At 62.5% G+C, this 57,671-nt stretch carries 51 protein-coding genes, 2 tRNA genes and 1 pseudogene (1 of these 54 running past the window's edge); 23 read left to right on the plus strand and 31 right to left on the minus strand.

Translation table 11 applies throughout. The annotated features are described in order from the left end of the window. Positions 1–446: 446 nt before the first annotated feature. A complete protein-coding gene (gene tyrS, locus HF027_RS12900) occupies positions 447–1,646 on the minus strand; it encodes a tyrosine--tRNA ligase (protein WP_168016318.1) in 1,200 nt (399 codons plus the stop codon). A gap of 138 nt (positions 1,647–1,784) precedes the next feature. On the opposite strand from tyrS, the gene HF027_RS12905 reads away from it, so the two are divergent. Next, complete coding sequence (locus tag HF027_RS12905; protein ID WP_168016320.1) at positions 1,785–2,942, plus strand: anhydro-N-acetylmuramic acid kinase; 1,158 nt, start codon at positions 1,785–1,787, stop codon at positions 2,940–2,942. Between the two features lie 53 nt (positions 2,943–2,995). Here the strand turns inward: HF027_RS12905 and HF027_RS12910 are convergent, their stop codons facing one another. Further along, positions 2,996–4,135 (minus strand): PilT/PilU family type 4a pilus ATPase, encoded by a 1,140-nt coding sequence (locus HF027_RS12910; protein ID WP_168016322.1) that lies wholly within the window; start codon positions 4,133–4,135, stop codon positions 2,996–2,998. 45 nt (positions 4,136–4,180) lie between these two features. After that, entirely contained in the window at positions 4,181–5,215 is a 1,035-nt protein-coding gene (locus HF027_RS12915; RefSeq protein ID WP_168016324.1) for a type IV pilus twitching motility protein PilT, read from the minus strand. Between the two features lie 35 nt (positions 5,216–5,250). On the opposite strand from HF027_RS12915, the gene HF027_RS12920 reads away from it, so the two are divergent. The 7 genes from HF027_RS12920 (at position 5,251) to HF027_RS12950 (ending at position 10,478) form a co-directional block, all read left to right on the plus strand. Continuing rightward, on the plus strand, positions 5,251–5,973 hold the full coding sequence (locus tag HF027_RS12920) for a YggS family pyridoxal phosphate-dependent enzyme (RefSeq protein ID WP_168016326.1): 723 nt from the start codon (positions 5,251–5,253) through the stop codon (positions 5,971–5,973). Positions 5,974–6,132: 159 nt separating this feature from the next. Continuing rightward, entirely contained in the window at positions 6,133–6,957 is an 825-nt protein-coding gene (proC, locus tag HF027_RS12925) for a pyrroline-5-carboxylate reductase (RefSeq protein ID WP_168016328.1), read from the plus strand. A 124-nt stretch (positions 6,958–7,081) separates the two neighbouring features. Continuing rightward, positions 7,082–7,672 carry a YggT family protein gene (locus tag HF027_RS12930; RefSeq protein WP_168016330.1) on the plus strand — a complete coding sequence of 197 codons (591 nt, stop codon included), beginning with the start codon at positions 7,082–7,084 and terminating at the stop codon, positions 7,670–7,672. 87 nt (positions 7,673–7,759) lie between these two features. Then, positions 7,760–8,911, plus strand: a complete 1,152-nt coding sequence (metX, locus tag HF027_RS12935) for a homoserine O-succinyltransferase MetX (RefSeq protein WP_168016332.1) — start codon at positions 7,760–7,762, stop codon at positions 8,909–8,911. After that, positions 8,911–9,513 (plus strand): methionine biosynthesis protein MetW, encoded by a 603-nt coding sequence (metW, locus tag HF027_RS12940; RefSeq protein ID WP_168016334.1) that lies wholly within the window; start codon positions 8,911–8,913, stop codon positions 9,511–9,513. Before metX ends, metW begins: the two co-directional genes overlap by 1 nt. A 95-nt stretch (positions 9,514–9,608) precedes the next feature. Then, complete coding sequence (locus HF027_RS12945; protein ID WP_168016336.1) at positions 9,609–10,067, plus strand: DUF4426 domain-containing protein; 459 nt, start codon at positions 9,609–9,611, stop codon at positions 10,065–10,067. 42 nt (positions 10,068–10,109) lie between these two features. Further along, complete coding sequence (locus HF027_RS12950) at positions 10,110–10,478, plus strand: Rieske (2Fe-2S) protein (RefSeq protein ID WP_209316448.1); 369 nt, start codon at positions 10,110–10,112, stop codon at positions 10,476–10,478. On the opposite strand, the gene sfsA is transcribed toward HF027_RS12950, so the two are convergent. Both sfsA and HF027_RS12960 read right to left on the minus strand, forming a co-directional pair. Beyond that, on the minus strand, positions 10,428–11,210 hold the full coding sequence (gene sfsA, locus HF027_RS12955; RefSeq protein WP_168016340.1) for a DNA/RNA nuclease SfsA: 783 nt from the start codon (positions 11,208–11,210) through the stop codon (positions 10,428–10,430). The genes HF027_RS12950 and sfsA overlap by 51 nt on opposite strands. A gap of 12 nt (positions 11,211–11,222) precedes the next feature. Continuing rightward, positions 11,223–12,383: an aminotransferase class I/II-fold pyridoxal phosphate-dependent enzyme gene (locus HF027_RS12960; protein WP_168016342.1), complete on the minus strand. Its 1,161-nt coding sequence runs from the start codon at positions 12,381–12,383 to the stop codon at positions 11,223–11,225. A gap of 242 nt (positions 12,384–12,625) precedes the next feature. On the opposite strand from HF027_RS12960, the gene dksA reads away from it, so the two are divergent. The 9 genes from dksA to HF027_RS13005 all read left to right on the plus strand — a co-directional run bounded on the left by dksA (position 12,626) and on the right by HF027_RS13005 (position 22,418). Beyond that, positions 12,626–13,063 carry an RNA polymerase-binding protein DksA gene (dksA, locus tag HF027_RS12965; protein ID WP_168016344.1) on the plus strand — a complete coding sequence of 146 codons (438 nt, stop codon included), beginning with the start codon at positions 12,626–12,628 and terminating at the stop codon, positions 13,061–13,063. A gap of 147 nt (positions 13,064–13,210) precedes the next feature. Beyond that, the gene (gene gluQRS, locus HF027_RS12970; RefSeq protein ID WP_168016346.1) at positions 13,211–14,104 is read left to right on the plus strand and encodes a tRNA glutamyl-Q(34) synthetase GluQRS; all 894 of its coding nucleotides are present in this window, start codon (positions 13,211–13,213) and stop codon (positions 14,102–14,104) included. Between the two features lie 466 nt (positions 14,105–14,570). Further along, positions 14,571–15,953 (plus strand): sigma-54-dependent transcriptional regulator, encoded by a 1,383-nt coding sequence (locus HF027_RS12975; protein WP_168016348.1) that lies wholly within the window; start codon positions 14,571–14,573, stop codon positions 15,951–15,953. A 912-nt stretch (positions 15,954–16,865) separates the two neighbouring features. Further along, positions 16,866–18,281, plus strand: coding sequence for a polynucleotide adenylyltransferase PcnB (gene pcnB, locus HF027_RS12980; protein WP_168016350.1), 1,416 nt, complete (start codon positions 16,866–16,868; stop codon positions 18,279–18,281). Between the two features lie 4 nt (positions 18,282–18,285). Further along, positions 18,286–18,771, plus strand: coding sequence for a 2-amino-4-hydroxy-6-hydroxymethyldihydropteridine diphosphokinase (gene folK / locus HF027_RS12985; RefSeq protein WP_168016352.1), 486 nt, complete (start codon positions 18,286–18,288; stop codon positions 18,769–18,771). A 144-nt stretch (positions 18,772–18,915) separates the two neighbouring features. Further along, positions 18,916–19,707 (plus strand): 3-methyl-2-oxobutanoate hydroxymethyltransferase, encoded by a 792-nt coding sequence (panB, locus tag HF027_RS12990; RefSeq protein ID WP_168016354.1) that lies wholly within the window; start codon positions 18,916–18,918, stop codon positions 19,705–19,707. Next, a complete protein-coding gene (gene panC / locus HF027_RS12995) occupies positions 19,707–20,567 on the plus strand; it encodes a pantoate--beta-alanine ligase (RefSeq protein WP_168016356.1) in 861 nt (286 codons plus the stop codon). The genes panB and panC overlap by 1 nt, the downstream gene beginning before the upstream one ends. A gap of 13 nt (positions 20,568–20,580) precedes the next feature. After that, the gene (gene panD, locus HF027_RS13000; protein WP_136254894.1) at positions 20,581–20,961 is read left to right on the plus strand and encodes an aspartate 1-decarboxylase; all 381 of its coding nucleotides are present in this window, start codon (positions 20,581–20,583) and stop codon (positions 20,959–20,961) included. A gap of 278 nt (positions 20,962–21,239) precedes the next feature. Next, positions 21,240–22,418, plus strand: coding sequence for an acetyl-CoA C-acetyltransferase (locus HF027_RS13005; protein WP_168016358.1), 1,179 nt, complete (start codon positions 21,240–21,242; stop codon positions 22,416–22,418). A 228-nt stretch (positions 22,419–22,646) separates the two neighbouring features. Here the strand turns inward: HF027_RS13005 and pnp are convergent, their stop codons facing one another. From pnp to rlmE, 15 genes and pseudogenes are all read right to left on the minus strand, one after another. Beyond that, positions 22,647–24,776, minus strand: coding sequence for a polyribonucleotide nucleotidyltransferase (gene pnp / locus HF027_RS13010; protein ID WP_209316449.1), 2,130 nt, complete (start codon positions 24,774–24,776; stop codon positions 22,647–22,649). A gap of 201 nt (positions 24,777–24,977) precedes the next feature. Then, positions 24,978–25,247, minus strand: a complete 270-nt coding sequence (gene rpsO / locus HF027_RS13015) for a 30S ribosomal protein S15 (RefSeq protein ID WP_168016362.1) — start codon at positions 25,245–25,247, stop codon at positions 24,978–24,980. A gap of 107 nt (positions 25,248–25,354) precedes the next feature. Beyond that, the gene (gene truB / locus HF027_RS13020) at positions 25,355–26,290 is read right to left on the minus strand and encodes a tRNA pseudouridine(55) synthase TruB (protein ID WP_168016364.1); all 936 of its coding nucleotides are present in this window, start codon (positions 26,288–26,290) and stop codon (positions 25,355–25,357) included. Then, complete coding sequence (rbfA, locus tag HF027_RS13025; protein WP_168016366.1) at positions 26,290–26,748, minus strand: 30S ribosome-binding factor RbfA; 459 nt, start codon at positions 26,746–26,748, stop codon at positions 26,290–26,292. The genes truB and rbfA overlap by 1 nt, the downstream gene beginning before the upstream one ends. A gap of 20 nt (positions 26,749–26,768) precedes the next feature. Further along, complete coding sequence (gene infB / locus HF027_RS13030) at positions 26,769–29,327, minus strand: translation initiation factor IF-2 (RefSeq protein ID WP_168016368.1); 2,559 nt, start codon at positions 29,325–29,327, stop codon at positions 26,769–26,771. 28 nt (positions 29,328–29,355) lie between these two features. Continuing rightward, positions 29,356–30,849, minus strand: a complete 1,494-nt coding sequence (gene nusA, locus HF027_RS13035; protein ID WP_168016370.1) for a transcription termination factor NusA — start codon at positions 30,847–30,849, stop codon at positions 29,356–29,358. A 40-nt stretch (positions 30,850–30,889) separates the two neighbouring features. Continuing rightward, a complete protein-coding gene (gene rimP / locus HF027_RS13040) occupies positions 30,890–31,351 on the minus strand; it encodes a ribosome maturation factor RimP (RefSeq protein WP_168016372.1) in 462 nt (153 codons plus the stop codon). Between the two features lie 203 nt (positions 31,352–31,554). Then, positions 31,555–31,631 (minus strand) — tRNA-Met (locus HF027_RS13045). A gap of 125 nt (positions 31,632–31,756) precedes the next feature. Further along, positions 31,757–31,843: transfer RNA gene (locus HF027_RS13050), tRNA-Leu, on the minus strand. Between the two features lie 27 nt (positions 31,844–31,870). Further along, positions 31,871–32,230, minus strand: coding sequence for a preprotein translocase subunit SecG (secG, locus tag HF027_RS13055; RefSeq protein WP_136254885.1), 360 nt, complete (start codon positions 32,228–32,230; stop codon positions 31,871–31,873). A gap of 4 nt (positions 32,231–32,234) precedes the next feature. Then, a complete protein-coding gene (gene tpiA / locus HF027_RS13060) occupies positions 32,235–32,984 on the minus strand; it encodes a triose-phosphate isomerase (RefSeq protein ID WP_168016374.1) in 750 nt (249 codons plus the stop codon). Between the two features lie 99 nt (positions 32,985–33,083). After that, positions 33,084–34,430: a phosphoglucosamine mutase gene (glmM, locus tag HF027_RS13065; protein ID WP_168016376.1), complete on the minus strand. Its 1,347-nt coding sequence runs from the start codon at positions 34,428–34,430 to the stop codon at positions 33,084–33,086. Next, entirely contained in the window at positions 34,427–35,290 is an 864-nt protein-coding gene (folP, locus tag HF027_RS13070; protein ID WP_168016378.1) for a dihydropteroate synthase, read from the minus strand. Before folP ends, glmM begins: the two co-directional genes overlap by 4 nt. Positions 35,291–35,572: 282 nt before the next feature. Continuing rightward, positions 35,573–37,402 (minus strand): annotated as a pseudogene (gene ftsH / locus HF027_RS13075) (ATP-dependent zinc metalloprotease FtsH); the annotation flags it as partial. Positions 37,403–37,636: 234 nt separating this feature from the next. Further along, on the minus strand, positions 37,637–38,299 hold the full coding sequence (rlmE, locus tag HF027_RS13080; protein WP_168016382.1) for a 23S rRNA (uridine(2552)-2'-O)-methyltransferase RlmE: 663 nt from the start codon (positions 38,297–38,299) through the stop codon (positions 37,637–37,639). Positions 38,300–38,432: 133 nt separating this feature from the next. Here rlmE and yhbY point away from each other — a divergent pair, with 133 nt between their 5' ends. Further along, positions 38,433–38,759 (plus strand): ribosome assembly RNA-binding protein YhbY, encoded by a 327-nt coding sequence (yhbY, locus tag HF027_RS13085; protein ID WP_168016384.1) that lies wholly within the window; start codon positions 38,433–38,435, stop codon positions 38,757–38,759. A gap of 164 nt (positions 38,760–38,923) precedes the next feature. On the opposite strand, the gene greA is transcribed toward yhbY, so the two are convergent. The 6 genes from greA to HF027_RS13115 all read right to left on the minus strand — a co-directional run bounded on the left by greA (position 38,924) and on the right by HF027_RS13115 (position 46,297). After that, a complete protein-coding gene (greA, locus tag HF027_RS13090) occupies positions 38,924–39,400 on the minus strand; it encodes a transcription elongation factor GreA (RefSeq protein WP_168016386.1) in 477 nt (158 codons plus the stop codon). Next, complete coding sequence (carB, locus tag HF027_RS13095; protein ID WP_168016388.1) at positions 39,397–42,627, minus strand: carbamoyl-phosphate synthase large subunit; 3,231 nt, start codon at positions 42,625–42,627, stop codon at positions 39,397–39,399. The genes greA and carB overlap by 4 nt, the downstream gene beginning before the upstream one ends. Before the next feature lie 55 nt (positions 42,628–42,682). Then, complete coding sequence (gene carA, locus HF027_RS13100) at positions 42,683–43,828, minus strand: glutamine-hydrolyzing carbamoyl-phosphate synthase small subunit (protein ID WP_168016390.1); 1,146 nt, start codon at positions 43,826–43,828, stop codon at positions 42,683–42,685. A gap of 308 nt (positions 43,829–44,136) precedes the next feature. Continuing rightward, complete coding sequence (gene dapB / locus HF027_RS13105; protein ID WP_168016392.1) at positions 44,137–44,955, minus strand: 4-hydroxy-tetrahydrodipicolinate reductase; 819 nt, start codon at positions 44,953–44,955, stop codon at positions 44,137–44,139. Positions 44,956–45,069: 114 nt separating this feature from the next. After that, positions 45,070–46,005: a DMT family transporter gene (locus HF027_RS13110; RefSeq protein ID WP_245184797.1), complete on the minus strand. Its 936-nt coding sequence runs from the start codon at positions 46,003–46,005 to the stop codon at positions 45,070–45,072. A gap of 10 nt (positions 46,006–46,015) precedes the next feature. Continuing rightward, positions 46,016–46,297, minus strand: coding sequence for a DUF2218 domain-containing protein (locus tag HF027_RS13115; protein WP_168016394.1), 282 nt, complete (start codon positions 46,295–46,297; stop codon positions 46,016–46,018). Between the two features lie 227 nt (positions 46,298–46,524). Between HF027_RS13115 and HF027_RS13120 the strand changes: the two genes are divergently transcribed. The 3 genes from HF027_RS13120 to HF027_RS13130 are packed head-to-tail and all read left to right on the plus strand — an operon-like array spanning position 46,525 to position 49,455. After that, complete coding sequence (locus tag HF027_RS13120) at positions 46,525–47,652, plus strand: ABC transporter substrate-binding protein (RefSeq protein WP_168016396.1); 1,128 nt, start codon at positions 46,525–46,527, stop codon at positions 47,650–47,652. Beyond that, positions 47,642–48,712: a FecCD family ABC transporter permease gene (locus HF027_RS13125; protein WP_168016398.1), complete on the plus strand. Its 1,071-nt coding sequence runs from the start codon at positions 47,642–47,644 to the stop codon at positions 48,710–48,712. The genes HF027_RS13120 and HF027_RS13125 overlap by 11 nt, the downstream gene beginning before the upstream one ends. Then, positions 48,706–49,455 (plus strand): ABC transporter ATP-binding protein, encoded by a 750-nt coding sequence (locus HF027_RS13130; protein WP_168016400.1) that lies wholly within the window; start codon positions 48,706–48,708, stop codon positions 49,453–49,455. Before HF027_RS13125 ends, HF027_RS13130 begins: the two co-directional genes overlap by 7 nt. Here the strand turns inward: HF027_RS13130 and HF027_RS13135 are convergent. After that, positions 49,433–50,329, minus strand: a complete 897-nt coding sequence (locus HF027_RS13135; RefSeq protein WP_168016402.1) for a DMT family transporter — start codon at positions 50,327–50,329, stop codon at positions 49,433–49,435. The two genes, HF027_RS13130 and HF027_RS13135, sit on opposite strands and share 23 nt — an antisense overlap. Before the next feature lie 224 nt (positions 50,330–50,553). On the opposite strand from HF027_RS13135, the gene HF027_RS13140 reads away from it, so the two are divergent. After that, positions 50,554–51,483, plus strand: a complete 930-nt coding sequence (locus HF027_RS13140; RefSeq protein ID WP_168016404.1) for an HNH endonuclease — start codon at positions 50,554–50,556, stop codon at positions 51,481–51,483. Positions 51,484–51,551: 68 nt separating this feature from the next. Here HF027_RS13140 and dnaJ read toward each other — a convergent pair whose 3' ends face one another. The 3 genes from dnaJ to grpE form a co-directional block, all read right to left on the minus strand. Continuing rightward, complete coding sequence (gene dnaJ, locus HF027_RS13145) at positions 51,552–52,694, minus strand: molecular chaperone DnaJ (protein WP_168016406.1); 1,143 nt, start codon at positions 52,692–52,694, stop codon at positions 51,552–51,554. A gap of 92 nt (positions 52,695–52,786) precedes the next feature. Further along, positions 52,787–54,712: a molecular chaperone DnaK gene (dnaK, locus tag HF027_RS13150; RefSeq protein WP_168016408.1), complete on the minus strand. Its 1,926-nt coding sequence runs from the start codon at positions 54,710–54,712 to the stop codon at positions 52,787–52,789. A gap of 183 nt (positions 54,713–54,895) precedes the next feature. Continuing rightward, positions 54,896–55,486 carry a nucleotide exchange factor GrpE gene (gene grpE / locus HF027_RS13155; protein ID WP_168016410.1) on the minus strand — a complete coding sequence of 197 codons (591 nt, stop codon included), beginning with the start codon at positions 55,484–55,486 and terminating at the stop codon, positions 54,896–54,898. A gap of 222 nt (positions 55,487–55,708) precedes the next feature. Between grpE and recN the strand changes: the two genes are divergently transcribed. Further along, the gene (gene recN / locus HF027_RS13160) at positions 55,709–57,382 is read left to right on the plus strand and encodes a DNA repair protein RecN (RefSeq protein WP_168016412.1); all 1,674 of its coding nucleotides are present in this window, start codon (positions 55,709–55,711) and stop codon (positions 57,380–57,382) included. A 227-nt stretch (positions 57,383–57,609) separates the two neighbouring features. Here the strand turns inward: recN and fur are convergent, their stop codons facing one another. After that, positions 57,610–57,671 carry the 3' end of a ferric iron uptake transcriptional regulator gene (gene fur / locus HF027_RS13165; RefSeq protein WP_168016414.1) on the minus strand. Its footprint extends 385 nt past the window's final position, so only the last 62 of its 447 coding nucleotides appear in the window; its start codon lies beyond the right edge, outside the window; it ends in the stop codon at positions 57,610–57,612.

The following is a 57,671-nucleotide window of genomic DNA, read 5'->3' on the forward strand; positions in this document are numbered from 1 at the left end:
AGGAAGGCGTATTCTACTGAATCGGCAGTAAATGTCAACCCTTGCTGTTAGCGCTTGCCGTTGATGACCGGGCAAACCAGCGGCGAGTTGAACGCCGATCGAGTGGAGGAGCATTTTACCGTTTCCGGCTGCTTTGTCAATGCTGATCGATTCAAGCGAACCGAAAAACCTTAACGAAAACAAGTGCTTCCAACACCCTACACCGCTTCCGACGTTTGCTCGTCGGCGGCAGCGGATGCGTACTCTACGGACTATCGCGGAGCGACACAACCCCTTTCTTTCAAAAAGGTGAATGAGCGGTTGTGGATAGATGACAGGGGCGAGGGGCTGTGGATAACCAGGCCCCGCTCACGACAACGCCCGCACGAGGGCGGGCGTCTGTAGCGCGAGGACTACACAGGGTATTGGTAGCGCCTCGCAAAGGAAAAACATGAAGAGGCAGGCTGTCAGTCGAGAATGATGCGAGCGTAGCGCTTCTTGCCTGCCTGAATCACATAGCTCGCACCTGTCGAGAGCATGTGATCGCGCGCGACCACCTCGCCATCGACCTTGACGCGACCGTTGCCGAGCATGTCCTTGGCCTGGGCACTGTTATTGGCAAGACCCGAACGATTGAGCACCGCAGCGATCGGCGCTTTCTCGCTGCCTTCAAAGTCGAGATGCACGTCGGGCAGATCGTCAGGCAGCTCGCCATCGGCCAACTGGTTGCCCGCTGACTTGTGCGCATTGGCTGCCGCTTCCTCGCCGTGATAGCGCCCAACCAGCTCACGCGCCAGCACCATCTTGATATCGCGCGGGTTGGCGCCCTGCTCGGCATCACGCTTGAGTGCGCCGAGTTCCTCGTTGGACTTGAGCGACAGCAGCTCGAAGTAGCGCCACATCAGGCTATCCGGCATCGACACCAGCTTGTTGAACATGGTGCCTGGCGTGTCATCGACACCGACGTAGTTACCCAGCGACTTCGACATCTTCTGCACGCCATCCAACCCTTCGAGCAGCGGCATGGTGATCACCACCTGCGGCGACTGACCGAAATGCTTCTGCAATTCACGCCCCATCAGCAGGTTGAACTTCTGATCGGTGCCACCAAGCTCGACATCGGCTTCCAGCGCCACGGAGTCATAGCCCTGTACCAGCGGATAGAGGAATTCGTGAATGGAGATCGACTGACCGCCCTGGTAGCGCTTCTCGAAATCGTCGCGCTCCAGCATGCGAGCAACGGTGCTCTGGCCAGCAAGTTCGATCATGTCGGCGGCACTCATCGCCGAGAACCACTCGGCGTTGAAGCGTACCTCGGTCTTCTCGGGATCGAGGATCTTGAAGACCTGTGTCTTATAGGTCTCGGCGTTGACCTTCACTTCTTCTTCGGTAAGCGGCTTGCGGGTAACGTTCTTGCCCGTGGGGTCACCGATACGCCCGGTGAAATCGCCGATCAGGAAGATAACGGTATGACCGAGATCCTGGAACTGGCGCATCTTGGTCAGCAGTACGCTGTGGCCCAGATGCAGGTCCGGCGCGGTCGGATCAAAACCGGCCTTGATGCGCAGGGGACGGCCAGAGACAAGCTTCTCCTTGAGCTCATCGGCCAGCAGAATCTCATGGGTGCCGCGCTCAAGCAGCGCCAGCGCATCAGCGACGTCGGACATCGTTACCGTTCTCCCCTCAAAAGCAGTTGATCGCCAGGTTAAGGCCCTTTGTCATCAAGGGCAGGCCTGATAATGGGGCAGATGGTAGCATGACTTGCTCAATCGGTTGAGCGCCAGACACACCAGAGGGGGGCACACATGCCATTGCTGATCGGATTGATGTCGGGAACGAGCCTCGATGGCATCGACGCGGCCCTCGTCGAATGCGGGGTGCCTGGGGAAGGCGGCACTGTGGGTTCACCGCGCCTGCTGGCCACGCATGAGTTGGCCATGCCTGTCGACCTGCGTGCCACACTGCTTGATCTATGCCATGCCGACAGCGTGCGCTTCGCGGACCTGGCCCGCGCCGAGGACGCCTTCTGTCGTCTGCAGGCTCGCGCGGTGAATGAGCTGCTGGCGGCGAGCAACACGCCGGCAAGCGCGGTGGCCGCCATCGGCAGTCATGGCCAGACCATCGAGCATGCCCCCCTTGGGCACTCCGGCAGAGAGCCCAGCGCCCCCTATACCCTGCAGTTGGATAATCCGAGCCTTCTTGCCGAGCTGACCGACTGCCCGGTAGTGGCCGACTTCCGGCGTCGCGATCTGGCCGCGGGCGGCCAAGCGGCTCCGCTGGCACCGGCCTTTCATGCGGCGCTGTTTCGTCACCCAGATGACTGGCAACTGGTGCTCAACCTGGGCGGCTTCGCCAACCTGACCCTGCTGCCACCCGAGCACAGCACGGCCGAGGTGATTGGTTTCGATACCGGCCCGGCCAACGTCTTGCTGGACGGCTGGCACCAACGCCACCAAGGCGCCCCTTTCGATGCAAACGGCGTATGGGCGTCAGGTGGTCGCGTCATCGAGCCCCTGCTCAGCCGCCTGCTCGCGGAGCCCTTCTTCGCCGCCCCACCGCCCAAGAGCACCGGCCGCGAGGCCTTCCACCTGCCCTGGCTGGATGCCCAACTGAACGGAGACGAGGCGCCTCAGGACGTACAGGCAACGCTCGCCGAGCTGACTGCGGCCAGTGTCGCACTCGGCATTGAGCAGGCCATGGCGCACTTCCAGGCGCCACCGCCGGCACGCCTGCTACCCTGCGGTGGCGGGGCACGCAACGCAGACCTGCTCGCTCGGCTAGCCCGGCGACTGCCCTCGACACAGGTCGGCATGATTGACCAGGATGGCTGGAGCGCCGACTGGCTGGAAGCGGGCGCCTTCGCCTGGCTCGCCTGGCGACGCCTGATCCAACAGCCGGGCAACCTGCCCGCGGTCACCGGCGCGGCCGGCCCCCGCGTGCTAGGTGGCGTCTACTCCCCCTGATAGTCACCCTGACGCGAGCGGCGAGGCAGACCCCGCCTGATCACTGCGCGTCCTCATTCATAGTCATCGCCGCGTCGCAGTTCGAAGTGAGTGGCAGCGCCCTTGGCATCGGCCACGCTCCCCTCATCACCGAACTTGATCATCATGCGCAGATCATTGGCCGAATCGGCATGGACCATGGCGATGTCCTCGCTGATCACACCGCCCTTGTAGAGATCATAAAGTGCCTGATCAAAGGTCTGCATGCCGAGATCCCGTGAGCGCGACATGATGTCCTTGATCTCGGCGACCTCTCCCTTGCGGATCAGGTCGCTGATCAGCGGCGAGCGCAGCATGATCTCGATGGCCGCCCGGCGCCCATGGTCCACCGTTGGCAGCAACTGCTGGGCGACGATCGCCTTCAGGTTCAGTGACAGGTCGAGCCACACCTGATCGTGGCGTTCGGCCGGAAAGAAGTTGATGATCCGGTCAAGGGCCTGGTTGGCATTGTTGGCATGCAGAGTCGCCAGGCATAGATGGCCGGTCTCGGCGAAGGTCAGGGCATGCTCCATGGTCTTTCGGGTACGAATTTCGCCGATCAGGATCACGTCCGGTGCCTGACGCAGGGTGTTCTTCAGCGCTACCTCGAATGACTCGGTATCGATACCCACTTCGCGCTGATTGATGATCGCTTTCTTGTGCGGGTGCACGTACTCGATAGGGTCTTCGATGCTGATGATGTGCCCGCCCTTTGTCTCGTTGCGCTGCTGGATCATCGACGCCAGCGTCGTTGACTTACCGGTACCGGTACCGCCTACCACCAGCACCAGACCACGCTTGGCACCGGCCAGCTCGCCAAGCGTCGGTGGCAGGTTCAGCGTCTCGAGCCTTGGGATTTCGAAGGAGATACGCCGCAGCACCATGGCCGGCTGATTGCGCTGCTGGAAAGCGCTGACACGGAAACGCCCGTGCCCGGGCAGGCTGAGCGCAAAGTTGGCCTCCTGCTCGGTGGCGAAACGCTCGCGCTGGGACTGTGGCAGGGCCGCCTTGACCAGTTCGGCGACTTGCGCCGGCGATAGCACCTGTTCACCCAGCGGCGTGAGCTGGCCGGCCATCTTGAGGGTAGGGGGAGCGTTAACCGAGATCAAAAGGTCGGACGCCTCCTTATCGACCATGATCTCGAGCAGCTGCTGTAACCATTCATTCGCTTTCATTATGTTCCGCCTGTTCCCTTGCTAGTGGACGCCATCTTGGCAGGCTCAGCTGGAAAGCACGCCCTTGGCTTGAGCCTGTGCTTCCTCGCGTACCACGACGCCATCGTTGACCATCTTGGCCAGGGTTGCATCCAGGGTCTGCATGCCCAGGTTGCCGCCGGTCTGCATGGCCGAATAGATCTGTGCCACCTTGTCCTCGCGAATCAGGTTACGAATCGCCGAGGTTGCCACCAGAATCTCGTGTGCCGCCACCCGGCCGCCGCCGGCACGCTTGAGCAGCACTTGTGATATCACTCCCTGCAGCGACTCCGAGAGCATCGAGCGCACCATATCCTTCTCCGAACCGGGGAAGACGTCGATGATACGGTCGATCGTCTTGGCCGCCGAGGTGGTGTGCAGGGTACCCAACACCAGATGGCCGGTCTCGGCAGCGGTCAGCGCCAGCCGGATGGTTTCCAGATCCCGAAGCTCGCCGACCAGGATCACGTCCGGGTCCTCGCGCAAGGCGCTGCGCAGCGCCGGGGCGAAGCCCTGGGTATCGCGATGCACCTCGCGCTGGTTGACCAGGCAACGCTTGCTGCGGTGCACAAATTCCACCGGATCCTCTATGGTGAGGATATGGTCATAACGCGTGTCGTTGATGAAGTCGATCATCGCCGCAAGCGTGGTGCTCTTGCCTGACCCGGTTGGGCCGGTGACCAGCACCAGGCCACGTGGAAGTTGCGCCATGCGACGAAAGACATCCCCCATCCCCAGTGTCTCCATGGTCAGCACTTCAGATGGCACGGTACGCAGCACCGCTGCGGCGCCGCGTCCTTGCTGAAACGCATTGACACGAAAACGTGCCACACCGGGCACCTCAAAGGAGAAGTCCGTTTCCAGGAACTCCTCGAAGTCGCGGCGCTGCCGGTCACCCATGATGTCGTAGATCAGACCACGAACTTCGCTATCGTCCATGGCGGGGACATTGAGCCGGCGAATATCGCCGTCGACCCGAATCATCGGCGGCAAGCCAGCAGAAAGGTGCAGATCCGACGCGTTCTGCTTTGCCGAGAATGCCAGCAGTTCGGTAATATCCATTAGATTCCCCTGCTCCCAGGTAAGGTCGCTCCAGTATGCCAGAGGTTGTGTTATCCGAAACCTTCGCCGCTGCCCGGTCGCGGCTCGATGCCGCACTGCATGACGCGGGCCGTGAGCCGCAGGCCGCTGAGCTGCTGGCGGTCAGCAAGACCAAGCCCGCGGCGATGATCCGCGAGGCCCACGGCCTCGGTCAGCGTCAGTTCGGGGAAAACTATTTGCAGGAGGCCCTCGACAAACAGGCCGAACTTGCCGATCTAGACGACATCGTCTGGCATTTCATCGGGCCGTTGCAGTCGAACAAGACTCGCCAGGTCGCCGAGCACTTCGACTGGGTTCATAGCGTCGATCGTGAGAAGATCGCACGGCGCCTGGCCGAACAGCGCCCCGACGACAGGCCACTCCTGAATATCTGCCTGCAGGTGAACATCAGCGAGGAGGCCAGCAAGGCCGGCGTCACCCTTGAGGCCCTCGAGCCGCTGGTGGAGTCGGTGCTGGCGCTACCGGGCGTGCGCTTACGCGGGCTCATGGCCATTCCCGCCCCGAGCGCCACTGCTGCCGAGCAGCGTGCCCCCTTTGCCAGGCTGCGCGAGGCCCTCGACGGGCTCAAGGCACGTTTTCCCGAGGCTGAGCTCGATACCCTGTCGATGGGCATGAGCGATGATCTCGAGGCTGCCGTTGCCGAGGGCGCGACCCTGCTGCGCCTGGGCACTGCCCTGTTCGGCGCGCGGCCGCGCCCAACGCAGCGATCCGATCAATAAGCATGGCGGTATAGCCCCAGGTCTTGGCTACAAGATCTGTCGCAACGCCTCCGAATGACGATATGGAACGGCAACTGAGCGTGACAACCCAGCACGCCACGATAACGACGTCACCCGGATAGGCACACTGCCACCCAGACATCAAACGAGGATTCCCACATGGCGAGCAACGTGACTTTCATCGGCGCCGGCAACATGGCCAGTGCCATCTTCGGCGGCATGATCGAAAGCGGCTACCCCCGCGAGGCGATTACCGCCACCTCTCCTGACGATGCCACGCTTGCCCCGCTGCGCGAGCGCTACGGTATCCATACCGAAACGGATAACAATGCCGCCGTGGCCAACGCAGACGTGGTGGTGCTGGCGGTCAAGCCGCAGATCATGCATGACGTCTGTGCCGCCATGCGTGATGCCGTGCAGGAGCGCAAGCCGCTGATCGTCTCTGTCGCTGCCGGCCTGACCGCCGAGACCCTGGAGCGGTGGCTGGGCGGTGAACTGCCGGTGATCCGCTGCATGCCCAACACGCCATCGCTGGTAGGCTCTGGCGCCAGTGGCCTGTACGCCAACCGTCTCGTCAACGACGATCAGAAGACGCTGGCGACCAGCCTGATGGAAGCCGTCGGCCTGGTGGAATGGGTCGAAGAAGAAGTGCTACTCGAGGCGGTGACCGCCGTGGCCGGCAGCGCTCCTGCCTACTTCTATCTGGTCTTCGAGGCGCTGGAGGAAGCAGGCGTCAAGATGGGGCTTCCCGCCGAAAGTGCCCGCCGCCTGGCTGTGCAGACCGGGCTCGGCGCCGCCCAGATGGTTCAGCAGGGAGACACCGACCCCGCTCAGCTACGTCGCAACGTGATGTCGCCGAACGGCACCACCGAGCGGGCAGTGAACCACCTTGAGCAGGCCGGTCTGCGTCAGATTTTCCTCGAAGCCGCCGAGGTCTGCGCCGCCCGTGCCCGAGAAATGGGTGAAGAGCTCGGCCAGAAGTAATCCACTGGGATAGGGTGGCCGGCTGACCGGCTGCCCACTGAAGTGCTGTCTATATCAGCACTAAGGTGATCCCTGTCGTCATCACCGTTCATTGTTGTCGTTTGTTGTAAATTAAGGAGCCCCCATGGGCAGTCAATTGGGTAGTGCCGGCCTGCTGCTGGTCAACACGCTGATCAACATCTATCTGCTAATGCTGATGATGCGCTTTCTGCTGCAGGCCTCTCGCGCCGACTACTACAACCCGATCAGCCAGTCGGTGGTCAAGGTCACCCAGCCGGTAGTGAAGCCCTTCCAGGGCTTTCTACGCCCGGTGGGGCGCTTCGATCTGGCAACACTGGCGGCCGCCTTCTTGATCAAGGTGGTCAGCATCATCCTGATCATGCAGGTGGCCGGCTACGGCATGCCACCGATCGCCGGCATCGCCATCGCCGGCGTCGCCGCACTCGCGAGCGGCATTCTCAAGATCTACTTCTTTGCTCTGATCGTGATGATTATCCTGAGCTGGGTGGCCCCCCAGGCGAGCCATCCCGGCGCGCTGCTGGTGATGCAGCTGGTTGAACCGATCATGGCCCCGGTGCGCAAGGTCATCCCGCCGCTGGGCATGATCGACCTGTCCCCCATCGTGGTGTTCATCGCCATCAGCCTGCTCGACAGCCTGATCGTCGGTTCACTGACCCGCGCAGCCGGCGTTTCCGGCGCGCTGGTGGGCCTGTGATGGCAAGCACCATGATGGGTCGCGCCACGAGTGGGGCCGAGCGCCTCACCGACGTTCATCTTTTTCTAACAGGATACCGAAACCGCCATGCCCGAGCTTGATGCCGACTCGGTCGGCGTGGTCACGCCGCAGACGGCCCACTTCGACGATCCTCTGGCCCTGGCCTGCGGCAAGACGCTGCCCAGCTACTCCCTGGTCTACGAGACCTATGGCACCCTCAACGCCGAGGGTACCAATGCGGTGCTGATCTGCCACGCGCTGTCCGGCCACCATCACGCCGCCGGGCGCCATCATGCAGACGAGCGCAAGCCCGGCTGGTGGGATGCCCATATAGGCCCCGGCAAGAGCATCGACACCAACCGCTTTTTCGTCGTCTCGCTCAACAACCTGGGGGGGTGCCACGGCAGTACCGGGCCGTTGTCCATCAACCCGGAAACCGGCCGCCCCTGGGGGCCGGACTTTCCGATGATGACCGTCAGCGACTGGGTACACAGCCAGGCCCGGCTTGCCGACCGGCTGGGCATCGACTGCTTTGCCGCCGTGATCGGCGGCAGCCTCGGCGGCATGCAGGTGATGCAGTGGGCGCTCTCCTACCCTGAGCGCATCGCCCATGCCGGCGTCATCGCCGCCACCCCACGACTGTCGGCGCAGAACATCGCCTTCAACGAGGTCGCACGTCAGGCCATTCGCTCCGACCCGGACTTCCACGACGGCTGGTACGGCGAACACAACACCCTGCCGCGGCGCGGCCTCAAACTGGCGCGCATGATTGGCCACATCACCTATCTTTCCGAGACAGCGATGGGCTCCAAGTTCGGCCGCGACCTGCGTCAGGATCTCGGCTTTGGCTATGACGTCGAGTTTCAGGTGGAGTCCTATCTGCGCTACCAGGGTGATACCTTTTCCGAGTCTTTCGACGCCAACACCTACCTGCTGATGACCAAGGCGCTTGATTACTTCGACCCGGCGGCACCCCATGGAGGCGACTTGGCGGCGGCACTTGCGCCAGCAAAGTGTCCCTTCCTGGTGGTCAGCTTTTCCACCGATTGGCGCTTCCCGCCGTGGCGTTCCCGTGAACTGGTCGACGCCCTGGTGCGCGCCGATAAACCAGTCAGCTATGCCAACATCGATTCCCCCCACGGCCACGATGCCTTCCTGCTGCCCGAGCCCCGCTATCAAGCAGTGTTCGCAGGCTTCATGGCGCGCGTGGCAAGGGACCAGCAGCTGGAGGGCTCCTGATGCGCGCTGACCTTAAACTGATCCATGGCTGGGTGCCGGAGGGCGCCCGCGTGCTCGACCTGGGATGCGGCGACGGCACCCTGCTCGATGCCCTGGCGCGCGACAAGCAGGTCACCGGCTATGGTCTGGAGATCGACCCTGACGGCCTGACCGCCTGCGTCACCCGCGGCGTCAACGTCATTGAACAGAACCTCGACGAGGGCCTGGCCAACTTCGACGACAACGCCTACGACCTGGTGATCATGACCCAGGCGCTGCAAGCCTTGCGTCGTCCCGACCTGATGCTCGACGAGATGCTGCGGGTGGCCGGGGAGTGCATTATCACCTTCCCCAACTTCGCCTACTGGCGCCACCGCATGTACTTGGGGTTCAAGGGCTACATGCCGGTGTCCAAGTCATTGCCTCATGCCTGGTACGACACCCCCAACATCCACCTCTCGACCTTCAACGACTTTGAACGCCTGTGTCGCGACAAGGGGCTGATCATCACCGACCAAGCGGTCGGCAACGGTGTGCACAAGGCTCACTGGAGCTCGCGGATGTGGCCTAATCTGTTTGGTGAAACGGCGATCTTCCGCGTCAGCCGCTCAGGCAACGCCTGAGCGTCACAACGTCTTGCTTTCAGGAGGGCGGCATCATGGTGGAAGCGATCCATCGGCCAACCGGTCGGACAAGGAATAGGAGAAGGAATAGGAGCATGAGCCGGGCTATCGCCTTCTTGTTCGGCCTTGCTCTGATTTCAGGGTCTGGCTGGGGCCTGAGTACGGCCCAGGCCGAGCAGTTCGAGCGCTTCGGCCGCTACCAGGTCCACTACAATGCGGTGAACACCAGCTTTCTGACTCAGGAGGTGGCGGCGGCCAACGACATCCAGCGCAGCCGGGTGCAGGCCCTGTTGAACGTCAGCGTGCGCAAAGAACAGGACGACGGCACCACCCGCCCGGTGGAGGCGTCGGTGGAAGGCCGCGTGGGCAACCTCGCCGGCCAGTCTCAGCCACTGAGCTTTCGCACCGTGCGCGAAGAGGGCGCCATCTATCACCTGGCCACCTTCCGTATTCAGGAAGACGAGCCGATGCGCTTCGATCTGCGGGTGCGCTATGACCGCAATGCCCCGCCTGGCGAGGTGAGCTTCATCCAACGATTCTATATTGATCGCTGACCCGAGCTGACGTGAATCTGACTGACGTGTACCGAGCCCAGCTTGAATAGAATCGACGCCACATCGGCAGAAGCGCACATGCGCGACGCCCGTCTCGCCCACGTAACCGACCTCGACGCCACCGGCGCCGCCGCGGTCATGCTTCCCAATGGCCGCGCGGGCTTTGTGGTGCGTGTGCACGGCCAACTGCATGGCTATGAAAACCGCTGCCCGCACCGCGACAGCCGGCTCGATATCGACGCCAATCGTTTTCTTGCCGACGGCGGTGAGCTGATCCAGTGCGCCCACCACGGCGCCCTCTTCCTGCCGGAGAACGGCGAGTGCGTGGCCGGCCCCTGCCAATATGACTCGCTTGTGCCGCTAGCACTCGCCATCGACGATGACGGCGGGATCCACCTGGCGAGTGAGTGATACCGGCAAGGGCCGCGTCAGGCGAATGCCAACCGGCGCGTCTTGCCGCCAATCGACCTCACAGCCGTAGGCCAGCACCTCGACACCCGCGGCGACCGCCTCGCCAAGCGCCTGGGCATAGGCAGGGTCGAGATGCCGCGCGGGCGCCACGTCGTCGATGCCGGTATGCGCCACACAGAACAGCAGCACCGCACGCTGGCCTTCAGCGGCCAGGCGGCTCAACACCTCGAGATGACGCCGCCCGCGCTCGCTGACGGCATCCGGGAAGTAGCCGTGACCGTCTTCCTCCTTGAGGGTCACCTGCTTGACCTCGACATAAGCCTCGACACCGGGAGCGGCACCGCCCTCTCCTCCACGCAGGCGGAAATCGAGCCGCGCTCCATCGACCTTGACCTCTCGCCTCAGCTCGGCATAACCGGCAAGCGGCGTGATGGTGCCGGCGCGCAGCGCCTCCTCGACGATCGCATTAGTGCGACCGGTATGTACCGAAGCAAGCGCTGTGTCGCCCTCTGACTGAGGCAGCGCGATCAGCTCCCAGGTCCAGTCTAGCTTGCGCTTGGGGTTGTCGCTCGGCGACAGCCAAACCCGTGCCCCGGGCACGTTGACCGCACGCATCGAGCCGGTATTCGGACAGTGGGCCACCACCTCGCGACCGTCATCGAGGATAACGTCGGCAAGGAAGCGCTTATAGCGGCGAATCAGCGTGCCAGGCACCAGTCGTGAATAGTCCATAGAGCCTTCCCTTTACTGACGGGTCAGGAAGCGCCCGAGTCGCGCTACCGCCTCCTCGAGGCGGGCACGCTCGGCAGTGAAGGCGATGCGCACATGGCGCTCGCCCCCTGTTACCGCGAAGTCGATACCCGGGGTGATGGCGACGTTCTCTTCCTCCAGCAGGCGGCGGCAGAACGCCAGGCTGTCGCGGCTGTAGCGACTGATATCGAGCCACAGATAGAAGGCGCCCTGAGGCGGCAGCGAAGGCGCCAGCCCCAGGCCCGCCAAGCCGTCGAGCAATGCATCACGGCGCCGGTGGAGCTCACCACGACGGCGTTCCAGCTCGTCGCGGCATTCCGGCGTGAAGGCAGCCAGGGCCGCATGCTGCGAAGGCGTCGGCGCCGCCAGGAAGATATTCTGGGCCAGTCGCGTCAGCGGCTCCACGGCATCCGTGGGCGCCACCAGCCAGCCGAGGCGCCAGCCGGTCATGCCGAAGTACTTCGAGAAGCTGTTGACCACATAGGCCTCGGGCGCCACCGCAGCTGCCGATACCGGTGCCACGTCATAATTCAGGCCCTGATAGATCTCGTCGACCAAAAGTGCCCCCCGATGCGCGGCCACGGTCTTTGCCACCGCGGCGATCTGGCCGGCGTCCAGGGTATGGCCCGTCGGATTGGACGGCGTGGCAAGCATCGCGAGCCGCGTCTCGTCGCGCCAGTGGCGCTCAATCAGTTCAGCATTCAGCTGCCAATCGCTATCCGGTCCCACCGCTACGGTATCGAGCTCGGCCTCGGCCAGCGCCATGAAGTGACGGTTGCAGGGATAGGTCGGGTCGGCCATCAGCACCCTGTCACCGCGCTGGACCAGCAGCTGGCTGGCCAGCAACAGCGCCCCAGAGGCACCGGGGGTGACGATGATCCGTGCGGGATCGACCTGGGCGCCGAAATGCTCGGCATAGTGGCCGGCAATGGCCTCGCGCAGCGCCGGTAGCCCTGCCGCAGGCGTGTAACGGGTGCGACCTGCCGCCAGTGCCTGCTGGCCGGCGGCAATCACCGACTCGGGGGTCGGAAAATCGGGCTCGCCGATTTCCAGGTGAATGACGTCGTGACCCGCCGCCTCACGGGCCTGGGCGACCTCAAGCAGGCTCATGACCCGAAACGGCTGAACACGATCCAGCCTGGCACTGAACGACATGGGCGATTTCCTGTAGTAAAAGTGGACAGTAACGATGGCTAGCGGCGGAGGGCACCACCGGCAGATGCGACGGTCAGACCGTTATGATAACCGTTCAGCGAGGCGCCTCTATAGTAAAGAAGATGTCACAACGGTTGCGTTCTCGGCTTTTTTTCGCTAAATACACTGGGTTTTGGGCCCGCGATGGACAGCACCCTTCGATCGGGTATTGGCCCCAGTCACTCGAGTAATGAGGCAGCCACATGGCAGCAGCAGCACAAACCCCGGAAGCCCTCAAGCGATTCACCCCGTATGAACCGGCACCGGGTGAAGAGTATATGAACGACAAGCAGTTAGCGCACTTCCGTGAAATCCTGCTCGACTGGAAAAGGGATTTGATGGAAGAGGTGGACCGCACCGTGCGCCATCTGCAGGAAGACGCCAACAACTACGCTGACCCGGCGGACCGCGCCACGCAAGAAGAAGGCTTCAATCTGGAGCTGCGCACACGGGATCGCGAGCGCAAGCTGCTCAAGAAGATCAACGAGACCATCGAGAAAATCGACGAAGACGACTACGGCTTCTGTGAAGCCTGCGGCGTCGAAATCGGCATCCGCCGTCTCGAGGCGCGCCCAACGGCGACACAGTGCGTCGACTGCAAGACCCTTGCCGAACTCAAGGAAAAGCAGCTCGGTGGCTAACAAACGCTTGCCGGCCATTCCTTGGCAGTAACCTTGGCCATCTTCGACGGGCACCTTCGGGTGCCCGTCGGCGTATACAGCAGGCCAAGGCCGTCCATCCTCGACGTGCACCGATAAAAACCGCTACCTCCTGATGACCCTTCAGCCATGACCGACTACCGCGGACGCTTTGCCCCGACCCCCTCCGGCCCGCTGCACTTCGGGTCGCTGGTCGCGGCGCTGGGCAGCTACCTGGATGCTCGCCAGGCAGGCGGCCACTGGAGCGTACGCATCGAGGACATCGACCCGCCACGCTGCCCGCCCGGGGCAAGCGACACCATCCTGCGCCAGCTAGAGGCCTTCGGGCTTCACTGGGACGGCACGGTGCACTATCAACAGAGCCGCGGTGAAGCCTTTCAGGCAGCCCTTGTACGGCTCGCCGAAGCGGGACTTGCCTACCCCTGCAGCTGTTCGCGCAAGCAGTGGCGCGACTATCCGATCTATCCAGGCTGGTGCCGCGACGGTCTCAGTAACCCCGATGCACCAGTGGCCTGGCGACTGCGCAGCGATCTCGGGTGGCGACCGGTGGTCTGGCAGGACCGGCTCCATGGCCGACAGTGCCTGGATCCCGCCGACCTCGGCGATGTGGTACTCAAGCGCAAGGATGGCCTTTGGGCCTATCAGCTGGCGGTGGTGGTCGACGACGCCGATCAAGGCATCAGCGATGTGGTACGTGGCGAAGACCTGCTCGACAACACCCCCTGGCAGCGCCAGCTTCAGGTCGCCCTGGCACTGCCCGAGCCACGCTACCTGCACCTGCCACTGATCATCGGCGACGACGGCCAGAAACTCTCCAAACAGAACCTGGCGCGTCCGCTACCCGAGGACGCGCGAGTGCGGCCGCTGCTGCATCAAGCCCTCATGGCGCTCGACCAGGCGCCCGACACGGCCCTTGCCACCGCGCCGGCCGAGGAGCAACTCAAGGCTGCCATCGAGGCCTGGGACCCGACACGACTGCAGACCGGTGGCTCAGGGGTTGCACCTGACTGGCCCGAGGACTGAGGCCTGAGGACCCAGAGCCGATCATCACGCAGGCCCGGGGCGAGCTCGCTACAGGCAGCGACGACGCCCGTCACTTGATCCGGCTGGCGCGCACGGGCCACGATGTGAGCTTGCACAATCACAGCCTGGCGGCCCTGACGGTGGCATGGGATGCCAAGCGTTTGCTCCGGGCCATGAGGCACCATCGAAATCAATGCCCAACGTCGACGATGACCCGGGGAGAGATGGCGTAGAATGGTGCGTGACCGTTACCGGTCAGGGTGTCGAGCCTGCCTTTCACCCCTCCCAGGGCGCCCGACGAGGGCACAGGCCTGGGGCTGGCGCTGGTGGCTGGCCTACTCGCTAACCACCATGGCCGCATCGATATCGTTCCACCTCCCCGACGGGCGCGACAGCGGTACCCGCATCGTCATGTGGCTTCCCGCCAGCAGGCGGCCCCCGAGCAAAGAGGACGACGAGCTCCACCATGAGCCGGATTCTGATCGTTGAAGACGAAAGCATCATCCGCAGTGCCCTGAAGCAACTGCTGGAGCGCCGTGGCCACGACGTCAGCGAGGCCGTCTCGGTCGTCGAAGCAGAGGCCCTGGACCCTCAGCGCTTCTCCCTGGTGATCAGCGAGCTTCACTTGCCTGGCGATCCTGGCACCACAATGATCGAACGTGCCACCCCCGTGCCGGTCTTGATCATGACCCGCAATGCCAGCATTCGCTCTGCCGTCGAGGCCATGAAGCAGGGGGCCGTGGACTATATCGCCAAGCCCTTTGACCATGCTGAGCTGGTCGACATGGTGGAACACCTGCTCGCCGAACCCGGTAACGAGAAGCCCGCCCCCGTGAAGGAGCCCGCACCGCCAACCATGATCGGCGAGTGTCCGGCCATGCAGGAGGTCTACTCGCGTATTCGCAAGACCGCGCCGGCCGATGTCACGGTGCTGATCCAGGGGGAGTCGGGGACCGGCAAGGAACTGGTGGCTCGCGCGCTCCACCGTCAGAGCCGGCGCGACAAGGCGCCACTGATCTGCGTCAACTGCGCGGCCATCCCCGAGACCCTGATCGAGTCCGAGCTGTTCGGCCACGAGAAGGGGGCCTTTACTGGCGCCAGTGCCGCCCGGACTGGCCTGGTCGAGGCCGCGGACGGCGGCACCCTGTTTCTCGATGAGATCGGTGAGTTACCTCCGGATGCCCAGGCTCGATTGCTGCGTGTGCTGCAGGAAGGCGAGATCCGCAAGATCGGCTCGGTGGACACGCGTCACGTCAACGTACGCCTGATCGCCGCGACCCATCGCGACCTCCAGGCCATGTCGAAGACAGGCGAGTTCCGACTCGATCTCTACTATCGCCTCAACGTCATGCAGATCGATCTGCCGCCGCTGCGCGAGCGCGAGAACGATATTATGACCATCGCCGATGTGCTGCTCGATAGCGCTTGCCAACGCCATAACCGCAAGGGGCTAAAGTTGTCGCGCAGTGCAAGGCGCGAGATCCGTGACTACCTCTGGCCCGGCAACGTTCGCGAGCTCGAGAATGCCCTCGAGCGCGGCGTCATCCTCGCCGAAGGTCATCTGATTCATCCTGACGACCTGGGCTTGCGCAAGGCACCCTCACAAAACACCGCTCGCTCATCAGCCAATGTGGTCGCAACGCATGACGATGTCGCGCAAGCAGGCGACACCAGCGAAGAAGACCTGTCCCTCGAGGACTACTTCCAGCATTTCGTGCTCGAGCACCAGGAGCAGATGAGCGAGACCGAACTGGCCCACAAGCTCGGCATCAGCCGCAAGTGCCTCTGGGAGCGCAGGCAGCGGCTTGGCATCCCCAGAAAGCGCAGCAGTCGCAGCCGACCGACCTGATCAGTCCTGATCATTGCTGCCTCGCCCGGTTGACACGACCATGGTCTAACGGCCCACGAGTTCCATTCGCCGGCACTTTTGATCATCATGTTCGCCATCTCTGCACCAGTTGTTACCGTCCCACTCAAGAATCGCCCCAAGATACGGCAAAGGGGGTAACACAACCGAGGTGCAGAACCGATGGAACAGATCCAGAAAACTATAACAATCTGTTTTTACTGAATTTTCCTGATCATGGCACGAGCAGTGCAATCATTAGGACAAGAAAAACAACAGCCGAACGTCACTGAGGCTCACGCTAACAACAACAACGTTGAGACCTCAGACACCGCCAACAGCCTAACAACAACAACGCTGATGGCGCGGACACAGCACTCATGATGGCAACAACAAACACAAGCCATTTCAGTGCGGCTCGACCACCACAACAATAACTGCGGTCGAGGATTCGGAAAGCTGACCAAGACGAAACGCATCCTGCCAGGGCAAAACAATAACAAGCCCTCATGCGATGCACCTCCGGTAACAACAACAATACACCGGAGGTAGGCAAACTCTTGCCGTCGTGGTTGGACTATTGTTTTGAATACGAGACGGTCGCCATCAGGAAGGGTCGACAAAAACAACAATGTTGCTTACCTGAACCAAATTTGGTGACTGTGGTGCGTATTCAAGGCGATGCGCCATCACGAAGAAAAACTAACAGCAGGGATGCTGACGTTATGCTTACAGGGGAGGCCAGCTGGCCTCCCCTTTCTGCGTCTGATGATCATGACGGCCGTAGCCCTTCTTTCTCAGTCATCAGCTCCAACAAACAGTGCTTACAACCCATTCCCCTAACCAGGCAATGGTTCCCAAGGTGTCGGCGGTCGGCTACACTTGGGTTTTGCCTTAGCGAGTCGATTTCGCTGCATGTTCAAAGGATTTACCCGCTTTCTACAAGCGCCCGGTGAGCGCCTGAAGTCACTGTTCGGCCATCAGGACTCTGCCGATCAGACCCCCGCGCTGCGCGTTATTCCCCGCGATAACCATGACGTTTCCCGCAAGCTCTTCTCCGATGCTGCGCTCAAGGTTCTTTATCGCCTGCACAATGCCGGGTTCGAGGCGTACCTGGTCGGCGGCAGCATCAGGGACTCCCTGCTCGGCAAGACACCCAAGGACTTCGATGTTGCCACCGATGCAACACCCGAAGAGCTGCGCGACCTGTTCCGCAACTCGCGGATCATCGGGCGGCGCTTTCGCATCGTCCATGTGCGTTTCGGCCGCGAAGTGATCGAGGTCACCACCTTCCGAGGACGTCCCAACGACGATCATGGCGGCCAGCAGTCCCAGCAATCTCAAGACGGCCTGCTGCTGCGCGATAACGTCTGGGGCAATGTCGAAGAAGACGCCCTGCGCCGTGACTTCACGGTCAATGCGCTCTATTACAATATTGCCGATTTCTCGATCCATGACTGGGCGAATGGTGTACGCGACATCGAGACGCGCACGCTGCGCCTGATCGGCGACCCGGCAACCCGCTACCGGGAAGATCCGGTGCGGATGCTGCGCGCGGTACGCTTCGCCGCCAAGCTCGACTTCACCATGGACGCTGCCACCGAGACGCCGATCCATGAGCTGGCGCCGCTGTTGCTGCAGATTCCCCCGGCACGGTTGTTCGACGAGATCCTCAAGCTGTTCCTGGCCGGCCACGCCCTGGCCACCTTCCGGGCACTGCGCCACCACGGTCTCTTTCCGATGCTCTTCCCGGAGGCCGATGAGGCCCTGGAAGCGCTGCCCTGGGCGGAGCCGCTCATGGAACGGGCACTGGAGAATACCGATGACCGCATCCGTCGCGATCGCCCCGTCACGCCTGCCTTTTTGATCGGCGCCCTGCTGTGGCCTGGCGTGACGAGGCGTCAACAGGAACTGATCGACGATGGCATGCCCGCGGTGCCGGCAATGCATAGTGCCGCCCAGCAGGTAGTGAGTCGCCAGCTCAAGCACGTATCGATCCCCAAACGCTTCAGCATGCCAATGCGCGAGATCTGGGATCTACAGATGCACCTGCCCAAGCGTCACGGCAAGAAGGCCTTCCAGACGCTGGATCATCCGCGCTTTCGAGCCGCCTACGACTTCTTGCTGGTTCGCGAAGAAGCCGGCGAGATCGAGCCGGGCCTGGGCAGCTGGTGGACGGCCTTCCAGGATGCTGACGAGCACGAACAGCGCCGCCTGCTGCAGAAGCTGGGCAGCGACCCTGCCGGCAGCGGTAACGGTAAGAAGCGCAAGCGTCGCCCCCGGAAACGGCGGCGCAGTGCGGCACCTTCATCGCCGAGCCAGCAGGACTGAGCGGATGCTCTCACATGCCTATATCGGCCTTGGCAGCAACCTCGATGACCCGCTTGGACATGTCGAGCGGGCACTGGGTGAGCTCGATAGGCTGCCGCTGACCCGGGTCGCAGCCGCCTCTTCTTGCTATGCGAGTCGTCCGGTGGGCCCTCAGGACCAACCCGACTTCATCAACGCCGTCGCGCACCTCGAGACCCGGCTGTCACCGCTCTCGCTGCTCGACCAGCTCCAGGCCCTCGAACAACGCCACGCCCGGGTACGACAGCGGCACTGGGGACCGCGCACCCTCGATCTGGATCTGCTGCTGTACGACAATCAGTGTCTACATCACCCGCGCCTGCGCCTGCCCCACCCGGAACTTGCCAACCGCGCCTTCGTGGTGGTGCCGTTGCACGAGTTGGCACCTTCTCTCGAGCTGCCGGGCCTGGGGGCTCTCGCGACACAACCTGGCTGGCAGGATGCTGGCGACTTGCGGGCACTGTTACCCTAGAGGTAGAGTTGCCCGTCTCTTGTTACCATTTCACACTTCAGGGGCCGCCAGGTAACACCTTGATGGCGAAAGCCCCCGACGCCAGCCAGGCGACCGCTCGACGTCAACGCGGTCCTACGACGCTATCGATGAGATCGTAATACTATGAAAACCGTCACCTTGAGCACGCTTTCGGCCCATAAGCGGGCGGGGGAGACCTTCAGCTGCCTGACCGCCTATGATGCCTCCTTTGCCCGCGCCGCCAGCGACGCCGGCATCGAGGTACTGTTGGTCGGCGATTCTCTGGGCATGGTGCTACAGGGACACGACAGCACGCTGCCGGTCACGCTGGATGACATCGGCTACCACACCCGCTGCGCGGCTCGTGGCAAGGGCGCCAGCCTGTTAATGGTCGACCTGCCCTTCATGAGCAATTCGAGCCTACCCAGGCTGCTCGACGATGCCGGCGAGCTGATGCGCGCGGGCGCCGAAATCGTCAAGGTCGAGGGCGAGGCCTGGATGGCCGAGGGCATTCGCGAACTGACGCGTCGGGGGGTGCCGGTATGCGCACACCTGGGCCTGACGCCGCAATCGGTGCACCAGTTGGGGGGCTACAAGGTTCAGGGCCGTGACACGGCGCGCGCCGAGCAGATCCTCCATGACGCCAAGTCCCTACAGGATGCCGGCGCTTCGGTGATCCTGCTCGAATGCGTGCCGGCGAGCCTTGGCCGCGAGGTACGTGATGCACTGGAGGTGCCGGTGATCGGCATCGGCGCAGGCCCCGATGTCGATGGCCAGATCCTGGTCATGCACGACGTATTGGGTATCACCCACGGGCGCACGCCACGCTTCGTGAAAAACTTCATGGTCGACGCCGATAATATCCAGGATGCCTTCCGTCGTTATCATGACGACGTCAAGGCACGCCGCTTCCCGGCAGAGGAGCACTGCTTCTGATGGAGACCCTGCATCACATCCAGGCGCTGCGTCAGGCACTAGCTGGCCCCAGGCGGGCCGGGCAGCGCATCGCCCTGGTGCCGACCATGGGTAATCTGCACGAGGGCCATCTGGAGCTTGTGGCCATGGCCCGGGCACATGCTGACCTTGTCGTGGCGACGATCTTCGTCAACCCGCTGCAGTTCGGCGAGGGCGAGGATCTGGACGCCTACCCGCGCACACTCGCCGAGGATCAGGCCGGACTGGCACGGGCGGGCTGCGACCTGCTGTTCGCCCCATCGACTCGCGAACTCTATCCTCAGGGCCTTGACGTACAGACTCGCGTTCACGTGGCCGGGGTTAGCGAGGGGCTTTGCGGCAGCTCACGGCCCGGTCACTTCGATGGCGTGGCCACCGTTGTCAGCCTGCTGTTCAACCTGGTGCAGCCCGACGTGGCCTGCTTTGGCGAGAAGGACTATCAGCAGTTGGCAGTGATTCGCCAGCTGACCCGCGACCTGCATTTTCCCGTCAAGATTGTTGGTGCGCCCATTGTGCGCGCCGCCGATGGCCTGGCGCTATCGTCACGCAATGGCTATCTGAGCGAGGAAGAGCGGGCCCAGGCGCCCGGCCTCTATGCCACCCTGTGCGAGCTACGCGACGCGCTCATTGCCGGCACACCTGCCGCCGATGCCATCGCGACCGCCCATGAGCGCCTGGTCTCGCGCGGTTTCGTACCCGACTATCTGGCGCTGCGCCGCGCCGACGACCTCGGCGAGGTCGACGCCCAGACCCAGGAGGCGATCATTCTCGCCGCAGCGCAACTGGGGCCGGCCCGCCTGATCGACAACCTAAACGTTAACCTGTCGCAACGCGACGGATAAGGAGGGCAATCCGATGTACACCATCATGCTCAAGGCCAAGCTACACATGGCTCGCGTCACCCACGCCGTGCTCAACTACGAAGGCTCCTGCGCCATCGATGGCGAGTTGCTCGATATGGCAGGCATTCGCGAAAACGAACAGATCCAGATCTACAACGTCGAGGGGGGACAGCGTTTCACCACCTACGCCATCCGCGCCGAAGAAGGCTCGAAGGTGATCTCGGTGAACGGCGCCGCGGCCCACCTGGCAAGTGCCGGTGACCGCGTCATCATCTGCAGCTATGCCCACTACGATGATCGTGAAATCGAGCAGCACCAGCCATCGCTGGTCTATCTGCAAGAAGGCAACGACGTCAGCCACACCAGTAATGCCATCCCCATCCAGCTCGCCTGAAGCACCTGCCCATGGCCGGCGCACGCGCACGTGCCGGCCACGGAACCCTGTCGACCTACTGGGCAGGTCGCCACACTTCCTGTTGCAAAACGCCCATTGCTGACGCCGCGCTCGTCTCCCTCTTGCGGCTGATGACCTTGGCCATTGCCTATTTCATCACCTTGTTTACCCCCCGGCTCACCTTGCGCTTTGGTCACATGTACGCGATTAGCCATTGTCGCGGCGCACACGACTCTCCTATGCTAAAGGATCACTAGCTCGTTTCGAGGAGTCTCTGTATGCAAGACGTGGTTATTGTCGCGGCTCGCCGCACTGCCGTTGGCACCTTCGGCGGCTCGCTCGCCGATATTCCTGCAAGCGATCTGGGCGCTCTAGTTATCAAGGATATCCTCGCCCAGACCGGTGTCGCAGGTGATCAGGTCAACGAAGTACTGCTTGGCCAGGTACTCACAGCGGGCGTTGGCCAGAACCCAGCACGCCAGGCGTCCATCAAGGCCGGCCTCCCCGACGCCGTGCCAGCCATGACCATCAATAAAGTCTGCGGCTCAGGCCTCAAGGCGCTGCATCTGGCGACGCAGGCGATCCGCTGCGGCGACGCCGAACTGATCCTCGCCGGCGGCCAGGAAAACATGTCCGCGTCGCCCCACGTCCTGCCGCACTCTCGTACCGGTCAGCGCATGGGCGACTGGAAGGCCGTTGATACCATGGTCAACGATGGCCTGTGGGATTCCTTCAACGACTATCACATGGGTATCACGGCCGAGAACCTGGCCGAGAAGTATGGGATCACCCGCGAGGAAATGGATGAATTCGCCGCGGCATCCCAGCAAAAGGCCGCGGCCGCCATCGATAGCGGCAAGTTCAAGAGCCAGATCGTGCCGGTCGAGATTCCACAGCGTAAAGGCGACCCCGTGGTATTTGACACCGACGAAGGCCCGCGCGCCGGTGTGACCGCTGAGAAACTGGGTGGCATGCGTCCCGCCTTCAAGAAAGATGGCACCGTCACCGCCGGCAACGCCTCCTCGATCAACGACGGCGCCGCGGTTGTCATGCTGTGTTCCGCCGACAAGGCCAAGGAGTTGGGGCTGGAGCCACTGGCCCGTATCAAGGCCTATTCCAATGCTGGCGTCGAGCCATCCATCATGGGCATTGGTCCGGCGCCGGCGACGCGTCGCTGCCTCGACAAGGCCGGCTGGGCGATCGGCGAGCTTGACCTGATCGAGGCCAATGAGGCCTTTGCCGCTCAGGCGCTGTCGGTCAACAAGGAGCTTGGCTGGGACGCAGAGAAGATCAACGTCAACGGTGGTGCGATCGCCATCGGCCACCCGATCGGCGCCTCAGGCTGCCGGATACTGGTGACGCTGGTTCATGAGATGATCGCCCGCGACGCCAAGAAAGGCCTGGCGACGCTGTGCATCGGCGGCGGGCAAGGGGTGGCGCTAGCCATCGAGAGGTAAGCCCGCACTACCACAAGAGCGATCCCGGTTCCCCGGGGGCAGGGCGGAGCGGAGGTCCGATGCCATGGATGGCATCGGTAGCGCCCAAGGAAGGGTTCACAGCGCCTCCGCGATGGTCCGGCACTCCGGGACCTGTCGTCGGAAAAGCCGCGCCACCGCCATGCACGAGCCAAAAAACGCCCCCGCAGCCTGGCTGCGGGGGCGTTATCGTTGCGGCGTCGCTCAGGTTCAGTCGACGACGACCTCGGCGGCCTCGAAGGCTGCCTTTTCTTCCGGCGTGATCTCCTTGATGGTGAGCTTCACGCGGTTGCGGTTGTCGATATCCAGCACCTTGACGATCACGTCGTCACCCTCGTTGAGGTACTCGCGCACGTCGTTTACGCGCTCGGGTACGATCTGAGAGATGTGCACCAGGCCGTCGGTACCCGGCATGATGTTGACGAAGGCCCCGAAGTCGGCGATGCGCACCACCTTGCCCATGTAGAGCTTGCCGATCTCGGCTTCGGCAGTGATCGCAAGTACCGTGTCGATGGCTGCCTTGGCGGCCGTCTTGTCTTCGGCATAGATGCGCACGGTGCCGTCGTCATCAAGGTCGACAGAGGCGCCGGTGTCGTCGCAGATCTTGCGAATGGTCGCGCCGCCCTTGCCGATCACGTCGCGAATCTTGTCCGGATTGATCTTGATGGTGGCCATTGACGGGGCGTTGTCGGACACCTCGCTGCGGCTCTGGCCGATCACCTGGTTCATCTGCTCGAGGATGGTCAGGCGTGCCTCATGGGCCTGCTGCAGCGCCTGTTCCATGATCTCCTCGTTGATGCCCTCGATCTTGATGTCCATCTGCAGAGCGGTCACGCCGGAGGCCGAACCGGCCACCTTGAAGTCCATGTCGCCGAGGTGATCCTCGTCACCGAGAATGTCGGTCAGCACGGCAAAGCCGTCATCGTCCTTGACCAGGCCCATGGCAATGCCGGCTACCGGTGCCTTGATGGGCACACCGGCGTCCATCAGGGCGAGCGAGGTACCGCATACCGAGGCCATGGAGCTGGAGCCGTTGGACTCGGTGATCTCGGAGACCACGCGGATGGTATAGGGGAAATCCTCATCGGACGGCAGCATGGCCTGGACGCCACGACGCGCCAGGCGGCCGTGGCCGATCTCGCGACGCTTGGGACCGCCCATGAAGCCCGCTTCACCCACGCAATATGGGGGGAAGTTGTAGTGCATCAGGAAACGGTCCTTGCGCTCGCCTTCCAGCGACTCGATCAGCTGGGAATCACGCAGGGTACCGAGAGTGGCCACGACCATGGCCTGGGTCTCACCACGGGTGAACACCGCCGAACCATGGGTCTTGGGCAGCATGCCGACTTCGATGTCGAGCGGGCGCACGGTCTTGAGATCGCGGCCGTCGATGCGCGGCTCGCCCTTGACGACACGCGAGCGCACGACTCGCTTCTCGAGCGCGGCGAAGGCCTTGGCCACTTCTTCGGCATCAAAGGCACCCGACTCTTCACCGGCCAGCGCCTCGATGGCCGAGTCCTTGGCGGCGCTCAGGGCATCCTGACGCGCCATCTTGTCGGTGATGCGGTACGCCTCGCCGACCTTGGCCTCGAAGTCCTTGGCAAGGGCCTCCTTGAGCGCAACGTTCTCTTCCGCCGGCTGCCAGTCCCACTTCGGCTTGCCCGCTTCGGCCACCAGTTCGTTGATGGCAGTGATCGCGACCTGCATTTCCTGGTGGGCGAACAACACCGCGCCCAGCATTTCGTCTTCCAGCAGCTCCTTGGCCTCGGACTCGACCATCAGCACGGCTTTCTCGGTGCCGGCGACGACCATGTTGAGTTCCGAGTGAGTCAGCTCCTCGACGGTCGGGTTGAGGAAGTACCCTTTATCATCATCGAAGCCGACACGCGCGGCACCGATCGGACCGCTGAACGGCAGACCAGAGATGGCCAGCGCCGCGGAGGTACCGATCATGGCAGCGATATCCGGATCCTGATTGCGATCAGCGGACATCACGTTGCAGATGACCTGGACTTCGTTCATGAAGCCCTTGGGGAAGAGCGGACGGATCGGACGATCGATCAGCCGCGAGGTGAGGGTTTCCTTCTCGGTAGGACGCCCTTCACGCTTGAAGAAGCCGCCGGGGATCTTGCCCACGGCATAGGTCTTTTCTTGGTAGTGCACGGACAGCGGGAAGAAGTCCTGGCCCGGCTTTAAGGTCTTCTTGCCCACCACGGTGCACAGCACCACGGTATCGCCCATGGTGACCTGGACGGCACCGGTGGCCTGACGAGCGATGCGGCCCGTCTCGAGAGTCACGGTACTGCGACCGTACTGGAATGTTTTCTTGACCGGATTCACGGCGGCTTCCTTCAACTTGTCGAATTCATGTGGGTCTTTTGTCACGACGCCCATTTTAGGAGGTCGTCGGTGCAAGGGCTACCACGTTCCCATAAAAGAACAAGCAACCCCTGGGGGTTGCTTGTCCGAAGGACCCAACGACGCTTGCCGTGGGTCCGGAAAGGATTCGTGAACCCTTCCCTGTCTGGCGACCGGTGCCGCTTAGCGACGCAGGCCCAAGCGCTGGATCAGCGACTGGTAGCGCGAGAAATCCTTGCGCTTGAGATAGTCGAGCAGCTTGCGGCGCTGGTTGACCATGCGGATCAGGCCACGACGCGAGTGGTGATCCTGCTTGTTGGTCTTGAAGTGATCCTGCAGGCCGTCGATGTTGGCGCTCAGCAGTGCCACCTGAACTTCGGGGGAACCGGTGTCGTTTTCGACACGGCCGAACTCATGAACGATCTCGGCCTTCTTTTCAGCGGTCAGTGCCATCTGTTTCTCCAGTAAGCAATATGCTTGGTGATGAATGTCGGAGACCACGCATATTTGCAGTCTCCACGCCGGCGCCACGCGGCAGGTACCACGTGGTGCAGGTCGGGTTACGCTTCGCCGCCCGTTTGGGCAGCAGCGGTATTCAACAAGCGGCGAGGGATGATTTCCCCTTCCGCCTTGATCGTGACCAGGCCCAGAAAGGCCTCACCACGATAGAGTCTGACAGTGTCGTCAATGCCGAGCTCGCCGGTATCGACGCGCGCCGGCTGGCCGTGCTGGATACGAGAGGCCACCATCTCGTCGACCTCGAGGGCCGGGAGATGCGCCACCAGCACATCGACCGGCATCAGCATCGCTTGCCGGGCGTCCTGATCAGGCAACGCCTCCAGAGCGTCCAGCGTATGCATGCCGTCACCGTCGAAGGGACCCGTCTTGAGTCGACGCAAGGCCGTGATATGGCCGCCGCAACCGAGCGCCTGGCCAATATCTTCGGCAAGCGTACGGATGTAGGTGCCTTTGCTGCAGCGCACTCGCAGCGCAAATCCCTCGGCATCCGCCTCAAGCAGCCGGCTATCATAAACGCTCACGCGCCGGACTGCACGCTCGATTGTCTTGCCTTCCCGAGCCAGCTCATAGAGCTTGCGCCCTTCGTGCTTGAGCGCGGAATACATCGGCGGCACCTGGTCGATCTCGCCACGAAAACGCGACAACACGCGCTCGATATCGGCCTCATCCAAGGCCGGTACCGGAGCGCGCTCAACGACCTCGCCCTCGGCATCGCCGGTGTCGGTGACTTCGCCAAGCTTCACTCGCGTCTCGTAGACCTTGTCAGCCTCGAGCAGAAAGGAGCTGAACTTGGTGGCCTCACCGAAACAGATCGGCAACAGCCCGGTGGCCATCGGGTCTAGTGTACCGGTGTGACCGGCCTTCTGAGCCTGATAGAGCCGCCGTACGCGCTGCAGGATGTTGTTGCTCGACGCGCCCTTGGGCTTGTCGAACAACAGCACGCCATCGATCGGCAGGCCGCGACGCTTTCGCGCCATCAGCGGCCGTCCTCGTCACTGCTACGGTCGCTACCCTTGTCAGCAACATCAGCGCTGTCGGCGACATCGCTGTCATCGTCCGGCGCTGCTTGATGCTGGGCACGATCGCTGGCAACCGCCTCTTCGATCAACGACGCCATCTGTTGCCCGCGCACCACACTCTCATCGTAATGAAAGCGCAGTTCCGGCACATGACGAAGCTTGATGCGACGGGCGATCTGGCTGCGCAGGAAACCGGCGGCACGCTTGAGCACCTTGAGGTTGTCCTTGACCCGCTCGGCATCGTTCTCGCCGAGCAGGGTGACATAGATGTCGGCATAGCCGAGGTCACGGCTGACCGTGACCCCGCTGACGGTGACCATACCCAGGCGCGGGTCTTTGACCTCGCGCTGGATGAGTACCGCCAGCTCCTGCTGAAGCTGGTCGGCTACCCGGTCGGTACGCTTGAACTCGCGCATGACCAGCTCTCCTCGGTCGGTTACAGGGTGCGTTCGACCTTGACCTGATCGAAGACTTCGATCTTGTCACCAGGCTGGACGTCGTTGTAGTTCTTGACGCCGATACCGCACTCAATGCCGTTGCGCACTTCGTTGACGTCATCCTTGTAGCGGCGCAGCGATTCGAGCTCGCCCTCGTAGATGACGACGTTTTCGCGCAGCACACGGATCTTCTTGTTGCGGTGAACGGAGCCCTCGACGACCATGCAGCCGGCCACAGCGCCAATCTTCGGCGCACGGAAGACATCACGAACCTCGGCCACACCGACGATCTCTTCTTTCCAGTCCGGTGCCAGCATGCCACTCATGGCCTGCTTGACCTCGTCGATCAGCTGGTAGATCACGCTGTAGTAGCGCAGATCCAGGCCTTCACGCTCGATGATCTCGCGGGCAGCGGCGTCGGCGCGGACGTTGAAGCCGACCACGATGGCCTCACTGGCAAGCGCCAGGTTGGCATCGGTACCGGTGATGCCGCCGACACCCGAGGACACCACGGCGACCTCGACTTCGCCGGTAGACAACTCCTCGAGGGCGCTCTTGATCGCTTCCAGCGAGCCTTGGACGTCGGCCTTGAGGACAATATTGACCTTGGCGACCTCTTCCTTGCCCATCTGGCTGAACATGTTCTCGAGCTTGGCTTTCTGCTGACGCGCCAGGCGCACCTCGCGGTACTTGCCTTGACGGAAGTTGGCGATCTCGCGGGCCTTCTTCTCGTCTTCAAGCACCATGAAGTCGTCACCGGCATCCGGCGTGCCGTCGAGACCCTGGATCTCCACCGGCATGGACGGGCCGACTTCGTCGACCTGCTTGCCAAGCTCGTTGGTCAGGGCCCGCACACGGCCGTAGTGCAGGCCAGCGAGGACGATGTCGCCCTTCTTGAGGGTGCCGTTCTGAACCAGCACGGTCGCGACCGGGCCACGGCCCTTGTCGAGACGCGACTCGACGACCACGCCCTTGCCGGGTGCTTCCGGCACGGCCTTGAGCTCGAGCACTTCGGACACCAGCTGGATGGATTCCAGCAGATCTTCGATGCCTTCGCCGGACTTCGCTGAGACGTGGACAAACTGGGTATCGCCGCCCCACTCCTCGGAAATGACGCCATGCTGGGACAGCTCGTTCTTGACCCGGTCCGGGTCGGCGCCCTGCTTATCGATCTTGTTGACCGCCACGACCATCGGCACGCCAGCAGCCTTCGAGTGCTCGACGGCCTCGATGGTCTGAGGCATCACGCCGTCGTCAGCTGCGACCACCAGGATGACCACGTCGGTGGCCTTGGCACCGCGAGCACGCATGGCGGTAAACGCCGCGTGGCCCGGGGTATCGAGGAAGGTCACGCCGCCGTGATCGTCCTCGACGTGGTAGGCGCCGATGTGCTGGGTGATGCCGCCGGCTTCGCCGGTTGCCACCTTGGCACGACGCACATAGTCGAGCAGCGAGGTCTTGCCGTGGTCGACGTGACCCATGACGGTGACGACCGGCGAGCGAGTGATCTCTTCGCCCTCGTAGGAGATGTTCTCGAGCACTTCGGTCTCGAGCGCATCATCCTTGACCAGCTTGGGCTTGTGGCCCATTTCCTCGACCACGATCACGGCAGTTTCCTGATCGATGGTCTGGTTGATGGTCACGGCAGCGCCCATGTTGAACATGGCCTTGATGACTTCGTTGGCCTTGATCGACATCTTGTCGGCAAGTTCAGCGACGCTGATCGATTCGGGAATCGACACTTCGCGTACGATCGGCTGCGTCGGCTTCTGGAAACCGTGCTTGCCACCGCCTTCGCGGCCGCCACGACGGCTGCCACGACGCTCGGCACGCTTGTTGGCCTTCTTGCCCCCACGACGACGCTCTTCGCGATCATCGTCATCACGCTCGTTGCGCCCCTTCTTGGCCTTGGTACCGGCCTTCTTGGGTGCCCGGCGCGTATCGCCACGCGGCTCCTTGGGCGGCGCATTGACCTCGGTCGTGGCCGGCTCGCTCGTCTCGAGTTCCGGGACCGGGATCTCAGGCTCACCAGGGGCAGCCTTGGCCGCTTCCTGTGCCTTGGCGGTTTCCTCAGCCTTGGCAGCTTCTGCTGCCTTGGCGGCTTCTGCTGCTTTAGCGGCTTCTGCTGCCTTGGCGGCTTCGGCATTAGCCTTGGCTTCTTCCGCCTCGCGAGCCGCCAGCTCGGCCTGGGAATCAGCCATGTCACCCACCAGCTGACGCGGACCCGCGTCTTCTGTCTTGGGCTTCTCGGCCGGCTCTTCCTCGCGCTTGACGTAGGTACGCTTCTTGCGCACCGAGACCTCGATGGACTTGCCACGATCACCAGAACGAATCCGGCTCTTGGTCTTGCGCGTCAGGGTAACGCGATTCTTCGCCCCGGCGTCGCTATCGCCGCCGTGGCTCTTGGTCAGATAGTCGAGCAGGCACTTCTTGTCCGCTTCGGACACCGCATCGGTCTCCGCCTTGTGCGGCAGGCCGGCATCTTTCATCTGTTCTAGCAGGCGGGGCACATCGCGCCCCACTTTTACGGCAAAATCTTTTACGGTCATGTCTGACATTAACGACCCTCCTGAGCCCGTGACCTGTTTACTGTTCGCTCTCGAACCAAGGCGCACGGGCAGTCATGATCAGTGCCGCAGCGCGCTCCTCGTCCATGCCCTCGATGTCATTCAGATCATCGACGGACTGCTCGGCAAGGTCCTCCATGGTGACAATGCCCCGGCTGGCCAGAATAAAGGCCAGGTGACGTTCCATCCCTTCCATCTCGAGCAGATCCTCGGCGGGCTGGGCGCCGTCGAGCTCCTCTTCGGAAGCGATTGCCAGGTTCAACAGCTCATCTTTTGCGCGTGCACGCAGCTCTTCGACGAGAGCCTCGTCGAATTCCTCGATCTCGAGCATTTCCTCAAGAGGCACGTAGGCGACTTCTTCCAGGGAAGTGAAGCCTTCTTCGACCATGACACGTGCCAACTCTTCGTCGATCTCCAGGTGGTTGATGAAGAACTCCACCTGGCTATCGATTTCCTGCTCGCGCTTACCTTCAGCCTCACCCTCGGTCATCACGTTGAGTTTCCAGCCGGTCAGCTCTGAGGCGAGCCGAACGTTCTGGCCACTGCGACCGATGGCCTGGGCAAGGTTATCTTCGCCGACGGCAACATCCATGGCATGGCTGTCTTCATCGACGAGAATCGAGGCGACATCCGCCGGCGCCATGGCGTTGATCACCAACTGGGCGGGGTTGTCGTCCCAAAGAATAATATCCACACGCTCGTTCTGCAGCTCGGTGGAGACTGCCTGCACGCGCGATCCACGCATGCCGACGCAGGCGCCGACCGGGTCAATGCGACGGTCATTGGTCTTGACCGCGATCTTGGCCCGCGAGCCCGGATCCCGTGCAGCGCCCTTGATCTCGATGAGCTGCTCGGCAATTTCCGGCACCTCGATCTTGAACAGCTCGATGATGAGCTCAGGGCAGGTCCGCGACAGAATCAGCTGGGCGCCACGCGCCTCGGCGTCGACCTTGACCAGCAGCGCCCGGACCCGCTCGTTCATGCGGTAGCGTTCGCCCGGGATCATCTCGTTACGCGGCAGGAACGCCTCGGCGTTCTCACCCAGATCGATGATCAGGCCTTCACGTGTCGTCTTCTTGACAATGCCGGCCACCAATTCGCCTTCACGATCGGTGTACTGACGCACTACCTCGGCGCGCTCGGCCTCACGGACCTTCTGTACGATCACCTGCTTTGCCGTCTGCGCCGCGATGCGACCGAACACCGCATTCTCGATGCGCTCTTCGACCACATCACCTTCGGTCAGCGGCGGATCGCGACGCTCGGCGTAGGACTGCTTGATCTCGGCGTCCGGGTTCTCGAACTCGTCGTCATTGATCACTACCCAGCGACGGAAGGTCTCGTAGTCACCGGTGGTGCGATTGATCGCCACCCGCACGCTGACTTCCTGGCCATCGAATCGCTTGCGCGATGCGCTTGCCAGAGCCGCTTCAACGGCTTCGAAAATGACGTCACGGGGCACGCCCTTCTCATTCGAGATCGCGTCAACGACCATCAAAATCTCTTTGCTCATGCCTTTGCCTCGCCAGAAAACCTGTCCTTATGCATCGACCTCAATCCTCGAACTGGGGCACGACACGCGCCTGATCGATGCTGTCGATGGGAAAGCAGTACTCCTCGCCCTCAACCTGCAACAGCACTTCGTCTTCCTCGATCCCTGCCAGCAGTCCCTGGAACTTGCGCCGACCATCGAAGGGCGTGCGCAGCTTGATCGCCACGACATGTCCCTTGAAGCGCTCGAAATGATCGAGGATGAACAACGGCCGATCCAACCCCGGCGACGACACCTCGAGTCGGTATTCGCCAGCGATCGGGTCTTCGACGTCCATGACCGCACTGATCTGACGACTGATATCGGCACAATCGTCGACCGTCACGCCATTGGGACCATCGATATAAATTACCAGACGGGAGTGTTTGCCCTGGGAAAGGTTGTTGATTCCCCAAAGCTCGAAGCCCATGGCGGAGGCCACCGGTTCGATTAACGCGTATAGCGCAGCGTCCTTGATTGCCACAGACGAAGACTCCTACAGCCGTTGCGTCAGGCACCTGGCCGGGAGTTAAAGAGAAAGCGAGGTGGCTGATTGGCGTGTCGCCAGCAGAAAGCTGCCAACAGGGGAACGGCTAACAGATGAGCTACTAACAAAAAGCCCCTTCACTGGAAGGGGCCTTTCACAAGAATCCTTATATCCCATTTGGCGTCTCTAGACGGCCTAAATGGTAGCGGGGACCGGATTTGAACCGATGACCTTCGGGTTATGAGCCCGACGAGCTACCAGACTGCTCCACCCCGCATCACAGGTCGGCGATATTACTTGCCACTTTGGCTCACGTCAAGAAGTCTTGTCTTACCGTGAAAGTGGCCATCGCCTGCATGCCAATCTTGCTACTGAAGGCCTCGGCATAAGAGGCGTTTCAGATGGTGCCGAAGGCGGGACTTGAACCCGCACGACCGTAAGGCCACTACCCCCTCAAGATAGCGTGTCTACCAATTCCACCACTTCGGCATCAGGGGAGCACTAAATGGGGACGGCTTAGCTGCCGTTCTCCTCTAGCACTGGCGCAGTATTATCCATATTGGATGAGGAGTCGTCAAGGGTCGGCACGTTATTTTGCTGCTCTACGACCTTGGCGTCGGGAATGCCGGCCTCGGGGGCCTGACCCGCCTCGGAGGCGAAATAGGCAAGCGTCAGCGAGGTCGCGAAGAATCCCACGGCCAGCAGCCCCGTAAACTTGGACAGGAAGCTGCCGCTGCCGCGAGACCCGAACACGGTCTGCGAGGCACCGCCACCGAAAGAGGCGCCGGCATCGGCGCCCTTGCCCTGCTGCAGCAGGACGAGAACGACCAAGGCGATGGCAATCGCCACGTGGATCATGAGAAATGCAACTTGCATGGGTTCAACCTGCTGACTGGCAAATGGCTAGAAAATCGTCGGCCTGGAGGGAGGCTCCTCCTACCAGGCCGCCGTCGATGTCCGGCTGCGCGAGCAGCTCGGCGGCGTTGGCAGCTTTCATGCTGCCGCCGTACAACAGACGCAGGCTTTCGGCCAGCGTCGAATCATAGGTCACAATATGCGCACGAAGTGCCGCATGCACCTGCTGGGCCTGCTCGGGCGTCGCGGTTCGCCCGGTACCGATCGCCCATACCGGTTCATAGGCAACGACCAGTCGTGAACGGTCGTCCGCCGCGAGTGCGTCAAAGACCGCCGCCAGCTGCCCAAGCACGACCTCTTCGGTGCGACCGGCGTCTCGCTCAGCAAGCGTCTCACCGACACACAGCACCGGCGTGAGCCCGGCTGAGAGGGCCGCCTGAACCCTCGAGAGCACCTCGGCATCGTCCTCTCCAAACAGCTCGCGCCGCTCAGAGTGACCCACCAGTACGTAGTGCGCACCGCAGTCGCTGAGCATGCTGCCGCTGACCTCGCCCGTGAAGGCTCCGCTCTGCTGGTGATAAAGCGTCTGGCCACCCAGCGCGACAGGCAGACCGGCAAATGCCTGATGCGCGGCCTGCAAATAGGGCGCTGGCAGCATCAGCGCCACATCGACCTGCGCCGGAAGGCCGCGCTCAGCAACCGCCTGAGCAAAGGCATCGACCAGCGACAGGGAGCCATTCATCTTCCAGTTACCGGCAATCAGCGGCGTACGCATAGACGATCCTCTTTCAAGGTGGTGCGAAATGGTATAGGAGCGCTCATAGCATGACAACCAGCACACCACAAGGCATGCCGTCGACTGCATGAAAGTTGGCTAGTCAAACAATGACTCAACCTCGACGGCCAGGCGCCGGGCCAGGCCTTCCACGTCCAGGTGAGGCCGTCCCTCGACCATCACCCGAATCAGCGGCTCGGTACCTGAGGGACGCAACAGCACACGCCCCTCATCGCCGAGCTCGGCCTCGACGCTGGCAACGGCCTGCCTGAGCGATTCGCTGGCCATCAGCGCACCACGGTCAGCGTCGGCGGGAAGGCGCACGTTGACCAGCGCCTGCGGGGCCTTCTCGAAACCGCCCAGCAGCTTGGCAAGCGTTTGCCCTTCACGAATCATGATGGCCAGCACCTGCAGGGCAGAGACGATACCATCGCCAGTGGTCTGAATATGCCCACAGACGATATGGCCTGAGGCCTCACCCCCAAGCTGCCAGCCGTTGGCCACCAGACGCTCGATCACATAGCGATCGCCAACCTTGGCGCGCTCAAAGGGAATCTCCAGCACCTCGAGAGCCGCGGCGAGACCAAAGTTCGACATCAGGGTGCCGACCACCCCGCCACCCAGCTCACCGCGGGCATGGCGGTCACGGGCAATCAGGTAAAGAATGTCATCGCCGTCGAGTTCGCGGCCGTCGGCATCGACCAGCAGCACACGGTCGCCGTCACCATCGAAGGCGATGCCCAGATCGGCGCCCTGAGAAATCACGGCTGCCCGCAGGCTTGCCGGGTGGGTCGAGCCGACCTCGTGATTGATGTTGAGGCCGTCGGGGCTACCCCCCACCACACTGACCTCGGCACCGAGTTCGCGAAAGACGCTGGGCGCGATGTGATAGGTCGCGCCATGGGCGCAGTCGAGAACGATCTTCAGGCCATGCAGGCTGACCCTGTCAGGCACCGTCGACTTGCAGAATTCGATATAGCGGCCCGGGGCGTCATCGATCCGCACTGCCTTGCCGAGCCGATGCGGCGCTACCGTGGTCAGCGGCGCCTCGAGCATCTCTTCGATACGCTCCTCGATCTCGTCGGGAAGCTTGGCGCCTTCGGCGGAGAAGAACTTGATGCCGTTATCTTCGAAATGGTTGTGCGAGGCTGAAATGACGATACCGGCATGCGCCCGGAAGGTGCGGGTCAGATAGGCGATGGCCGGCGTGGGCATCGGACCCAACAGCGAAACATCGACGCCGGCTGCCGAAAGCCCGGACTCAAGCGCCGATTCAAACATGTAACCGGATATCCGGGTGTCCTTGCCGATCAGCACCTTGGTGCGACCTTCCCGACCCAGCACGCGCCCCATGGCCCATCCCAGCTTGAGCATGAAATCAGGGGTGATCGGGTAATTCCCGACGGTCCCGCGAATGCCGTCGGTACCAAAATAACGTCTGCTCATGAGGTAAAGCCCTCCTCCATTACGGCCCAGGTCATGTTCACGGCGTCCACACTAGGCCCCACATCGTGAACGCGCAGAATCCGTGCGCCTCGTTCCACGGCCAAGGTCGCCAACGCCAGGCTGCCCGGCAGTCGCTCTTCCACCGGACGCTCAAGCACTTTACCAATCATGCTCTTGCGCGACATGCCGGCGAGAATCGGCAACCCCAGCTTCTTAAGATCCGCCATGCGATTGAACAACCGCAGGTTATGTTCGACGCTCTTGCCAAAACCAAACCCCGGATCAAGGATCAGTCTTTCGCGACGCAGCCCTGCTGCTTCACAGGCACGAATACGCTCCTCGAGAAAGGCCGCCACGGCCTCTTCCACCGGCTGCTCATAACCCGGCGAGTGCTGCATATCGTCCGGCTCACCCACCATGTGCATCACGCACACCGGCAGACCACTGCGCGCCGCGGCACTCAAGGCGCCCTCGCGGCGCAGGCCTCGCACGTCATTGAGCATCCCCGCGCCCAACGCCGTCGTCTCGCGCATCACTTCGGGAGCGCTGGTATCGACCGACACCAGGGCATCGAGTTCACGCACCAGCCGCTCGACGACCGGCGAGACCCGGTCGAGCTCCTGCTGGAGCGGTACCTCGACGGCCCCCGGACGGGTCGACTCTCCTCCCACGTCGATGATCGCCGCGCCCTCGGCCAGCATCCGCTCGGCATGGCGCAGCGCATCATCGATGGACACGTGCTGCCCACCGTCGGAGAAAGAATCCGGGGTCACATTGAGGATCCCCATCACGCGGGGATAGGAAATATCCAGACGATGCCGGCCGCATTGCAGCGCACTGGCGCTTTGTCCGTCACTCATGGCTTGATTGGTCCTGCTGACTGGCGATTGGCCCCGCGCGGGGGATGCTGGTGGGCATGATACCCAATAAACGCAAGAGGCGCCCACTAGGGGCGCCTCGTTTACTTGCTGGGAAACCCTGCCTCAATGGCCTGCCGGGCCACCCAGGGGGTCGGAGGGACGACGATTTGGCTCATCATCGTCCTCATCCGCGTCGGACGAGGTGTCCTGGTCTTGACCCTTGTCGGACGCATCCGCGCTGGCCGCACCGCCGGCCGACGACCCGCTGCCGCCTTCATCATCCCAATCCTTGGGCGGCCGCGGCGGACGTCCGTCCATGATGTCGGCGAGCTGATCGGCATCGATGGTCTCGAACTGCATCAGTGCCTCGGCCATGGCATCGAGCTTGTCGCGGTTGTCTTCGAGGATCTGCTTGGCCTCCGCGTAGCACCCATCGATGATGCGACGCACCTCATGATCAAGCTTGGTCGTGGTGTCGCCGGACTTGAACTTGCCGCCGCCCTGGCCACCGCCGCCGAGGAACTGATGTGACTCATCCTCGTCGTACATGATCGGCCCCATCTCCTCGGACAGGCCCCACTTGGCCACCATGTTGTGGGCAAGCTCGGTGGCGCGCTTGATGTCGTTGGAGGCACCGGTGGTGACACCATTCGGGCCAAGCGTCATTTCCTCGGCCAACCGGCCGCCGAACAGTGAGCAGATCTGACTGATGATCTGCTGGCGCGACAGGCTGTAGCGATCTTCCTCGGGGAGGAACATGGTCACGCCAAGCGCTCGTCCACGGGGAATGATAGTGACCTTGTAGACCGGATCATGCTCCGGCATCACCAGACCGATAATGGCGTGACCGGACTCGTGGTAAGCCGTATTGAGCTTTTCCTTGTCGGTCATGACCATCGACTTGCGCTCGGAGCCCATCATGATCTTGTCCTTGGCAAGATCGAGCTCTTCCATGCCCACCAGGCGCCGGTTGCGACGCGCCGCGAACAGGGCCGCCTCATTGACCAGGTTGGCAAGATCGGCACCGGAGAAGCCCGGCGTGCCGCGTGCGATCAGCGATGGCTTGACGTCATCGGCCAGCGGCACCTTGCGCAGGTGCACACCCAGGATGTGCTCGCGACCGCGGATATCCGGCAGACCCACCGTGACCTGACGGTCGAAGCGGCCCGGACGCAGCAGCGCCGGGTCGAGGACATCGGGGCGGTTGGTCGCGGCGATGACGATGACGCCTTCGTTGGCCTCGAAGCCGTCCATTTCGACCAGCAGCTGGTTCAGCGTCTGCTCACGCTCGTCGTTGCCACCGCCCATGCCGGCGCCACGCGAGCGGCCCACGGCATCGATTTCATCGATGAAGATGATGCAAGGCGCCTGCTTCTTGGCCTGCTCGAACATGTCACGCACACGCGATGCGCCGACACCCACGAACATCTCGACGAAGTCGGAGCCGGAAATCGAGAAGAAGGGCACCTTGGCCTCGCCGGCGATGGACTTGGCGAGCAGTGTCTTACCGGTACCCGGCGGCCCCACCATCAGCACACCACGGGGAATGGTGCCGCCGAGACGCTGAAACTTGGAGGGGTCACGCAGGAAATCCACCAGCTCTTCGACCTCTTCCTTGGCCTCATCGCAGCCGGCGACATCGGCAAAGGTGGTCTTGATCTGGTCATTGGACAGCAGCTTGGCCTTGGACTTGCCAAAGCTCATCGGACCGCCCTTGCCACCGGCACCCCCCTGCATCTGACGCATGAAGAAGATGAAGATGGCCAGGATGATCAGGATCGGGAAGCTGGCGATCAGCAGCCGCGTCCACAGGCTCTGCTCTTCTGGCTTCTTGCCCACCACCGTCACGTCGTTGGCTAGCAGATCATCCATCAACTTGGGATCTTCTGCCGACGGCCGAATGGTCTGGAAATCCGATCCGTCAGTGCGCTCACCCGAGATGGTATAGCCATCGATGGTGACCGATCGGACCTGCTGGTTCTGCACCTGCTGGACGAACTGAGAGTAGTTCATCGTCTGCGGTGAGTTCTCGACACTGAAGTTGTTGAACACCGTCAGCAGCACTGCCGCGATGACCAACCACAGGATCAGATTCTTCGCCATATCATTCAAGGGAATACCCTCATTGCTGAAATCAAACTGCAAGCGTGGTTATGCATTCGACACTACAGGAGCTCGCCGCGTTCAACCACCCGGCGCCACTGTGGCTAAGCATCGCACACTCGTCAGTACGTGTCCGTACATGAGAGCCATAGCCAGTCGCTATGGCAGAGCGGCGACTATCGTTCCCGCCACTCATCGACATACTCTCCAGGAGACCTGCGCGAAAAGGCCTGCTGCAAAGGGTCAGCCGCGGAACCCATCTGCCAGCAGATAGACCTCGCGTGAACGTGCGCGCGACGCCTCTGGCTTGCGCGTCATGACCTTGTTGAAGCTACTGCGCAGATCCTTGAGGTAGGCATCAAAGCCTTCACCCTGAAACACCTTGGCCACGAAGCGGCCGCCGGGCGAAAGCGTCTGGCGGGCCAGGTCCAGAGCCAATTCGACCAGATACATTGCCTGAGGCTGATCGATTGCAGCCATACCACTCATATTGGGGGCCATGTCCGACATCACAAGGTCCACGCGCCGTTCTCCGAGCGCTTCCAGAATCGCCTCGAGCACGGAATCCTCGGTGAAGTCACCCTGATGAAAGGTCACATCGGCCAAGGCATCCATCTCGAGAATATCGGAGGCGATCACCAGGCCCCGCTCGCCAACCTTCTCGGCCGCCACCTGGCTCCAGCCACCCGGTGCCGCGCCCAGGTCAATAACTGTCATGCCTGGCTTGAACAGCTTGTCCTTGGCATCCAGCTCGAGCAGCTTGTAGCTCGCCCGGCTGCGATAGCCGTCTTGCCAGGAACGCTGCACGTACTGGTCGTCGAAGTGTTCCTTTAGCCAGTTACCACTGGTCTTGCTGGCCTGGCCACCGCGTGACCCGGCACTCTTGGAGCTGGTGGAGCGTGCCACGTCATCACCTGAAATGCTTGGGGAATCGAATAAACAGAAGGGGCCGGTCGCATGGCTTTCGCGCAGACGATAATCCACGTACCATGACGTGTTCAGTATAACCTGCCAGCACAACCGGAACGTTCAAGATATCATGAGCTTGTCACAGGCACAAAAGAAAGCAATGCGCAGCATCGGCCACCACCTCAACCCGGTCGTTACCGTCTCCGAGAACGGCATCTCCGAGGGCGTGCTGGCGGAACTCGACCGCGCCCTGGGCGACCATGAACTGATCAAGGTCAAGCTGGCTATCCCTGAGCGCGATGACCGCGCCGCCGTCATTGAGGCACTGGTCAAGGACTCGCGCGCCGAGAATGTGCAGAGCATCGGCAAGATGGTGCTGCTCTACCGCGCCAACCCCAAGGCCAACCCGAAGCTCTCCAACATCAAGCGCTTCGAGGAACACCACGGCCGCCGCTAGATCAGCATCCCGCGAGCGCTCGCCGCCTCATGAAAAAGCCCGCGACAGTGTCGCGGGCTTTTTTGTGGCTATCGCGTCAAGGCTCCGTTGACCCCCTTGCGCCTGGCGGCACCACAGAGCCACTCTCGAATCTGCTCTGCGGCACCGCTACGGGCATCTCGCGATCAGAGGTGCTCGACGCTGGCAATCTCGTATTCGACATCGCCACCCGGGGTCTTGACCACCACCACGTCGCCTTCATCCTTGCCGATCAGGGCGCGGGCGATGGGGGATGTCACCGAAATTCGGCCCGACTTGATATCGGCTTCGTCCTCACCAACGATCCGGTAGCGCACATCCTCATCGTTATCCAGGTTGATCAGATCGACGGTCACGCCAAAGATCACCTTACCGGTCTTGGGCAGTTTAGTGACATCGATCACCTGGGAGACCGAAAGCTTACCCTCGATCTCCTGAATGCGTCCTTCGATAAAGCCTTGCTGCTCACGAGCGGCATGGTATTCGGCGTTCTCCTTGAGATCGCCATGTTCACGGGCCTCGGCAATGGCGGCGATCACCTCTGGGCGCTCCACGCTCTTGAGCTGCTCGAGCTCTTTACGCAGGCTTTTCTCGCCGTCCACGGTCATCGGGACCTTGTTCATTGTGTCGCTCCTGCATGCAGTTCCTGAAGCCGCCGAACCGTGATCTGGTTGCCATACTCGAGCGCCAGACAAACAGCCTGCGCCCCCGCCAGTGTTGTGGCGTAGGGGACCTTGCGGGCAAGAGCGGTGCGGCGGATAACCGAGGAGTCGGTGATGGCTTGACGCCCCTCGGTGGTGTTGACGATGTAGGCCACCTCGTCGTTCTTGAGCATATCGACGATATGCGGCCTGCCTTCATTGACCTTGTTGACGGACTCAACGGCGATGCCAGCGGCCTTGAGGGCGCGCGCTGTGCCGCGGGTAGCGCAAAGGGTAAAGCCTAATCCTATCAAAGATTTGGCCACCTCGATAACGCCCTCCTTGTCCGGCTCACGCACCGACAGGAACGCCTTGCGGTCGCCAGTCAGGCGCGGAATCGCCTCGCCGGCACCCAGCTGCGCCTTGTAGAAAGCCTCGGCAAAGGTCTCGCCGGAGCCCATCACCTCACCGGTGGACTTCATCTCCGGTGCCAGAATCGGGTCAACGCCCGGGAACTTGTTGAACGGGAAGACCGCCTCCTTGACGCTGTAGAAGTGCGGCACGATCTCGCGGGTAAAGCCCTGGGAAGCGAGCGTCTGGCCGGCCATGCAGCGCGCCGCCACCTGTGCAAGCGAGGTGCCGATGCACTTGGAAACGAAGGGCACGGTGCGCGACGCCCGCGGATTGACCTCGATGACGTAGATCTCGCCGTCCTGCCAGGCCAGCTGCACGTTCATCAGGCCGACCACGTTGAGCTCGACCGCCATGCGCTTGATCTGCTCGCGCATCTCATCCTGGACGTCGGCCGGCAGCGAATACGGGGGCAGCGCACAGGCGGAGTCACCGGAGTGCACGCCAGCCTGTTCGATATGCTGCATGATGCCGCCAACCACCACCTGCTCACCGTCGCTGACCGCATCCACGTCGACCTCGATGGCCGCCTTGAGGAAGTGATCCAGCAGCACCGGTGAATCGTTGGAGACCTTGACCGCATGGGTCATGTAGCGCTCGAGCTCGGTGGCCGAGTAGACGATTTCCATGGCCCGGCCGCCCAGCACATAGGAGGGGCGCACCACCAGCGGATAGCCGATGGCCTCGGCCTTGGCAAAGGCATCCTCGAAGCTTCTGGCGGTCGCATTGGGCGGCTGCTTGAGGCCCAGCTTGTCGATCATCTGCTGGAAGCGCTCACGGTCCTCGGCGCGATCGATGGCGTCGGGGGTGGTGCCGATGATCGGCACACCGGCAGCCTCCAGCGCACGCGCCAGCTTGAGTGGCGTCTGGCCACCGAACTGCACGATCACCCCTTCGGGGCGTTCCTTATCGGCGATTTCCAGCACGTCCTCGAGGGTCACCGGCTCGAAGTAGAGGCGATCGGAGATGTCGTAATCGGTGGACACGGTCTCGGGGTTACAGTTGACCATGATGGTCTCGTAACCATCCTCGCGCATGGCGAGCGCCGCGTGCACGCAGCAGTAGTCGAACTCGATGCCCTGACCAATGCGGTTGGGCCCGCCACCCAGCACCATGATCTTCTTCTTGTCGGTGACCTCGGCCTCGCACTCCTCCTCGTAGCTGGAATACATGTAGGCGGTATCGGAGGCAAACTCGGCGGCGCAGGTATCGACGCGCTTGTAGACCGGGCGCACACCGTGGCTCTGACGCGCCTTGCGGAACTCGCTCTCGGACACACCGAGCAGACTCGCCAGACGCACATCACTGAAGCCCTTGCGCTTGAGCTTGAAGATCTCGCGACCGTCCAGATCGGACAGCGAGCGACGCTCCAGATCCTGCTCGAGGCGAATCAGCTCCTCGAGCTGCACCAGATACCAGCGGTCGATGTTGGTGAGCGCGAAGATCTCCTCGACACTCAAGCCAGCACGCATGCCGTCGGCAATGTAGAAGATCCGTTCGGCACCGGCGGCCTGCAACTCACCCTTGAGGTGCGCCATGGTCTCGGGCGAATAGTCGTCGACTACCGGGTCGAGACCGTCCTTGCCGGTCTCCATGCCGCGCAGCGCCTTCTGCAGGGATTCCTGGAAGGTCCGGCCGATCGCCATCACCTCGCCCACCGACTTCATCTGTGTGGTCAGACGATCGTTAGCCTGGGGGAACTTCTCGAAGGTGAAGCGCGGAATCTTGGTGACAACGTAGTCGATTGCCGGCTCGAAGGAGGCCGGGGTACGACCACCGGTGATGTCGTTATTGAGCTCATCGAGGGTGTAGCCGACGGCCAGCTTGGCGGCGATCTTGGCGATCGGGAAGCCAGTGGCCTTGGAGGCCAGCGCCGAGGAGCGCGACACCCGCGGGTTCATCTCGATGACCACCATGCGCCCGGTCGTCGGGTCCATGCCGAACTGAACGTTGGACCCACCGGTCTCGACGCCGATCTCGCGCAGCACCGCAAGCGATGCGTCGCGCATGATCTGGTATTCCTTGTCGGTCAGCGTCTGAGCCGGGGCCACGGTGATCGAGTCACCGGTGTGCACGCCCATCGGGTCGAAGTTCTCGATCGCGCAGACGATGATGCAGTTGTCGTGCTTGTCGCGCACGACCTCCATCTCGTATTCCTTCCACCCCAGCAGCGACTCGTCGATCAAGAGCTCATGGTTGTTGGAGAGCTCGAAACCGCGGATGCAGATCTCTTCGAACTCTTCCTTGTTGTAGGCCACGCCGCCGCCGGAGCCGCCCATGGTGTAGGAGGGGCGGATGATCACCGGGAAGCCCAGCTCGCCCTGAATCTCCCAGGCCTCGTCCATGGAGTGCGCCACCTTGGCCTTGGGGCACTCCAGGCCGATGCGTTTCATCGCCTGGTCGAAGAGGTCGCGGTCCTCGGCCTTGTTGATGGCATCGGCGTTGGCGCCGATCATCTCCACGCTGTGCTTCGCGAGCACGCCGTGCTTCTCGAGCTCCAGGGCGCAGTTCAGGGCAGTCTGGCCACCCATGGTCGGCAGCACGGCATCGGGCTGCTCGGCTTCGATGATCTTCTCCACCGCCTCCCAGGTAATCGGCTCGATGTAGGTGGCATCGGCCATGACCGGGTCGGTCATGATGGTCGCCGGATTGGAGTTGACCAGAATGACTCGGTAGCCTTCCTCGCGCAGGGCCTTGCAGGCCTGGGCGCCGGAATAGTCGAATTCGCAGGCCTGGCCGATAACGATCGGGCCAGCGCCAATGATCAGGATGCTCTGGATATCGGTACGCTTGGGCATGACGTTTCCCGCAGAAAAAAAGGTGACAGACGACGGCGCGATCGAACAGGGGCGCCTAGCGGCGCGCCTGCATCAGGGCAACGAACTTGTCGAATAGCGGCGCGACATCGCGCGGGCCGGGGCTCGCCTCGGGGTGACCCTGGAAACTGAAGGCCGGCCGGTCGGTGCGCTCGATACCCTGCAACGAGCCATCGAACAGCGAACGATGGGTCGCACGCAGGGTATCCGGCAGGCTTGCCTCGTCGGCGGCGAAGCCGTGGTTCTGGCTGGTGATCATCACCTGGCCGGAATCCAGATCCTGCACCGGGTGGTTGGCGCCGTGGTGACCAAACTTCATCTTGGCGGTCTTGGCCCCACTGGCCAGCGCCAGCAACTGATGCCCCAGGCAGATGCCGAACACCGGCAGCTCGGTGTCGAGGATCTCGCGAATGGCAGTGATCGCGTAGTCACAGGGCTCGGGGTCACCCGGGCCATTGGCCAGGAAGACACCGTCCGGGTTCAGTGCCAGCACCTCGGCTGCCGGGGTCTGGGCCGGCACCACCGTCAGGCGACAGCCTCGAGACGCCAGCATCCGCAGGATGTTGCGCTTGACGCCAAAATCGTAGGCGACCACATGGAAGGGACGCTCGCTTGCCGTGGTATCGGCATAGCCTTTACCCAGCGCCCACTCGCCTTCGCTCCACTCATAGGCACTCTGGCAGGACACCACCTTGGCCAGATCCATGCCCTTGAGACCTGGAAAGGCCTTTGCCGCGGTCAGGGCCCGCTCGACGGCCTCATCGCCCTCGGCATCGGCCCCGGCGAGAATAGCGCCATTCTGGGCCCCCTTATCGCGCAGGATCCGGGTCAACCGCCGGGTGTCGATGTCGGCGATGCCGAGCACATTCTGGCTCTTCAGGTAGTCATCGAGGCGCTGCTCGCTACGAAAGCTGCTGGCCAGCAGCGGCAGATCGCGGATCACCAGGCCGGCAGCGGCGATGGCGCCGGATTCGACGTCCTCTGCATTGACGCCGGTATTGCCGATATGGGGATAAGTGAGGGTGACGATCTGTCGAGTGTAGGAGGGGTCGGTGAGAATTTCTTGATAGCCGGTCATGGCGGTATTGAACACCACTTCACCGCTGGTTTGCCCATCGGCGCCGATCGCGGTGCCATGGAACACGCTGCCATCTTCCAAGGCCAATATCGCGGGTTTGTTCAACGCAACTTCCTCCCAAGCTCAGGAGGCCGCCAGGGGCAACGGCCTCATCGTCCGACAACTGGTGTTTTTGGCAACGGGCGCTTCCTGCGGCTCGTAAAAAAGCGGGACGAAACCCGGAGAACCGGTTTCATCCCGCTTGCTGTCATTCGCTCGTAATGCTTGCTGGCGCGATTCGCTACAAGCGAGGTGCGATTCGTTACAAGCGAGGTAACATCGCCCGGCCAAAAAATTTGATCAATGTTACCGGAATTGGCGCTCGCCAGCTAGCCCTTTAGTCCAATGGACCCGATGCGCCGGCCGGGGTTGCATCACTTCAGCTCGAGCACGTCCTGCATGTCATAGCGCCCTGCCGCCCGACCATGGACCCAGCGCGCGGCCCGCACCGCGCCCTTGGCAAAGGTCATGCGGCTACTCGCCTTGTGGGTAATCTCGATGCGCTCGCCCTCGGTGGCAAACATCACCGTATGCTCGCCCACGATGTCACCGGCGCGCACGGTGGCAAAGCCGATCTCCTTGTCGGTGCGCGGCCCGCACTGACCGACCCGCTCGAAGACACCGTACTCCTTGAGGGGGCGTTCCAGCACATCGGCCATCACCTCCCCCATCTTCAGCGCCGTGCCGGAGGGGGCATCGACCTTGTGGCGGTGATGAGACTCGATCACCTCGATATCATAGCCCTCGTCGCCGAGCGCCTTGGCGGCGGTCTCCAAGAGCTTGAGGGTCAGATTGACGCCGACACTCATATTGGGCGCGAAGACCATCGGCACCTGGTCGCGGTAGCCGTCGAGCTCGGCCAGCTCATCATCGGAAAGCCCAGTGGTGCCGATCACGATCGCCGCGCCGTGCCGGGCGCACAGCGCCAGGTTATTGAGCGTCACCCGCGGTGCCGTGAAGTCGATCAGCACATCGACATCCTCGATCACGGCGGCCAGGTCATCGCTTGCAACGACACCCAGCTTGCCAAGGCCAGCAAGCTCGCCCAGGTCAGCACCGGCAAGCGAGCTACCCGACTCGACGATCCCCGCGGCCAAGGTGGCCTCCGGGTCCTGAGTGACGGCGTTGACCAGGGTGCGGCCCATGCGGCCGGCAGCACCGACGATGGCGATACGGGGAGCGTGAGAGGACATGCGATCTCCAAGTGGTTGGCAAATTCTGTGTGACAGATAGCGAGAAAAGTCGCGGCAGTATAGCAACTGGCGATACGGCACGTCTGTCGTGGGTGCGGCGGCAGACGCCTGGGCTCAGCGGGCTCTCCCCGCCTGCCGGCGGCGAGCGTCATCGCGCCACAGCAAAGCCATTGCCAAAAGCACCAGCACACTGCCAGGCAGCCATCCCCAGCCGATCCGAGCAGGCTGCTGCACGAACAGCAGCAGCATCGACACGAAGGGCACCAGGTAGCCATAGGCAGTCACCGCTCCAGGCGTCAGCACCTCCGTCGCCCGCTGCTGCAACCAGAAGGTCAGCGCACTGGAGAAGAGCCCCAGGTAAAGCACTACCAAGCCGTCTTGAAGACGCATCTGGGCGAGCGCCGCGGCGGGCTCGAGGACAAGCCCCAGAAGACCGATCAATAGCCCGCCCAGCAACAGACTCCAGAAGGTACGTACCGCCGCCGATGTCGACAGCAGCCCTCGGGCGAGCCCCCATTTAGAAAGCACCGGATAAAGCGCACTTGCCAGGCAACCAAGAAGAAATACCGCCTCGCCTGCCCCGAAACCAAGGCCAGCGCTTCCTACTGCGTTAGCGCTAACGCGGCCACTGGCCTCGACGATCGCCAGCATAATGGCGCCCAAGGCGCCCATCGAGAGAATCAGTGGCAGTCGCCAGCTACGGCGTTCAAGCCCGGCGAAGAGGCCCAGCAGGAAGGCCAGCAGCGGCACACTGACGAACAGCGTGGCCATGGCGAGCGCCGTTGTATGGCTCGCCGCCCAGAACATGGACGCGAAGAAGCTGGCAAGGCACAGCCCCATCGCGGCATACAAAAGCCAAGCGCCTCTCTCTGGCCAGCGGTCGGGGGCACGCCGCGCCAGCGCCCAGAGCGCAATGGACGCGATCGAAAAGCGCAGTGCGGTCAGCAACATCGGCGGCAAGGCGTCATCGACAAGCCCAACGGCCGGGAAGGATAGCCCTACCAGCAGCGCCCAAAGCAGCAGGCCAAGGTGGGCCTTGAGTATTACCACGCGGTGCGAGTCAATTCTCCCAGACGATTGTCAGCGCCTCATCGCCGGCCATGCGCTCCAGGTGGCTCGCCACCACACTCTCGAGGCTGTCGAGGGCGTCCACGTCCAGGGCCTCGATGGCCACTAGAAGGCGCTCTTGTTCGGCCTCCATCAGGCAGGTGCCCGTTTCGAACTGAACGCGGCCATGCCCCTCACCATGCTCGACCTCGAACTTATGCGACCAGTGCTTGCACAGGCGATTGATCAACTTGCTGCCGGACTCAGTAGGGATCTCGGCACGTGAGATGGGCATAACGGGCTCCGTATGTGTCGGTCATGAATTCATAGCCTATGACGATGCGCCCTGGTAGCGCCACCCCAGGTAGAAGGGCGACCTTGACATCTGGACGCGACAGGCGGCATTACGCCATACTGCTCGGCATCCGCAAATAAGAATCATGCGTAAAAGATAACCGAATCCGGTTAGCATCCCGACTACCGGATTGCGACATGACCCTTCAACGAGAAAGACATCCACCTATGAATACCTCTCTGCTCAAGGCCGTCGGTGGCTCGGTCATTGCACTTGGCTGCATGGCCGCACAGGCCGACACCATCACCGTGACGGACATCGCCGACCGCGAGGTCACCCTCGAGGCGCCCGTTGAGCGCATGATCCTGGGTGAAGGCCGCCAGATCTATCTGCTGGGGGCGCTGGAATCCGACGCTCCCTTCGAACACGTCGTCGGCTGGCGCAAGGACTTCTCCCAGGCGGATCCTGACAACTACGCGAGCTACGCGGCCAAGTTCCCCGAAATGGAAGACATCCCGACCTTCGGTGGTTTCAAGGACGGCACCTTCGACGTCGAGCAGGCCGCAGCGCTCACGCCTGACGTGGTGCTGATGAACCTCGAGGCCAAGGCGGCAACCGAAGATGCCGCCTACGACGAAAAGCTGGGCCAGCTCGGCATTCCTATCGTCTACGTGGACTTCCGCGAGGACCCGCTCCAGAACACCATCCCCTCCATGCGCCTGATGGGCCGCCTGCTGGGTGAGGAAGAAAAGGCCCAGGCCTTCATCGACTTCGCCGAAGCGCAAATGGCCCGTGTTACCGAGACCATCGAGGCTGCCGACCCCGAGCGCCCCAAGGTCTTCATTGACCGTGCCGGCGGCTATTCCGAGGACTGCTGCATGAGCTTCGGTCCGGCCAATTTCGGTGAGTATGTCGAACTCGCTGGGGGCGACAACATCGCCGCCGAGATCATTCCCAACACCTTCGGCAATCTCAACCCCGAGCAGATCATTGCCGCCAACCCCGACCACGTCGTGGTCACCGGCGGCAACTGGGATGCCTACGTGCCAGGCGGCGACTGGGTAGGCGTGGGGCCGGGCGCCGATATGGAAACGGCCCGGGAGAAGCTTGAAGGACTGACCGAGCGCACCGCCATGACCGGCATCAACGCCGTCGAGAACGGCAACTTCCACGCCATCTGGCACCAGTTCTACAACAGCCCCTATTACTTCGTTGCCGTGCAGCGCCTCGCCAAATGGCTGCACCCGGAGCTGTTCCAGGACCTGGACCCCGAGGAGACGCTTGAGACCCTCCACGAGCGCTTCCTGCCGGTCGATTACCAACCCGGATACTGGACCTCCTTGAATGAGCAGTGACACCACCGTCAGCCCCGCCGCCGCTCGAGAGGGCGAGTTCTATCGCTATCTGGTGATCAGGCGGCAGCTGATTCTCGCCGCCCTCACCCTGGCGCTGGGCCTGAGCCTTTGTGTTGATCTAGCGCTCGGGCCTGCGCGCTATGGGCTGGGGGAAGTGATCACCGCCCTGCTGACGCCGGATAACGTCAGCCCCTCGGTCAAAGTGATCCTGTGGGAAATTCGTATGCCGGTCGCGCTGATGGCGCTGGTCGTCGGTGCCAGCCTGTCGATCGCCGGCGCCCAGATGCAGACCATCCTCAGCAATCCGCTGGCCAGCCCCTTCACGCTGGGCATCTCGGCCGGTGCGAGTTTCGGCGCCGCGCTGGCGCTCGCCTTTGGCGTATCGCTGGTGCCCGCCGCGGTCGACTACATCATCCCGATCAATGCCTTCGTCATGGCCATGCTGACCGCCGGCGCCATTCACCTGCTGAGCATGCGCCGCGGGGTGACGATCGAAACCATCGTGCTGCTCGGCATCGCCATGGTGTTCATCTTCAACTCGCTGATGGCGCTGATTCAGTTCTTCGCCAGCCAACAGGCAGTATCCGCGGTGGTGTTCTGGACCATGGGCAGCCTGACCAAGGCCACCTGGCCCAAGTTATGGATCGCCCTCGGCGTACTGGCCTTCATTCTGCCCCTGCTGGCGCGTCGTGGCTGGGCACTGACCGCCATGCGCCTGGGCGACGCTAAGGCCGAGAGCCTGGGCGTCAACCCCCGCGCACTGCGCCTGGAAGTGCTGGTGCTGGTCTCGCTGCTGGCCGCCATCTCGGTCGCCTTCGTCGGCACCATCGGCTTCATCGGCCTGGTCGGGCCGCATATCGCCCGCCTGCTGCTAGGGGAAGATCAGCGCTTCTTCCTGCCTGGCTCAGCGCTGTGCGGCGCCCTGATCCTTTCCGTGGGTTCAGTGCTGTCGAAGATCATCTTGCCCGGCACCATCATTCCCATCGGCATTATCACCTCGCTGGTGGGCATTCCGTTCTTCCTGTTCCTCGTGCTCAGCCACAAGAAGGCTTCATGGTAACGCTCACGCTAGATCGCCTTTCGGCCCACTATGGCCGGCGCCAGATCCTCTCAGAGATCACCACGCCAACCTTCGCCGGCGGCCAGATCGTGTCCCTGCTTGGCCCCAATGCGGCCGGCAAGTCGACCCTCTTCCGGCGCATCCTCGGGCTGCTCAAGGGTGGTGGCGAAGTCCGTATCGAGGGCACCACCCGCGAGCGCCCGGTGGCCTACATGCCCCAGGAGACCGGGTCCAGCGCAGTGCTGACGGTGTACGAATCGGTGCTGTTGGCGCGCATGCAGGGGCGCAGTCTGAAGGTGCAGCCCGACGATCTTCATGAGGTCGACCGCTCCCTTAACGACCTGGGCATCGCGTCACTGGGCGAGCGCGATATCAGTGATCTCAGTGGAGGACAGCGACAGCTGGTGAGCGCGGCCCAGGCGCTGGTTCAGGCCCCGGAGATCCTGCTCCTCGATGAGCCGACCTCGGCGCTGGACCTGCACCGTCAAATCAGCCTGCTGAGTATCCTGCGGCGACTGGCCCGCGAGCGGGAGATGCTGATCATCGCCTCGCTGCATGACATCGGCCATGCGCTGCGCTTCACCGACCAGGCCATGGTGCTCGAAAGCGGCCAGCTGGTGGCATGCGGCACGACCGAGCAGGTGGTGACCCCGACACTGCTGCGCCACGTCTTTCAGGTCGACGCCCGCATCGAGCCTTGCTCAATGGGGCGCCCCCAGCTCATCGTCGAAGCAGCCGTTTAAACCGTCCCTCGAACCCCGCAAGCACAGCACCGCCCAACACCAGCGGCAAGGCAAGCAAGAAGCCGCTGGTGACTGGCAGTCCGAATATCCACAGATCCGCCAGCACCGGCCAGATCAGCGCCACATACTCGAATGGCGCCAGACGCGAGACCTCGGCGTAGCGCAGCGCCAGGGTCATGCAGATGTGCGCCGCACCGCCAAACAGCCCCGACAACACCAGCAAGCCAAGCGTCTCCCCCGAGACGGCCACCCACCCCAGCGGCAGCGTTGCGAGCCCCGCCAGCGTCGTGACCATCACGAAGTAGAAAGCGATGGAGGCCGCCGTCTCGGTGCGCGAAATCCGCCGCACCGTCATTAACGCCCCCGCCGTCAGCAAGGCCGCCAGGATGCCCAGCAGATACCCCAGCACACGAGCACCCTCCTGAGGGCCTTGCAGGTCCGGCACCACCAGCACCGCCACCCCGCTAAGCACCAGCGCCAGAGCCACCCCACGATGCAGGGAGAACCGCTCGCCGAGCAGCAGCACCCCGCCCACCGCCATGGCGACCGGCGACAGCTGCGCCAGAAGCGTCGCCTCGGCCACCGGTAGCCGTGCCACGGCCGCGAAGGAGGCAAACATCGCCGCCGCCCCCAGCCCCGAGCGCAGCAGATGCCCGAGCGGGCGCTGCGTGGCCAGGGCCGCGGGGAACTGCCGACGCCATGTCATGAAGGCAACGATCGGCAGCAATGCGAACAGCGAGCGGAAGAACACGGTCTGACCCAGCGGCACATCAATGCTCACCGCCTTGACGCACACCATCATCCCTGTGAAAAGAAGGCCTGATAGCAGCCTGAGCAGGATGCCGGCCAACGGCCGATCCGCGACATCGTCCATGAGTATCCTTGTCGTTTTATCCGTGTAAAAAGGGCGTTGCTCGCCGTGCCGTCGACAGTCGGCTCACCGGCGAGCGAGGCGATATGGTACACGGGAACCGGGAATGATTCCCATCTCCACGCGACGGCGGATGGCTAATCGACACCCGGCACCGACAAGCGACATGACAAAAGAGGCACCACCGCGATACGTTGGCAATTGGCTATATAAGGAAAACAGAACACATGGATGAACGGCTGGCATGCCTCACGAACCTCCGCACGGGAAGCCCTTTCAACAAGCCCAGCCTGCTACTGGCCATCATCTGCGAGATCCAGACTGGCCATCTCATGTCGAACATCGTCGTGATCAGCGACCGACTGATGGTCCGCTACCACGACCTCTACGAGCTGTTAACAACAGAGAGACACAAAGCCAACCCGTGGCTTCCTTTATGGCATCTGCGCAATGATAAAGGGCCATCCGGCCCACTGTGGTCACCTGACTACTCGCCTGAAACCGGCTCACGAGCAAGCGCGTTAGGGCAGCCTAAGTCCATGAGGCGGTTATTGGAACGCTTCTCTTCCGCTCGACTGGACCCAGTGCTTTTCTCGGTGCTGCAGGAGCCGCGGAAAGCCGAAGAGGCCTGCACTCTGATGGCGGATCATTACCTATCATCAGATAGAGTGGTCTATACCCGGCTCCAGACATACCTCCAGACAGCATTGGCTAGCGGCACATACGAGAAACAGCCAGAACAATTGCGGGGCATGGTCCAGGAAACAGGGCAGCACTATGCACGCTCCGCTGCTTTCCGCTCTTTGGTGCTGGAAGCCTATGACTATCGCTGTGCCGCCAGTCGCAGGCGCTTCATTACACCCGATTACCGTTACCTGACAGAAGCCGCCCATATCATCCCATTCGTCGATAGCCAGAACGATCACCCCAGCAATGGCCTGGCAATGACTCCCGATCTGCATTGGGCCATGGACAACCACCTGGTCGCGCCCGGCCCGGACCTCAGATGGCACGTAAGCGCCGCCGTCGACCCGCTCTTAGAGGACAATCGTTGGCTACACCGACTGGACGGTGCACCGCTTTACTTGCCGAGTAGCGAGCACTACCAGCCAGACCCCGCTGGGCTTCACTGGCGCATGCAGCGCCTGTTGCGTTAAGGCCGGACACAACAAGGCCCCGCCTCCTTGCGGAGCGCGGGGCCTTGATCATTCGGGAAAGAAACCGCTTACGGCTTCATGTCCTCGAAGAACTTCTTCACGCCATCGAAGAAGCTGGTCTTCTTCGGCGAGTGATGACTCTTGCTGCCTTCCAGGCTGTCCTGGAACTGACGCAACAGGTCCTTCTGCTCATCGCTGAGCTTGACCGGCGTTTCCAGCACGACCTTGCACAGCAGATCGCCGGGAGGTCCGCCGCGTACCGGCTTGACGCCCTTGCCACGCATGCGGAAGAGTCTGCCGGTCTGGGTCTCGGGCGGAATCTTCAGCTTGACCCGGCCATTCAGCGTCGGCACCTCGAGTTCACCGCCCAGGGCGGCGTCAACGAAGTTGATCGGCACGTCGCACTGCAGATCGCGACCCTCGCGACGGAAGATCTTGTGCGGCTTGATCGCCACCTGCACGTAGAGATCACCGGGCGGGCCACCGTTAATGCCAGATTCGCCCTCGGCATTGAGGCGAATGCGATCGCCGGTATCGACGCCAGCCGGAATCTTCACCGAGAGGGTACGCGTCTCGCGTACGCGCCCTTCGCCATGACACTCGTGGCACGGCACCTTGATGTGCTGACCGCTGCCGTGACAGGTCGGGCAGGTCTGCTGCACGGCGAAGAAGCCCTGCTGCATGCGCACCTGGCCTTGACCGGCACAGGTCGGGCAGGTGTCCTTGGTGGACCCCGGCTCGGCACCGCCGCCGTCACAGCGGCCACACTCGACATGGCGCGGTACGCGAATATCGACCGAAGTGCCAGCCACCGCGTCCTCAAGATCAAGCTCGAGGTTATAGCGCAGATCGGAGCCACGCTGCGGGGCATTCGGATGGCGCCGACCACCGCCGCCACCGAAGATGTCACCGAAGACATCACCGAAGATATCGCTGAAGCCACCAGCGCCGCCGCCGCCGAAGCCGCCACCGCCGCCGGCTTGGCCATCGACACCGGCATGACCAAACTGGTCATAGGCTTCACGTTTCTCGGAATCGCTCAGGACCTCGTAGGCCTCGGACACTTCCTGAAACTTCTGCTGTGCGGTTTCATCATCCGGATTGCGGTCCGGGTGAAACTTCTGGGCGAGGCGTCGATAGGCTTTCTTGACCTCTTTCTGGTCAGCCCCGCGCTCGATGCCCAGAACTTCATAGTAATCACGTTTGGACATGGGTCTGTCCGCCTCCGTAGCGACAGTGCGGAAACACCAACGCGGGAGTCAGGCTCCCGCGCTGGCGTCATCCGTCATTCAGATGTCGTGGTTTACTGCTTTTTCTGGTCGTCGTTGACTTCTTCGTACTCGGCGTCGACCACGTCATCTTCCTGCTTGCCACTCGCCTCGGCGCCAGCCTGAGCCTGTTCGCCTTCGGCCTGCTCGGCGTACATCTTCTGAGCAAGGGCACCGGAGGCTTCGGTCAGCGCATCCAGCTTGGCTTGGATGTCTTCCTGATCGTCGCCTTTGGACGCTTCTTCCAGCTCGGCGATGGCCGTTTCGATCTTCTGCTTCTCGTCGTCGCTGGCCTTGTCGCCGGCTTCTTCGATGGTCTTCTTGGCCGCGTGAACCATGCCGTCGGCCTGGTTGCGCAACTGGACCAGTTCCTCGAACTTCTTGTCCTCTTCGGCGTGGGTCTCAGCGTCCTGGACCATCTGCTCGACTTCTTCCTCGGACAAGCCACTGGAGGCCTTGATGACGATCGACTGTTCCTTACCGGTGGCCTTGTCCTTGGCGGACACGTTGAGGATGCCGTTGGCGTCCAGGTCGAAGGCGACCTCGATCTGCGGCACACCACGCGGCGCCGGCGGAATGTCGGCCAGATCGAAGCGACCCAGAGACTTGTTACCGCTGGACTGCTTGCGCTCACCCTGCAGGACGTGGATGGTCACGGCCGTCTGGTTGTCATCCGCGGTCGAGAAGGTTTGCGTCTTCTTGGTCGGGATAGTCGAGTTCTTCTCGATCAGCGGCGTCATCACGCCACCCAGGGTCTCGATACCCAGTGTCAGCGGCGTCACGTCGAGCAGCAGCACGTCCTTGACGTCACCGCCCAGCACGCCGCCCTGGATGGCAGCACCCACGGCCACGGCTTCGTCCGGGTTGACGTCCTTGCGGGCATCCTTACCGAAGAATTCGGCGACCTGCTTCTGCACCATCGGCATGCGGGTCTGACCGCCCACCAGGATCACGTCGTCGATATCGGACGCGGACAGGCCAGCATCGGAAAGCGCGGTCTTGCAGGGGCCCATGGAGCGCTTGATCAGGTCCTCGACCAGCGACTCGAGCTTGGCACGGGTCACCTTGACGTTGAGGTGCTTGGGACCGGTGTTGTCAGCGGTGATGTAGGGCAGATTGACGTCAGTCTGCTGGGCGCTGGACAACTCGATCTTGGCCTTCTCGGCAGCTTCCTTGAGGCGCTGCATGGCCAGCTTGTCGCCAGACAGGTCGATGCCGCTGTCGGACTTGAACTGATCGACGAGATAGTTGATCAGCGTCATGTCGAAGTCTTCGCCGCCCAGGAAGGTGTCGCCATTGGTGGCAAGCACTTCGAACTGGGTCTCGCCGTCGACGTCGGCCACTTCGATGATGGAAATATCGAAGGTACCGCCACCCAGGTCATAGACCGCGATGGTCTTGTCGCCGCGCGACTTGTCCATGCCATAGGCCAGCGCCGCCGCGGTCGGCTCGTTGATGATGCGCTTGACTTCAAGGCCGGCGATGCGACCCGCGTCCTTGGTGGCCTGACGCTGAGAGTCGTTGAAGTAGGCCGGCACGGTGATCACCGCTTCGGCCACTTCTTCGCCAAGGTATTCCTCAGCGGTCTTCTTCATCTTCATCAGGACTTCAGCGCTGACCTGCGGCGGTGCCAGCTTCTTGTCCTTGACCTGTACCCAGGCGTCGCCATTGTCGGCTTCGGTGATGGTGTAAGGCACCATCTTCACGTCCTTCTGGACGACATCGTCCTTGAAGCGACGGCCGATCAGGCGCTTGATGGCGTACAGGGTGTTTTCCGGGTTAGTGACCGCCTGGCGCTTGGCCGCCTGGCCCACCAGTGTCTCGCCGTCATCGGTGTAGGCGATGATGGACGGCGTGGTGCGGCCACCTTCGGCGTTCTCGATAACTTTGGCGCTGTCGCCGTCGAGAACGGCGACACAGGAGTTGGTTGTCCCCAGGTCAATACCGATGATGCGTCCCATAGGAAATCCTCGAAGTCGTTGCTTTGAATCGTTGCTCGCGGCGAATGCCGCGGGGTTGTCGTCTATGTGGGGGCCGCTGAGATCTTTTCAAGCCCTTTTTTAACGACGTTTTCCGAATTGCTGTCATGCACGGTTGATGGCGTGCATGAATGGCGCATCACTAATGGACGCACCTGCCTGACCTCAGTTCGCGGCCTGGCTGACCACCACCATCGCCGGGCGTACCAGGCGACCATTGAGCAGATAGCCCTTCTGCATCACCTCGATGACGGTGTTGGGCTCGACATCGGGCGACGGCACCATGGTCAGCGCCTCGTGATACTGCGGGTCGAACGGTTCACCCTCGGGGTCGACGGTCTCCACCCCGAACTTGGAAAGCACGTCCTGCTGCATCTTCAGCGTCATCGACACGCCCTCGCGGTGCGTTTCGCTGGCCCCATCTTCCATGGCTTCCAGCGCCTTCTCGAGGCTATCGATCACCGGGAGCAGTTCCTTGACGAACCTTTCCAGCGCGAACTTGCGCGCCTTCTCGACGTCCTGCTCGGCGCGGCGGCGCACATTCTGCGCTTCAGCGGCGGCGCGCAGCTGCTGGTCCTTGGCCTCTTGCAGGCTCTCTTCGAGCTCTTCGACCTTCGCGGCCAACATATCGGCCTCGGCGTTGTCGTCAGCCTCGCTCTCGTGCTCGAGGGTCTCGACAGGGTCGTGAATTTCTGTCTCGAGCGTGCTGTGATCGGACTCGTCTTCCTGTGATGGCGTCTGAGGTTCTTTAGCCATGAGCATCTCCTGACGTCGGAAGGCGGCTAACGGCCGCCCTGGCAGCTGAATGAGTCAACTATATGAGTGAACTACCGCCTATATGGGGATGGTCATGGCGAACTCAAGGCATGGCGTCACCGCGTTTACGCTGGCAATTGAAGAGGGGCATGGACTACTGTATAAACACACAGACCATGATGCGAAACAGCGGGACATAACCTTCACGGGCGGGAGACAGCCATGCTGGTGCAGCTTGCCATTCAGGACTTTGCCATCGTCGAGCGACTCGACCTGGAGCTTCAGGGCGGCATGACCGCCATCACCGGCGAGACCGGCGCCGGCAAGTCGATCCTGCTCGGGGCTCTGGGGCTATGCCTCGGTGAACGTGCCGATACCGGCAGTGTCCGCCATGGCGCCGAACGCGCCGACCTGAGCGCGCGTTTCGATATTGGTGACCTACCCGCCGCGCGCCACTGGCTTGAGTCCCGTGAGCTTCCCGCCGATGACTGCCTGCTTCGGCGAGTGATCACCAAGAGCGGCCGCTCCAAGGCCTGGATCAACGGCCAACCGGCCACTATCGCCGACCTCAAGTCACTCGGCGAGCACCTGATAGAGATTCACGGTCAACATGCCCACCAGGCGCTGCTGAACGAGGATACGCATCTGCGTCTACTCGACGACTTCGCCGGCCACCGCCCTGCCGTGACCCAAATGGCCGAGACGTTCAAGGCCTGGCAAGCGAGCCGTCGGCAACTGAAGCGACTCGCCGAGGACGGCGACGAGATCCAGGCCCGCCGCCAGTTGCTGCGCTATCAGGTTGAGGAACTCGATCAACTGGCGCTGGCCGAGGGTGAGCTCGCCCAACTCGAGGACGAGCAGGAGCGCCTTGCCCATGCCGAAGAACACCTTCGCGAGAGCCAGTTCGCCAGCGAATGCTGCGAGAACGACGAAGGCGGCGCCCTGACGCTGCTCAACCAGGCCATGAACCATCTTTCGCCGCTACCCGGCAGCGAAAAGGGTGCCCTGGCCGAGGCGCTGGGCATGCTCGACAGCGCCCGCATTCAGATCGAAGAGGCGGCCCGTGAGTTGGCCCGCTTTGCCGATGCCACCGAGCTTGACCCCGAACGCCTGACGCAGGTCGACAATCGCCTCAGTGAAGTGCACCGCATCGCTCGCAAGCACCACGTGATGCCTGAAGAAATAACCGCTCTGCATCAGCGCCTGCGCGAAGAGCTTGAGGGGCTGGATGGCGGCGAGCACGATATCGAAGCGCTCACCGCCGAGGTCGAAGCACTGCGTGAACAGTGGCGGACAGAAGCCAAGGAGGTCAGCGAGGCACGCCACAAGGCGGCCAAACGCTTCGGCAAGGAAGTGCAGGCGCAGCTGGCGTTTTTGGCCATGGGCAAGGCACGTTTCGAGGTCGCCATCGAGGAGCGCACCAACCCAGCACCTGATGGACTCGACCGCGTGCAGTTTTTGATCAGCGCCAACCCGGGACAGCCGGCGCGGGCGCTTGCCAAGGTCGCCTCCGGCGGCGAGCTATCGCGCATCAGCCTGGCCATTCAGGTGGTGGCTGCCAGCCATTCGACAATTCCCACCCTGGTCTTCGACGAGGTCGACGTGGGGATCTCCGGCGCTACCGCCGAGATCGTCGGTCAGCTACTCAAACGCCTCGGCACCAATGGCCAGGTGATGACAGTGACGCACCTGCCCCAGGTGGCCGCACAGGCACACCAGCATCTGCATATCGAAAAGCAGGCCAAACGCGATCACACCCAGACCCGCATGGCGCTACTCGATGAAGGCGGCCGCATCGGCGAATTGGCGCGCATGCTCGGCGGCGTCAATCTTTCCGAGCGCACCCTGGCTCACGCACGGGAAATGCTCGACGCCAGCCAGCGACCGCACCACTAGCCAGCAACTCGTCGCGCCCGAGGCCGGTGGCGTTTAGCGCTCGCCTAGGGCACTCGCTCAGCCAGACAGGCGTGAGCCGTTCTCCTGAAAAACGCAAGGCGCCCACTCACTTGAGTCAGTACAGGCCTTGGCCCCCACCTTCCGATCGCCCAGATACGCTCTCAGACACGACAACGCCGACACTGAGGCCGGCGTTGTCTTGAATACTGTCGTATCAGAGTAAGGGGCTACTTCTTGGTAACGCCTTCCTGGCGTGTTGCTTGCGAGCCCTTCGGGCGCACATAGAGCA

This window comes from Halomonas salinarum (assembly GCF_012062845.1).
In the GTDB taxonomy this organism is placed as follows: domain Bacteria; phylum Pseudomonadota; class Gammaproteobacteria; order Pseudomonadales; family Halomonadaceae; genus Onishia; species Onishia salinarum.

What these genes read in the sequence shown, in the direction of transcription:
- metW (WP_168016334.1), top strand. Translation starts at nt 8,911, where the DNA reads ATGCGCGCTGACCTTAAACTGATCCATGGCTGGGTGCCGGAGGGCGCC.
- HF027_RS12930 (WP_168016330.1), top strand. Translation starts at nt 7,082, where the DNA reads ATGGGCAGTCAATTGGGTAGTGCCGGCCTGCTGCTGGTCAACACGCTG.
- dnaK (WP_168016408.1), bottom strand. Translation starts at nt 54,712, where the DNA reads ATGGGACGCATCATCGGTATTGACCTGGGGACAACCAACTCCTGTGTC.
- tyrS (WP_168016318.1), bottom strand. Translation starts at nt 1,646, where the DNA reads ATGTCCGACGTCGCTGATGCGCTGGCGCTGCTTGAGCGCGGCACCCAT.
- gluQRS (WP_168016346.1), top strand. Translation starts at nt 13,211, where the DNA reads ATGACCGACTACCGCGGACGCTTTGCCCCGACCCCCTCCGGCCCGCTG.
- carB (WP_168016388.1), bottom strand. Translation starts at nt 42,627, where the DNA reads ATGCCCAAGCGTACCGATATCCAGAGCATCCTGATCATTGGCGCTGGC.
- recN (WP_168016412.1), top strand. Translation starts at nt 55,709, where the DNA reads ATGCTGGTGCAGCTTGCCATTCAGGACTTTGCCATCGTCGAGCGACTC.
- HF027_RS12920 (WP_168016326.1), top strand. Translation starts at nt 5,251, where the DNA reads ATGCCAGAGGTTGTGTTATCCGAAACCTTCGCCGCTGCCCGGTCGCGG.
- proC (WP_168016328.1), top strand. Translation starts at nt 6,133, where the DNA reads ATGGCGAGCAACGTGACTTTCATCGGCGCCGGCAACATGGCCAGTGCC.
- dapB (WP_168016392.1), bottom strand. Translation starts at nt 44,955, where the DNA reads ATGTCCTCTCACGCTCCCCGTATCGCCATCGTCGGTGCTGCCGGCCGC.
- HF027_RS12960 (WP_168016342.1), bottom strand. Translation starts at nt 12,383, where the DNA reads ATGTCGTTCAGTGCCAGGCTGGATCGTGTTCAGCCGTTTCGGGTCATG.
- HF027_RS12910 (WP_168016322.1), bottom strand. Translation starts at nt 4,135, where the DNA reads ATGAAAGCGAATGAATGGTTACAGCAGCTGCTCGAGATCATGGTCGAT.
- grpE (WP_168016410.1), bottom strand. Translation starts at nt 55,486, where the DNA reads ATGGCTAAAGAACCTCAGACGCCATCACAGGAAGACGAGTCCGATCAC.
- HF027_RS12905 (WP_168016320.1), top strand. Translation starts at nt 1,785, where the DNA reads ATGCCATTGCTGATCGGATTGATGTCGGGAACGAGCCTCGATGGCATC.
- pcnB (WP_168016350.1), top strand. Translation starts at nt 16,866, where the DNA reads ATGTTCAAAGGATTTACCCGCTTTCTACAAGCGCCCGGTGAGCGCCTG.
- rpsO (WP_168016362.1), bottom strand. Translation starts at nt 25,247, where the DNA reads ATGGCACTGACCGCTGAAAAGAAGGCCGAGATCGTTCATGAGTTCGGC.
- HF027_RS13115 (WP_168016394.1), bottom strand. Translation starts at nt 46,297, where the DNA reads ATGCCCATCTCACGTGCCGAGATCCCTACTGAGTCCGGCAGCAAGTTG.
- infB (WP_168016368.1), bottom strand. Translation starts at nt 29,327, where the DNA reads ATGTCAGACATGACCGTAAAAGATTTTGCCGTAAAAGTGGGGCGCGAT.
- nusA (WP_168016370.1), bottom strand. Translation starts at nt 30,849, where the DNA reads ATGAGCAAAGAGATTTTGATGGTCGTTGACGCGATCTCGAATGAGAAG.
- dksA (WP_168016344.1), top strand. Translation starts at nt 12,626, where the DNA reads ATGGCAGCAGCAGCACAAACCCCGGAAGCCCTCAAGCGATTCACCCCG.
- metX (WP_168016332.1), top strand. Translation starts at nt 7,760, where the DNA reads ATGCCCGAGCTTGATGCCGACTCGGTCGGCGTGGTCACGCCGCAGACG.
- folP (WP_168016378.1), bottom strand. Translation starts at nt 35,290, where the DNA reads ATGAGTGACGGACAAAGCGCCAGTGCGCTGCAATGCGGCCGGCATCGT.
- glmM (WP_168016376.1), bottom strand. Translation starts at nt 34,430, where the DNA reads ATGAGCAGACGTTATTTTGGTACCGACGGCATTCGCGGGACCGTCGGG.
- HF027_RS12975 (WP_168016348.1), top strand. Translation starts at nt 14,571, where the DNA reads ATGAGCCGGATTCTGATCGTTGAAGACGAAAGCATCATCCGCAGTGCC.
- HF027_RS12915 (WP_168016324.1), bottom strand. Translation starts at nt 5,215, where the DNA reads ATGGATATTACCGAACTGCTGGCATTCTCGGCAAAGCAGAACGCGTCG.
- panC (WP_168016356.1), top strand. Translation starts at nt 19,707, where the DNA reads ATGGAGACCCTGCATCACATCCAGGCGCTGCGTCAGGCACTAGCTGGC.
- sfsA (WP_168016340.1), bottom strand. Translation starts at nt 11,210, where the DNA reads ATGGACTATTCACGACTGGTGCCTGGCACGCTGATTCGCCGCTATAAG.
- panB (WP_168016354.1), top strand. Translation starts at nt 18,916, where the DNA reads ATGAAAACCGTCACCTTGAGCACGCTTTCGGCCCATAAGCGGGCGGGG.
- secG (WP_136254885.1), bottom strand. Translation starts at nt 32,230, where the DNA reads ATGCAAGTTGCATTTCTCATGATCCACGTGGCGATTGCCATCGCCTTG.
- HF027_RS13125 (WP_168016398.1), top strand. Translation starts at nt 47,642, where the DNA reads ATGAGCAGTGACACCACCGTCAGCCCCGCCGCCGCTCGAGAGGGCGAG.
- HF027_RS12945 (WP_168016336.1), top strand. Translation starts at nt 9,609, where the DNA reads ATGAGCCGGGCTATCGCCTTCTTGTTCGGCCTTGCTCTGATTTCAGGG.
- greA (WP_168016386.1), bottom strand. Translation starts at nt 39,400, where the DNA reads ATGAACAAGGTCCCGATGACCGTGGACGGCGAGAAAAGCCTGCGTAAA.
- HF027_RS13120 (WP_168016396.1), top strand. Translation starts at nt 46,525, where the DNA reads ATGAATACCTCTCTGCTCAAGGCCGTCGGTGGCTCGGTCATTGCACTT.
- truB (WP_168016364.1), bottom strand. Translation starts at nt 26,290, where the DNA reads ATGGCGCGAAAGCGTCGCGGCCTGCCGATCGATGGCGTGCTGTTGTTC.
- yhbY (WP_168016384.1), top strand. Translation starts at nt 38,433, where the DNA reads ATGAGCTTGTCACAGGCACAAAAGAAAGCAATGCGCAGCATCGGCCAC.
- HF027_RS13140 (WP_168016404.1), top strand. Translation starts at nt 50,554, where the DNA reads ATGGATGAACGGCTGGCATGCCTCACGAACCTCCGCACGGGAAGCCCT.
- HF027_RS13135 (WP_168016402.1), bottom strand. Translation starts at nt 50,329, where the DNA reads ATGGACGATGTCGCGGATCGGCCGTTGGCCGGCATCCTGCTCAGGCTG.
- rbfA (WP_168016366.1), bottom strand. Translation starts at nt 26,748, where the DNA reads ATGCGCGAGTTCAAGCGTACCGACCGGGTAGCCGACCAGCTTCAGCAG.
- tpiA (WP_168016374.1), bottom strand. Translation starts at nt 32,984, where the DNA reads ATGCGTACGCCGCTGATTGCCGGTAACTGGAAGATGAATGGCTCCCTG.
- dnaJ (WP_168016406.1), bottom strand. Translation starts at nt 52,694, where the DNA reads ATGTCCAAACGTGATTACTATGAAGTTCTGGGCATCGAGCGCGGGGCT.
- panD (WP_136254894.1), top strand. Translation starts at nt 20,581, where the DNA reads ATGTACACCATCATGCTCAAGGCCAAGCTACACATGGCTCGCGTCACC.
- HF027_RS13130 (WP_168016400.1), top strand. Translation starts at nt 48,706, where the DNA reads ATGGTAACGCTCACGCTAGATCGCCTTTCGGCCCACTATGGCCGGCGC.
- HF027_RS13005 (WP_168016358.1), top strand. Translation starts at nt 21,240, where the DNA reads ATGCAAGACGTGGTTATTGTCGCGGCTCGCCGCACTGCCGTTGGCACC.
- folK (WP_168016352.1), top strand. Translation starts at nt 18,286, where the DNA reads ATGCTCTCACATGCCTATATCGGCCTTGGCAGCAACCTCGATGACCCG.